The organism is Streptomyces achromogenes subsp. achromogenes, from assembly GCF_000720835.1.
Taxonomy (GTDB): Bacteria; Actinomycetota; Actinomycetes; order Streptomycetales; family Streptomycetaceae; genus Streptomyces; species Streptomyces achromogenes.
Genome location: NZ_JODT01000028.1, coordinates 1 through 56347 on the forward strand (window position 1 = coordinate 1; position 56347 = coordinate 56347).

General features: G+C 72.2%; 54 protein-coding genes, 1 tRNA gene, 1 pseudogene and 1 riboswitch (1 of these 57 cut by a window edge). Of the genes and pseudogenes, 37 read left to right on the forward strand and 19 right to left on the reverse strand.

Features of this window, described 5'->3' with window-relative positions:
* The 15 genes from IH25_RS0126330 to IH25_RS0126400 form a co-directional block, all read left to right on the forward strand.
* The coding region (locus tag IH25_RS0126330) for an N-6 DNA methylase (protein ID WP_030615502.1) at window positions 1-1566 on the forward strand (1566 nt) is incomplete at its 5' end.
* A 125-nt stretch (window positions 1567-1691) separates the two neighbouring features.
* Window positions 1692-2378, forward strand: coding sequence for a hypothetical protein (locus IH25_RS0126335; RefSeq protein ID WP_030615504.1), 687 nt, complete (start codon window positions 1692-1694; stop codon window positions 2376-2378).
* Window positions 2375-3910 (forward strand): serine/threonine-protein kinase, encoded by a 1536-nt coding sequence (locus IH25_RS0126340; RefSeq protein WP_030615508.1) that lies wholly within the window; start codon window positions 2375-2377, stop codon window positions 3908-3910. The genes IH25_RS0126335 and IH25_RS0126340 overlap by 4 nt, the downstream gene beginning before the upstream one ends.
* Window positions 3911-3982: 72 nt before the next feature.
* Complete coding sequence (locus IH25_RS0126345) at window positions 3983-4810, forward strand: glycoside hydrolase domain-containing protein (protein WP_030615511.1); 828 nt, start codon at window positions 3983-3985, stop codon at window positions 4808-4810.
* Between the two features lie 151 nt (window positions 4811-4961).
* Entirely contained in the window at window positions 4962-5612 is a 651-nt protein-coding gene (locus tag IH25_RS0126350; protein WP_030615513.1) for a SurA N-terminal domain-containing protein, read from the forward strand.
* A gap of 184 nt (window positions 5613-5796) precedes the next feature.
* Complete coding sequence (locus IH25_RS0126355; protein ID WP_051754126.1) at window positions 5797-6837, forward strand: nucleoside triphosphate pyrophosphohydrolase; 1041 nt, start codon at window positions 5797-5799, stop codon at window positions 6835-6837.
* A 119-nt stretch (window positions 6838-6956) separates the two neighbouring features.
* Window positions 6957-8246 (forward strand): cytochrome P450 family protein, encoded by a 1290-nt coding sequence (locus tag IH25_RS0126360; protein ID WP_030615520.1) that lies wholly within the window; start codon window positions 6957-6959, stop codon window positions 8244-8246.
* A gap of 168 nt (window positions 8247-8414) precedes the next feature.
* Complete coding sequence (locus IH25_RS0126365; protein WP_030615523.1) at window positions 8415-9527, forward strand: transglycosylase family protein; 1113 nt, start codon at window positions 8415-8417, stop codon at window positions 9525-9527.
* Between the two features lie 183 nt (window positions 9528-9710).
* Window positions 9711-9885: riboswitch (cyclic di-AMP (ydaO/yuaA leader) on the forward strand.
* Window positions 9886-9890: 5 nt separating this feature from the next.
* Window positions 9891-10619: a transglycosylase family protein gene (locus IH25_RS0126370; RefSeq protein ID WP_030615526.1), complete on the forward strand. Its 729-nt coding sequence runs from the start codon at window positions 9891-9893 to the stop codon at window positions 10617-10619.
* A gap of 371 nt (window positions 10620-10990) precedes the next feature.
* Window positions 10991-12280 (forward strand): phosphopyruvate hydratase, encoded by a 1290-nt coding sequence (eno, locus tag IH25_RS0126375; protein WP_030615529.1) that lies wholly within the window; start codon window positions 10991-10993, stop codon window positions 12278-12280.
* A 116-nt stretch (window positions 12281-12396) separates the two neighbouring features.
* The gene (locus IH25_RS0126380; RefSeq protein WP_030615532.1) at window positions 12397-12873 is read left to right on the forward strand and encodes an FtsB family cell division protein; all 477 of its coding nucleotides are present in this window, start codon (window positions 12397-12399) and stop codon (window positions 12871-12873) included.
* A gap of 29 nt (window positions 12874-12902) precedes the next feature.
* On the forward strand, window positions 12903-13439 hold the full coding sequence (locus IH25_RS0126385) for a DUF501 domain-containing protein (protein WP_030615535.1): 537 nt from the start codon (window positions 12903-12905) through the stop codon (window positions 13437-13439).
* Complete coding sequence (locus tag IH25_RS0126390) at window positions 13436-14377, forward strand: Ppx/GppA phosphatase family protein (protein WP_030615537.1); 942 nt, start codon at window positions 13436-13438, stop codon at window positions 14375-14377. Before IH25_RS0126385 ends, IH25_RS0126390 begins: the two co-directional genes overlap by 4 nt.
* A 444-nt stretch (window positions 14378-14821) precedes the next feature.
* Window positions 14822-16201 (forward strand): NAD(P)/FAD-dependent oxidoreductase, encoded by a 1380-nt coding sequence (locus IH25_RS0126395; RefSeq protein WP_078844422.1) that lies wholly within the window; start codon window positions 14822-14824, stop codon window positions 16199-16201.
* A gap of 220 nt (window positions 16202-16421) precedes the next feature.
* On the forward strand, window positions 16422-17714 hold the full coding sequence (locus tag IH25_RS0126400) for an SAM-dependent methyltransferase (RefSeq protein WP_030615543.1): 1293 nt from the start codon (window positions 16422-16424) through the stop codon (window positions 17712-17714).
* A gap of 94 nt (window positions 17715-17808) precedes the next feature.
* Here the strand turns inward: IH25_RS0126400 and IH25_RS0126405 are convergent, their stop codons facing one another.
* Together IH25_RS0126405 and IH25_RS0126410 are read right to left on the reverse strand one after the other, a co-directional pair.
* Window positions 17809-20337, reverse strand: coding sequence for an ABC transporter permease (locus IH25_RS0126405; RefSeq protein WP_030615546.1), 2529 nt, complete (start codon window positions 20335-20337; stop codon window positions 17809-17811).
* Window positions 20337-21107: an ABC transporter ATP-binding protein gene (locus IH25_RS0126410; protein WP_030615549.1), complete on the reverse strand. Its 771-nt coding sequence runs from the start codon at window positions 21105-21107 to the stop codon at window positions 20337-20339. Before IH25_RS0126410 ends, IH25_RS0126405 begins: the two co-directional genes overlap by 1 nt.
* Window positions 21108-21521: 414 nt before the next feature.
* Between IH25_RS0126410 and IH25_RS0126415 the strand changes: the two genes are divergently transcribed.
* From IH25_RS0126415 to IH25_RS0126425, 3 genes are all read left to right on the forward strand, one after another.
* Window positions 21522-21605: transfer RNA gene (locus IH25_RS0126415), tRNA-Leu, on the forward strand.
* Between the two features lie 246 nt (window positions 21606-21851).
* The gene (locus IH25_RS0126420) at window positions 21852-23027 is read left to right on the forward strand and encodes a 4-hydroxybenzoate 3-monooxygenase (RefSeq protein ID WP_030615551.1); all 1176 of its coding nucleotides are present in this window, start codon (window positions 21852-21854) and stop codon (window positions 23025-23027) included.
* A 148-nt stretch (window positions 23028-23175) separates the two neighbouring features.
* Window positions 23176-24018 (forward strand): Bax inhibitor-1/YccA family protein, encoded by an 843-nt coding sequence (locus IH25_RS0126425; RefSeq protein WP_030615553.1) that lies wholly within the window; start codon window positions 23176-23178, stop codon window positions 24016-24018.
* 67 nt (window positions 24019-24085) lie between these two features.
* Here the strand turns inward: IH25_RS0126425 and IH25_RS0126430 are convergent, their stop codons facing one another.
* Window positions 24086-24316 (reverse strand): DUF4287 domain-containing protein, encoded by a 231-nt coding sequence (locus IH25_RS0126430; protein WP_030615555.1) that lies wholly within the window; start codon window positions 24314-24316, stop codon window positions 24086-24088.
* 99 nt (window positions 24317-24415) lie between these two features.
* On the opposite strand from IH25_RS0126430, the gene IH25_RS0126435 reads away from it, so the two are divergent.
* Entirely contained in the window at window positions 24416-24727 is a 312-nt protein-coding gene (locus IH25_RS0126435) for a hypothetical protein (RefSeq protein WP_078844423.1), read from the forward strand.
* 46 nt (window positions 24728-24773) lie between these two features.
* Here the strand turns inward: IH25_RS0126435 and IH25_RS0126440 are convergent, their stop codons facing one another.
* The 3 genes from IH25_RS0126440 to IH25_RS0126450 all read right to left on the reverse strand — a co-directional run bounded on the left by IH25_RS0126440 (window position 24774) and on the right by IH25_RS0126450 (window position 28274).
* Window positions 24774-25568: a hypothetical protein gene (locus tag IH25_RS0126440; RefSeq protein WP_030615559.1), complete on the reverse strand. Its 795-nt coding sequence runs from the start codon at window positions 25566-25568 to the stop codon at window positions 24774-24776.
* 290 nt (window positions 25569-25858) lie between these two features.
* Window positions 25859-27079, reverse strand: coding sequence for an acetyl-CoA C-acetyltransferase (locus IH25_RS0126445; protein WP_030615561.1), 1221 nt, complete (start codon window positions 27077-27079; stop codon window positions 25859-25861).
* Between the two features lie 175 nt (window positions 27080-27254).
* The gene (locus IH25_RS0126450) at window positions 27255-28274 is read right to left on the reverse strand and encodes an SGNH/GDSL hydrolase family protein (RefSeq protein ID WP_030615562.1); all 1020 of its coding nucleotides are present in this window, start codon (window positions 28272-28274) and stop codon (window positions 27255-27257) included.
* A gap of 159 nt (window positions 28275-28433) precedes the next feature.
* On the opposite strand from IH25_RS0126450, the gene IH25_RS0126455 reads away from it, so the two are divergent.
* The gene (locus IH25_RS0126455) at window positions 28434-29825 is read left to right on the forward strand and encodes a cystathionine beta-synthase (protein WP_030615564.1); all 1392 of its coding nucleotides are present in this window, start codon (window positions 28434-28436) and stop codon (window positions 29823-29825) included.
* Between the two features lie 114 nt (window positions 29826-29939).
* On the opposite strand, the gene IH25_RS0126460 is transcribed toward IH25_RS0126455, so the two are convergent.
* Together IH25_RS0126460 and IH25_RS0126465 are read right to left on the reverse strand one after the other, a co-directional pair.
* A complete protein-coding gene (locus tag IH25_RS0126460) occupies window positions 29940-30140 on the reverse strand; it encodes a DUF397 domain-containing protein (RefSeq protein WP_030615566.1) in 201 nt (66 codons plus the stop codon).
* Window positions 30137-30964, reverse strand: coding sequence for a helix-turn-helix domain-containing protein (locus IH25_RS0126465; protein ID WP_030615569.1), 828 nt, complete (start codon window positions 30962-30964; stop codon window positions 30137-30139). The genes IH25_RS0126460 and IH25_RS0126465 overlap by 4 nt, the downstream gene beginning before the upstream one ends.
* A 107-nt stretch (window positions 30965-31071) precedes the next feature.
* On the opposite strand from IH25_RS0126465, the gene IH25_RS0126470 reads away from it, so the two are divergent.
* From IH25_RS0126470 to IH25_RS0126480, 3 genes are all read left to right on the forward strand, one after another.
* The gene (locus IH25_RS0126470) at window positions 31072-31407 is read left to right on the forward strand and encodes a hypothetical protein (RefSeq protein ID WP_030615572.1); all 336 of its coding nucleotides are present in this window, start codon (window positions 31072-31074) and stop codon (window positions 31405-31407) included.
* Window positions 31408-31453: 46 nt separating this feature from the next.
* Window positions 31454-31576 carry a hypothetical protein gene (locus IH25_RS42875; protein ID WP_280842531.1) on the forward strand — a complete coding sequence of 41 codons (123 nt, stop codon included), beginning with the start codon at window positions 31454-31456 and terminating at the stop codon, window positions 31574-31576.
* 82 nt (window positions 31577-31658) lie between these two features.
* Window positions 31659-32165, forward strand: coding sequence for an NUDIX domain-containing protein (locus IH25_RS0126480; RefSeq protein WP_051754124.1), 507 nt, complete (start codon window positions 31659-31661; stop codon window positions 32163-32165).
* Window positions 32166-32653: 488 nt separating this feature from the next.
* Here the strand turns inward: IH25_RS0126480 and IH25_RS0126485 are convergent, their stop codons facing one another.
* Entirely contained in the window at window positions 32654-33490 is an 837-nt protein-coding gene (locus tag IH25_RS0126485) for a helix-turn-helix transcriptional regulator (RefSeq protein ID WP_030615579.1), read from the reverse strand.
* A gap of 147 nt (window positions 33491-33637) precedes the next feature.
* Between IH25_RS0126485 and IH25_RS0126490 the strand changes: the two genes are divergently transcribed.
* Entirely contained in the window at window positions 33638-34399 is a 762-nt protein-coding gene (locus IH25_RS0126490) for an SDR family oxidoreductase (RefSeq protein WP_030615582.1), read from the forward strand.
* A 16-nt stretch (window positions 34400-34415) separates the two neighbouring features.
* On the opposite strand, the gene IH25_RS0126495 is transcribed toward IH25_RS0126490, so the two are convergent.
* Both IH25_RS0126495 and IH25_RS0126500 read right to left on the reverse strand, forming a co-directional pair.
* Entirely contained in the window at window positions 34416-34892 is a 477-nt protein-coding gene (locus IH25_RS0126495; protein WP_051754125.1) for a hypothetical protein, read from the reverse strand.
* Between the two features lie 10 nt (window positions 34893-34902).
* The gene (locus IH25_RS0126500; protein WP_030615588.1) at window positions 34903-36330 is read right to left on the reverse strand and encodes a purine-cytosine permease family protein; all 1428 of its coding nucleotides are present in this window, start codon (window positions 36328-36330) and stop codon (window positions 34903-34905) included.
* Window positions 36331-36460: 130 nt separating this feature from the next.
* Between IH25_RS0126500 and IH25_RS0126505 the strand changes: the two genes are divergently transcribed.
* Together IH25_RS0126505 and IH25_RS0126510 are read left to right on the forward strand one after the other, a co-directional pair.
* Window positions 36461-37303, forward strand: a complete 843-nt coding sequence (locus IH25_RS0126505; RefSeq protein ID WP_030615590.1) for a MurR/RpiR family transcriptional regulator — start codon at window positions 36461-36463, stop codon at window positions 37301-37303.
* A 153-nt stretch (window positions 37304-37456) separates the two neighbouring features.
* The gene (locus IH25_RS0126510) at window positions 37457-38011 is read left to right on the forward strand and encodes a hypothetical protein (protein ID WP_030615593.1); all 555 of its coding nucleotides are present in this window, start codon (window positions 37457-37459) and stop codon (window positions 38009-38011) included.
* Between the two features lie 7 nt (window positions 38012-38018).
* On the opposite strand, the gene IH25_RS0126515 is transcribed toward IH25_RS0126510, so the two are convergent.
* From IH25_RS0126515 to IH25_RS42515, 5 genes and pseudogenes are all read right to left on the reverse strand, one after another.
* A complete protein-coding gene (locus tag IH25_RS0126515) occupies window positions 38019-38393 on the reverse strand; it encodes a roadblock/LC7 domain-containing protein (RefSeq protein WP_030615596.1) in 375 nt (124 codons plus the stop codon).
* Between the two features lie 10 nt (window positions 38394-38403).
* Window positions 38404-38883 (reverse strand): roadblock/LC7 domain-containing protein, encoded by a 480-nt coding sequence (locus tag IH25_RS0126520; protein WP_030615598.1) that lies wholly within the window; start codon window positions 38881-38883, stop codon window positions 38404-38406.
* A gap of 31 nt (window positions 38884-38914) precedes the next feature.
* Window positions 38915-39730 (reverse strand): hypothetical protein, encoded by an 816-nt coding sequence (locus IH25_RS0126525; protein ID WP_030615601.1) that lies wholly within the window; start codon window positions 39728-39730, stop codon window positions 38915-38917.
* Window positions 39727-40110 carry a hypothetical protein gene (locus IH25_RS0126530; protein WP_078844425.1) on the reverse strand — a complete coding sequence of 128 codons (384 nt, stop codon included), beginning with the start codon at window positions 40108-40110 and terminating at the stop codon, window positions 39727-39729. The genes IH25_RS0126525 and IH25_RS0126530 overlap by 4 nt, the downstream gene beginning before the upstream one ends.
* A 177-nt stretch (window positions 40111-40287) precedes the next feature.
* A pseudogene (locus IH25_RS42515) lies at window positions 40288-40722 on the reverse strand (diaminopimelate decarboxylase); the annotation flags it as partial.
* A gap of 241 nt (window positions 40723-40963) precedes the next feature.
* Here IH25_RS42515 and hutU point away from each other — a divergent pair.
* The 4 genes from hutU to hutI all read left to right on the forward strand — a co-directional run bounded on the left by hutU (window position 40964) and on the right by hutI (window position 46468).
* Window positions 40964-42628 carry a urocanate hydratase gene (gene hutU, locus IH25_RS0126540; RefSeq protein WP_030615610.1) on the forward strand — a complete coding sequence of 555 codons (1665 nt, stop codon included), beginning with the start codon at window positions 40964-40966 and terminating at the stop codon, window positions 42626-42628.
* 107 nt (window positions 42629-42735) lie between these two features.
* A complete protein-coding gene (locus IH25_RS0126545) occupies window positions 42736-43938 on the forward strand; it encodes an allantoate amidohydrolase (RefSeq protein WP_030615613.1) in 1203 nt (400 codons plus the stop codon).
* The gene (locus tag IH25_RS0126550; RefSeq protein ID WP_030615618.1) at window positions 43935-45272 is read left to right on the forward strand and encodes a formimidoylglutamate deiminase; all 1338 of its coding nucleotides are present in this window, start codon (window positions 43935-43937) and stop codon (window positions 45270-45272) included. Before IH25_RS0126545 ends, IH25_RS0126550 begins: the two co-directional genes overlap by 4 nt.
* Before the next feature lie 20 nt (window positions 45273-45292).
* Window positions 45293-46468: an imidazolonepropionase gene (hutI, locus tag IH25_RS0126555; protein WP_030615621.1), complete on the forward strand. Its 1176-nt coding sequence runs from the start codon at window positions 45293-45295 to the stop codon at window positions 46466-46468.
* A 97-nt stretch (window positions 46469-46565) separates the two neighbouring features.
* On the opposite strand, the gene IH25_RS0126560 is transcribed toward hutI, so the two are convergent.
* On the reverse strand, window positions 46566-47462 hold the full coding sequence (locus IH25_RS0126560) for an RNA polymerase sigma factor SigF (protein ID WP_030615624.1): 897 nt from the start codon (window positions 47460-47462) through the stop codon (window positions 46566-46568).
* A 249-nt stretch (window positions 47463-47711) separates the two neighbouring features.
* On the opposite strand from IH25_RS0126560, the gene IH25_RS0126565 reads away from it, so the two are divergent.
* Together IH25_RS0126565 and IH25_RS0126570 are read left to right on the forward strand one after the other, a co-directional pair.
* Entirely contained in the window at window positions 47712-48089 is a 378-nt protein-coding gene (locus tag IH25_RS0126565; protein WP_030615625.1) for an STAS domain-containing protein, read from the forward strand.
* A gap of 314 nt (window positions 48090-48403) precedes the next feature.
* Window positions 48404-48964: an ATP-binding protein gene (locus IH25_RS0126570; RefSeq protein ID WP_030615627.1), complete on the forward strand. Its 561-nt coding sequence runs from the start codon at window positions 48404-48406 to the stop codon at window positions 48962-48964.
* 359 nt (window positions 48965-49323) lie between these two features.
* On the opposite strand, the gene IH25_RS0126575 is transcribed toward IH25_RS0126570, so the two are convergent.
* Window positions 49324-50829, reverse strand: a complete 1506-nt coding sequence (locus IH25_RS0126575) for a peptide MFS transporter (protein ID WP_030615629.1) — start codon at window positions 50827-50829, stop codon at window positions 49324-49326.
* A gap of 492 nt (window positions 50830-51321) precedes the next feature.
* Here IH25_RS0126575 and IH25_RS0126580 point away from each other — a divergent pair, with 492 nt between their 5' ends.
* Complete coding sequence (locus tag IH25_RS0126580) at window positions 51322-51999, forward strand: response regulator transcription factor (RefSeq protein ID WP_030615631.1); 678 nt, start codon at window positions 51322-51324, stop codon at window positions 51997-51999.
* Window positions 52000-52031: 32 nt separating this feature from the next.
* Window positions 52032-53306, forward strand: a complete 1275-nt coding sequence (locus IH25_RS0126585; RefSeq protein ID WP_030615634.1) for an ATP-binding protein — start codon at window positions 52032-52034, stop codon at window positions 53304-53306.
* 83 nt (window positions 53307-53389) lie between these two features.
* Here IH25_RS0126585 and IH25_RS0126590 read toward each other — a convergent pair whose 3' ends face one another.
* The gene (locus tag IH25_RS0126590) at window positions 53390-53896 is read right to left on the reverse strand and encodes a GtrA family protein (protein ID WP_030615637.1); all 507 of its coding nucleotides are present in this window, start codon (window positions 53894-53896) and stop codon (window positions 53390-53392) included.
* 193 nt (window positions 53897-54089) lie between these two features.
* On the opposite strand from IH25_RS0126590, the gene IH25_RS0126595 reads away from it, so the two are divergent.
* The 3 genes in view from IH25_RS0126595 to IH25_RS0126605 are tightly spaced (at most 5 nt apart) and all read left to right on the forward strand, a layout consistent with a single transcriptional unit that may run on beyond the window.
* Window positions 54090-55229: a 5-(carboxyamino)imidazole ribonucleotide synthase gene (locus IH25_RS0126595; protein WP_030615642.1), complete on the forward strand. Its 1140-nt coding sequence runs from the start codon at window positions 54090-54092 to the stop codon at window positions 55227-55229.
* The gene (purE, locus tag IH25_RS0126600; protein WP_078844426.1) at window positions 55226-55747 is read left to right on the forward strand and encodes a 5-(carboxyamino)imidazole ribonucleotide mutase; all 522 of its coding nucleotides are present in this window, start codon (window positions 55226-55228) and stop codon (window positions 55745-55747) included. Before IH25_RS0126595 ends, purE begins: the two co-directional genes overlap by 4 nt.
* A gap of 5 nt (window positions 55748-55752) precedes the next feature.
* A protein-coding gene (locus tag IH25_RS0126605) for a dipeptidase (protein ID WP_030615647.1) crosses the window boundary here: on the forward strand, window positions 55753-56347 show its start. 599 nt of this gene lie beyond the right edge of the window; only the first 595 of its 1194 coding nucleotides appear in the window; the start codon lies at window positions 55753-55755; its stop codon lies beyond the right edge, outside the window.

Here is a 56347-nt window from a genome sequence, read left to right on the forward strand (position 1 = left end):
GCCGCCGAACTCGCCGCCGAGATCGGCGCCCGGCAGACGTTCGAGTTCCTGCTCGGCCGGCACCTGGACGCCAACCCCCGCCAGTACACGCTCACCCCGGCCGAGTTGGCGGGCCTCATGGCCGATCTGGCCGGTCCGGCCCGCACCGTCCTGGACCCGGCCTGCGGCACCGGCGCCCTGCTGCGCGCGGTCGACCCCCGACCCGGCCAGGAGCTGTACGCCCAGGACAACGCGCCCGAGCTCGCCGCGCTCAGCGCGCTGCGGCTGGCGCTGCACAGCCGGGCCACCGTGCGCGCCGCCGTCGGCGACACCCTGCGCGCCGACGCCCACCCCGGACTGCTCGCCGACGCGGTGCTGTGCCATCCGCCGTTCAACGAGCGCAACTGGGGCCACGACGAACTCGCCTACGACCCGCGCTGGGAGTACGGCTTCCCGGCGCGTACCGAGTCGGAGCTGGCGTGGGTGCAGCACGCGCTGGCCCGGCTGACCGACGGCGGTACCGCCGTCCTGCTGATGCCGCCGGCCGCCGCCTCCCGCCGTTCCGGGCGCCGGATCCGGGCCGACCTGCTGCGCCGGGGCGCGCTCAGGGCCGTGGTCGCGCTGCCGGTCGGCGCGGCGCCGCCGTACAACATCCCGCTGCACCTGTGGGTGCTGCGCCGGCCCGACCGGACACCGGCGGCGCCCGAGGTGCTGCTCGTGGACACCGGGAGGTTCGCCGGGGAGGCGCGGGGCGGCCCGGACTGGGAGGCGGTACGGGAGGCCGTACTGGACGCCTGGCGTGCCTTCGCGCGCGAGGGGCGGCTCGCGGAGCGGCCCGGACTGGCCCGGTCCGTGCCGGTGATCGAACTCCTCGACGACGACGTGGACCTCGCGCCCGCCCGCCATCTGCCGCCGGCCGCGGTGGCCGACGGCGCCGAGCAGCTCACCCAGGTGCGCGAGCGCCTGGGGGAGACCCTGCGCCTGGCCGCCGACCTCACCCCGCCGCCCGCCGACCCGGCACCGCCCGCGCGCTGGCCGCTGACCACCGTCGGCGAACTCGCGCGCGGTGGCGCGCTGGTGATGCGTACCGGCGGAAACGGCGGCCACGCGCGCGTGCCGGTGCTCACCGACCACGACGTCCTCGCCGGGACGGCGCCCTCCGGCACGCTGCCCGAGAGCGAGGAGGAGGCCGTGCTGACCGAGCCGGGCGACGTCGTCGTACCCGTGCTCGGCGGGGGCGCGATGGCGCGCGTGATCGACGGGGCGACGGGGGGCGCCGCCCTGGGGCGCAACCTGGTACTGCTGCGCCCCGATCGCACGGCGCTCGATCCGTGGTTCCTGGCCGGGTTCCTGCGCGGGACCGCCAACAACCGGCAGGCCAGCAGCTACGCCTCCACGGCGACCCGGCTGGACGTGCGCCGGCTGCATCTGCCCCGGCTCCCGCTGGAGGAACAGCTCCGCTACGGCGCGCGCTTCCGCGCCCTGGACGAGTTCGAGCGGGCGCTGAGGCACGCGAGCCGGCTCGGGGAGCAGCTGGTGCGCGGGATGTACGACGGGCTCACCGACGGCACGGTGGCACCGGACTGACCCCGGTGCCGACGGCCGCACAACGGTTCGGTACAGCCCTGATCGTTTGTCCGTGCCGGGCCATATGCTCGAAGCGACATCGCACGAGGGGCGCGGTACGCCCACTTCCAGGACCGGGAGCAGCCATGCAAGGCCACGGCCACGGACAGCCGGTGACGCAGCCGCCGCACACCGCGTGGCTGGTCTGCCTGCGTGTGCTGTTCGTGGTGCTCGGCATCGTCACCATCGGCTTCCTGTCCTGGGCGATGCCGCTGCGGCTGGCGATCGTCACGCGCCGGCCGCTGGACTGGGGGCTGTTCGTGGCGGTGCTGGCCGCCGACCTCCTCGGCGTGGTCCTGCTGGGGCTGGAGCCGGGCGAGGAGATCCACACCACGGGCGGCTATGTGGGCCTGATACTGGTGCTGGGCTCCCTCGTGGGCTCGATCGCGTACTACCTGGCCGCGGACATCCAGCACTTCGCGCTGCGCCGGCAGGCGTACGCGGCGATGTCCGGGGTGCCGGCGTACGGCTACCCGGCCCCCGCGGCGGCCTACGGCGCGACGACCGTACCGACCGCCCCGACGGCGTCTGCGCCGGCCGTACCCACCACGTCCGCGCCGGCCGTACCCACCGCGCCCGCGCCGGTCCCGCACCGGGCACCCGGCGCGCCGCACACCCCGCCCCCGGCGCCGTACGCGCCCGTGCCCGGGCCCCCGCCGGTCGCCCCGCTGCCCAGGCCCCCGGCGCCCGCGCGGATCGAGCAGGTGCGCGCGGAGCTGGACGAGCTCAGCGACTACCTGCGCCGGCAGGACGGCCACGAGGGCGGTCGGTGAGCATGGCGACCGGACGAATCGTCGCCGGGCGCTATGAGCTGTCCACGCTCATCGGGCAGGGCGGCATGGGCCAGGTCTGGACGGCGTACGACCGGCGGCTGGACCGGCGCGTGGCGGTGAAGCTGCTGCGCCCGGACAAGGTGGCGGGCCAGGAGACGGACGAGCTGCGCCGCCGGTTCCTGCGCGAGTGCCGGATCACCGCGCAGGTGGACCACCCCGGTCTGGTGACGGTGCACGACGCGGGCAGCGAGGGCGACGAGCTGTTCCTGGTCATGCAGTACGTCGACGGCGCCGACCTGTCCGACCACCTCGCCGAGCACGACCCGTACCCGTGGCCGTGGGCGGTCGCGGTGGCCGCGCAACTGTGCGCCGTGCTGAGCGCCGTGCACGCCGTGCCGATCGTGCACCGCGACCTCAAGCCGCGCAACGTGATGGTGAAGCAGGACGGCACGGTCACCGTCCTCGACCTGGGCGTGGCCTCGGTGATGGACACCGACACCACCCGGCTCACGCACACCGGCTCCCCGATCGGCTCGCCCGCCTACATGGCGCCCGAGCAGGCGATGGGCGGCGCGGTCGGCCCGTACACCGACCTGTACGCGCTCGGTGTGCTGCTGCACGAACTGCTCAGCGGCGAGGTGCCGTTCGCCGGTTCCACGGCGCTCGGTGTGCTGCACCGGCATCTGTACGAGCCGCCGCTGCCCGTGCGCCGGATCCGCCCCGAGGTGCCCGAGGCGCTGGAGGCCCTGGTGCTGCGCCTGCTGGCCAAGGACCCGCAGCACCGGCCGGCGTCCGCGCAGGAGGTCTACGAGGAACTGGCGCTGTTGCTGCCCGCGCGCGGCACACCCACCGGGGCGCCCCTGGACCCCACGCGCCCCTTCCTGCGTCCGCACGCCCCCTGGCCGGACCGTGCGCGCATCCCCGCGCACCAGCCCGCCCCCGTCGTCCCGGCGCCGCCGGCGGCCGAGAAGCCCGATGTCGCCGACGCTGTGGACGACGTCAAACGGCTGCTGGGCGAGGGCCGTATCACGCAGGCCGTGGACGTCCTGGGCGCGATCCTGCCGGCCGCCGCCGAGCAGCACGGCGAGCACTCCCCGGTGGTACGCACCCTGCGCAAGCAGTACGCGGCCACGCTCCTGGACGACGGCCAGTACCGGCGCGCGCTGCCCGAACTGCGCCGGCTCGCCGACGAACGCGCCGCCGAGGCGGGCCAGGCGGACGCCCAGGCGCTGCGCTACCGCTACGAGGCCGCGCAGTGCCTGGAGCAGCTCGGCGAACCCGCGGCGGCGCTCGCCGAGTACCGCGCGCTGCTGCCGTACTACGAGAACCAGTACGTCTCCGGGGACCCGGGGCTCGCGCACGACGTGCGCCGGCGCATCGGCCATCTGCTGCTCGCGCTCGGCGACCGGCCGGCCGCCCATGACACGCTCGCGCGGCTGGTGATGGACGTCGAGCGGCTGCACGGCCCCGGTCATCCGCTGGCCGTGGAGGTCCGGCGGACCCTCCAGTGGCTCGGACAGGTGCGCGGATAGCGCGGATAGATTGTCCGTCGATTGTCGTCACGCACGCGCGCGAGCCGCCGTGCACGAACAGGGGTGGGATTCATGGCCGGACACCGGCAGTCCAAGAAACGCAGATACATCGCCTGGGGAGCGGTCGGCGTGGTGGTGGCCGCCGGGGCCGGCATCGCCGCCCAGACCTCCATGGCCGCCACGAGCTGGCCCGCGCAGAAGACGTTCACCGGCCGCGCCTTCGACACCTGCACCGCGCCCTCGCTGTCCGCGATGAAGGCATGGCACACCGGCTACTACGGCGCCGCCGCCGTCTACGTGGGCGGCAAGAACCGCGGCTGTGCCCAGCCCAACCTCACCGCCTCGTGGGTGAAGTCGGTGAACTCCCTCGGCTGGAAGCTCATCCCGATCTACGTCGGCGCGCAGCCGCCCTGCCAGACCGGCTCCAGCCCCGAGAAGCTGTCCGCCGCGACGGCCGCCTCGCTGGGCGCGAAGGACGCCGCCGACGCCGTGGCCAAGGCGTCCGCGCTCCGTATGAAGGCCGGCAGCCCCATCTACCTCGACATGGAGGCGTACGACATCCAGAACAAGGCGTGCAACGACGCCGTCCTGACGTACGTGCGCTCCTTCACGAAGACGCTGCGCGCCAAGACCTACCGCGGCGGCTACTACGGCTTCACCAGCTCCAGCGCCAAAGCCGTCGCCACCGCCGCGGACAAGAAGGACCTGCCGGGCAACCTCTGGTACGCGCTGTACGACAAGAAGGACACGACGACCGCGGACTGGCCGTGGGGCGCCGGCCAGTTCACCCCGCACAGCCGCGGCCACCAGTACCTGGTCAACAGCAAGGAGACGCGCGGCGGCGTCACGCTGACCGTCGACCGGAACTCCTGGGACGCGCCGGTGGCCATCATCGGCTGACCCGGCGGTCCGCTCCCAAAGCGGCGCGGCGGTGCCCGGAGCGGGTGCGAATCGTTGGTCGAATGGGTTGGCCGCGGCCTGCCCACTGCCTACCATCGATCACCGCAAGACCTTGTGCACCGTCGCACAATCTCCCCCCAGGAGGTTCACCTTGCACCGCCGCCGTCGCACCGCGCTCTTCCTCACCGCGGCGATCGCCGCCGCGGCCCCCCTGCTGACCGCCTGCGGAAGCGAGGCGCACCCGGGCGCCGCGGCCGTCGTCGGCGGGCAGCGGATCACCGTGGCCCAGCTGGAGAGCCGGGTCGACGAGGTCCGCCGGGCCCAGCGGGCCGCCGTACCGGACGAGACGCAGTACCAGCAGGTCGTCTCCTCCACCAGCAGTCTCACCCGGGACACCCTGCACAACATGGTGCTCGACCGGGTGCTGCACCGCGCCGCCCGGGACAAGGGCGTCACGGTCACCCGCGCGGAGATCCAGCGGATGCGTGCGGGCCTGGAGCAGCAGGCCGGCGGCGGCAAGGGCCTGGAGACGGCCTGGCTGCAGAAGTACGGCATCGCGCCGGCCCGCCTCGACGACAACCTGCGCCTGCAACTGGAGGCGCAGAAGCTCGCCGCCAAGCTCGGCACCGACACCAGCCAGCCCGCGTTCTGGCAGGCCCTGTCCAAGGCGTCCACGCAGCTCCACGTCGACCTCAACCCGCGCTACGGCTCCTGGGACGTGCAGAAGAGCAGCCGGGTGGACGCCAAGACGCCATGGGTGCGGGAGGTCACGACGGGGGGCGGACAGCCGGTGACGACGTAGGCGGGGAGTGGGCGGGGCGGGCGCCCCGGCACGGATCCGGCACCGGCACCGGCACCGCACCGGCATTGAAACCGGAACCGAAACCGGAACCGGAATCAGGGCTTCCGATCGTACGATCACACGAGTGCCTGGGCCCTGTGGATAACTCGATCCACCCTTCCGCGCCGTGGGTTACGTTCGGATCGTGAACGAATCCAGCGCCGAAGCCCGCCCCGAACCCCGCCCCGCCCCCGGCCCGGAAGCCGCCCCCGGCCGCATCGTCCTGCTGACCACCAGCCACCGCGTCGCCCCCGGCCTGCTGTCCTGGCCCGCCTGGCAGGCCCTGCGCGCCGCCGACGCCGTGCTGTGCGCGGACGGGGCGCACCCGCAGCTGCCGTATCTGCGCGAGGCCGGGATAGCGGTCACGGAGGCGTCCCCCACAGCGCCGGAACTGGTCGACGCCTGCACCGGCGGACGGACGGTGGTGGTCGTGGCCACCGGCGAGGGCGAACCGGTGCTCACCGACGGCCTCGCCCGGCTGGCCGGCTCCGGCCGGGTCGCCATGCCGGAGCTGGAGCTGCTCCCCGCCTCCTACGACCTGCCCGGCGCCCGCCTGCTGGATCTGGTGCAGGTCATGGACCGCATCCGCGCCGAGTGCCCCTGGTCCTCCCGGCAGACCCACGAGGGCCTGGCCAAGTACGGCATCGAGGAGGCCTACGAACTGGTCGAGGCGATCGAGGCCGGCGACCGCGAGGAGCTGCGCGAGGAACTGGGCGATGTCCTCCTCCAGGTCGTCTTCCACTCCCGGATAGCCGAGGAGGACCCGGACGCGCCGTTCTCCGTCGACGACGTGGCCGGCGGCATCGTCGCCAAGCTGATCCACCGCCACCCGCACGTCTTCGGCGACGAGCGGGCGGAGACCCCGGAGGACGTCAAGGAGCACTGGCTGCGCACCAAGGCCGAGGAGAAGCGGCGCACCTCCATCACGGAGGGCGTCCCGCTCGGCCAGCCCGGCCTGGCCCTGGCCGCCAAGCTCGCCTCCCGGGTGCGTACGGCGGGCCTGGAGGTGCCCCTGCCCCGGGGTGAGGGCATCGGGTACGAGCTGCTGGCGCTGGCGGTCGGCGCCGAGGCGGCCGGCGTCGACCCGGAGGCGGCGCTGCGGGCGGCGGCCCGGGCGTACCGGGACGCGATCAAGGACAGCGAGGCGGCGCGCGCCGCGGGCGGCGGAGAGGAGGACGAGGGGTAGGCGGCTCGTCCTCCGGCACCGGGAACTCCCACCTGGTACCGCACGGCCGCCGGCCTGGGCCGCCCCGCCGTCCGGAAGGCGCCCGGCGAGGCGCCCGCCGCGCCGGATACGGTCGAGGAGTGACCGACCAGCACCACCCCGACCAGCCGGCCCCCGCCCACCAGCCGGCCCCCGCCCTGTTCACGTGGGAGTTCGCCACCGACCCCTACCCCGCCTACGCCTGGCTGCGCGAGCACGCCCCCGTGCACCGCACCCGGCTGCCGAGCGGAGTCGAGGCATGGCTGGTCACCCGGTACGCCGATGCCCGGCAGGCCCTGGCCGACCAGCGGCTGAGCAAGAACCCGGCCCACCACGACGAGCCCGCGCACGCCAAGGGCAAGACCGGCATCCCCGGCGAGCGCAAGGCCGAGCTGATGACGCACCTGCTGAACATCGACCCGCCGGACCACACCCGGCTGCGCAGGCTGGTCAGCAAGGCGTTCACGCCGCGCCGGGTCGCCGAGTTCGCCCCCCGGGTGCAGGAGCTGACCGACCAGCTCATCGACCGGTTCGCGAGGACCGGCTCCGCCGACCTCATCCACGAGTTCGCCTTCCCGCTGCCCATCTACGCCATCTGCGACCTGCTCGGCGTCCCGCGCGAGGACCAGGACGACTTCCGGGACTGGGCGGGCATGATGATCCGGCACGGGGGAGGGCCGAGGGGCGGGGTCGCGCGGTCCGTGAAGAAGATGCGCGGCTATCTCGCCGAGCTGATCCACAAGAAGCGCGAGGCGCTGTCCGCCACCCCCGAGCCCGGCGAGGACCTGATCTCCGGCCTCATCCGCGCCTCCGACCACGGCGAGCACCTCACCGAGAACGAGGCCGCCGCGATGGCCTTCATCCTGCTGTTCGCCGGCTTCGAGACGACCGTGAACCTCATCGGCAACGGCACCTACGCCCTGCTCACCCACCCCGGCCAGCGCACCCGGCTGACGGACTCCCTGGCCCGTGGCGAACGGGACCTGCTGGAGACGGGCGTCGAGGAGCTCCTGCGCTACGACGGACCGGTGGAGCTGGCCACCTGGCGGTTCGCCACCGAGCCGCTGACCATCGGCGGGCAGGACATCGCGCCGGGCGACCCGGTGCTCGTCGTCCTCGCCGCCGCCGACCGGGACCCGGAGCGGTTCGCCGACCCGGACGTGCTGGACCTCGGCCGCCGCGACAACCAGCACCTCGGGTACGGCCACGGCATCCACTACTGCCTGGGCGCGCCGCTCGCCCGGCTGGAGGGCCAGACCGCGCTGGCGACCCTGTTCACCCGCCTGCCCGACCTCAGGCTCGCCGCCGATCCGGCCGAGCTGCGCTGGCGCGGCGGGCTCATCATGCGCGGCCTGCGCACCCTGCCGGTGGAGTTCACACCGACCGCGTGAACACAGGCCCTCCAGGAAAAGGTGACACTTCCTCAACCCTGTGATCTTCACGTGATCTGTGCGGCATGAACTTGTGACAAGTGATCGTCTGCCGATACGTTCACCCATCAGCGCGGCGAGCGGCTCCGACCGCCGCGCCGGTCCTGCTGTCGCTCGAAAGGCTTCTGCATGCTCTCCGGGAACGGTCGACACCGTCGCCCCCGCCAGGCTCCGGCCCTCCTCGTCGCGGCCGGAGTGACCGGCTCCGCCATCGCCATCCCGCTCCTCGGCGCGGCGAGCGCCAACGCGGCCGACGGCACCACGTGGGACAAGGTGGCCGAGTGCGAGAGCGGCGGCTCCTGGAGCGCGGACAACGGAACCGGCTACTACGGCGGCCTGCAGATCTCGCAGGACGACTGGGACACGTACGGCGGCGGCGAGTACGCGGCCAGCCCCGACCAGGCCAGCCGCCAGCAGCAGATCGCCGTCGCCGAGAAGATCCTGGCCGCCCGGGGCACCGCCCCCTGGGCCACCTGCGCCCTGCTGTCCGGCCTGACACGGAACTCGGGGTCCATGGACGTCGACACGGGCGTCGGCGACTCCGGTGACACCCGCGGTTCGTCGGACTCGTCCGAAACGGCCGGCAACTCCGGTACGTCCAAGACTCCCGGAACCTCCGACCCGTCCGCTTCGCCGGACGCGTCGCCCTCCACCGGCTCCGCCGCCGACCCGGAGGCCGGCTCCTCGTCGGACCCGGCCACCACGCCCTCCACCAAGCAGGACAAGGGCGACAAGGCCGACAAGGGCGACGCGGATACGGGCAGGACCGCCGACGAGGAAGTGGGCAAGGGCGCGGGCGGAACTCCCGGTTCCACCGGCACCGAAACCCCCGAGTCCGACAAGTCCCCCACACCCGGCACCGGCGACTCCCCGTACCCCGGAGGCTCCCCGACGGCCACCCCGGACGCCGGGACCGTGACCAACCCCCAGCAGGCGGCCGGGTCTTGGAGCCTGGTCGACACCGGCGCCGTCGGCACCGGCGGACGCCACCGGGGCCCGAGCGCGGACGAAACCCTGACAAACGCTCAGCACGACGCTTCGTCGGGCCGGCACGCCTCCCGCGAACCGGACACCTACACCGTCCGCCAGGGCGACTCGCTGTCCTCCATCGCCGACTCCCTTGAGGTCGACGGCGGATGGCGCGCGCTGTACGCCGGCAACAAGAAGGCGATCGGTGCCGACCCGAACCACATCACCGCCGGTCAGACCCTGGATGTCCAGGGCGAAACGGGTGCGAAGTAGGGGGATTTGACGTCCCGCTTGATGCCGTGATGTCCGGTTTGGCGAAAGTGTGGGATGAGTCTCAGAAGCCCTGATCGTCTTTGAAATTCCGGCGATCACCTGCCTACGGTCGAGGCCGCTCGTCACCACGAGCCCCGGCTTCCGCCACGCCGAATCCTGCCGGCGGTCGCTCGGGAACAGTCGTCGCGTCAAGCGCCGTAGGCAGGAGCGGGGGACCCAAGGTAGGCGCCGGGCCCAGCAGTTGAGGCTGGGACCGGCTGGGGGTGAAGCCGCGTCACGCGAAAGCGTCCGACGCGGCCGGGCAACTCAACCGGCCCGAACCCGACAGCTCACCTCGTAGGCGTCGGTGAGGGGAATCGATCCATGCTGTTTTCCGGCAAGGGCAAGCACCGTCGTCCGTCCAAGGCCGTTCGCGCCGTCACGCTCGCCGGTGTCACCGGCGCCGCCGTCGCCGCCCCGCTGATGGCGGCCGGCAACGCCTCCGCCGCCACCGTCTCCCAGTGGGACACGGTCGCCCAGTGCGAGTCCGGCGGCAACTGGTCCATCAACACCGGCAACGGCTACTACGGCGGTCTGCAGTTCTCCGCCTCCACCTGGGCCGCGTACGGCGGCACGCAGTACGCCGCCACCGCCGACCAGGCCAGCAAGTCGCAGCAGATATCCGTCGCCGAGAAGGTCCTCGCCTCGCAGGGCAAGGGCGCCTGGCCGGTGTGCGGCACGGGCCTGTCGAGCACCCCCTACAACGGCTCCGCCCCGGCGCCGTCCGCCCCGTCCACCCAGGACTCGGGCACCACCACCCGCTCCGCCGACCAGCAGGCCGCCTCCCGCTCCGCCGAGCGCCCGGCCGCCTCCACGAGCAAGAGCACGGGCTCGGGCAGCACCAACGGTGCGAGCAAGACCGTCACCACCCCGACCGGCAAGAAGGTCAAGAAGGGCGACGGCGAGTACAAGGTCGTCGAGGGCGACACGCTCAGCATCATCGCCGCGAAGCACAAGGTCGCGGGCGGCTGGCAGAAGCTGTTCGAGCTGAACAAGGACATCGTCCAGGACGCCGACCTCATCTACCCGGGCCAGCAGCTCCACCTGAAGTAACCCTCCCGGCCCCCCCGCGGCCCGCACATCCCGGCGGGCCCCCGGCCCCCAGGGCCGCACATCCGGAGGCCCCCCAGGCCCGCACATCCCGGAGCCCCCCAAGGCCCCGTGCGGGCCACCCCCGTCCCCCAGGGCTCCCCGCCCCGGCGCGTCTTCCCCCGTACGCGCCGGGGCGGGGTTTTCCGCGTCCGGCCCGGCGCCCCGCCCCGGGAAATGAGCCGGACCCCTTTGTTTCGAGCAGAAACAAAAGGTACCGTCGCTCTGTCCACGGGGCGGTCGGTCGACGGCCGAGCGGCCCGGGACGGTTAGGCTCTAGTCGCAAGGCACACCAGCCCCGCACTTCCAGCGTCACATCCAAGAAGGAGATGCTCGTGCCGTCCATCGACGTCGTCGTAGCCCGGGAAATCCTGGACTCCCGAGGCAACCCCACGGTCGAGGTCGAGGTCGGCCTCGACGACGGCAGCACGGGTCGTGCCGCCGTGCCGTCCGGCGCCTCGACCGGCGCCTTCGAGGCCATCGAGCTGCGCGACGGTGACCCGAACCGCTACCAGGGCAAGGGCGTCGAGAAGGCCGTCCTCGCCGTCATCGAGCAGATCGGCCCCGAGCTGGTCGGCTACGACGCCACCGAGCAGCGCCTGATCGACCAGGCCATGTTCGACCTGGACGCCACCGACAACAAGGGCTCCCTCGGCGCCAACGCCATCCTCGGCGTCTCGCTCGCCGTCGCCCACGCCGCCTCCGAGGCCAGCGACCTGCCGCTCTTCCGCTACCTGGGCGGCCCGAACGCGCACCTGCTGCCGGTGCCGATGATGAACATCCTGAACGGCGGCTCGCACGCCGACTCCAACGTGGACATCCAGGAGTTCATGATCGCCCCGATCGGCGCGGAGTCCTTCTCCGAGGCCCTGCGCTGGGGTACCGAGGTCTACCACACCCTGAAGAAGGTCCTGAAGAACAAGGGCCTGTCCACCGGCCTCGGCGACGAGGGCGGCTTCGCCCCGAACCTCGGCTCCAACCGTGAGGCGCTCGACCTCATCCTGGAGGCGATCAAGGAGGCCGGCTACACCCCCGGCGAGCAGATCGCCCTGGCGCTCGACGTCGCCGCGTCCGAGTTCTACAAGGACGGCTCGTACGTCTTCGAGGGCAAGAACCGCACCGCCGCCGAGATGACCGAGTACTACGCCGAGCTGGTCGAGGCGTACCCGCTGGTCTCCATCGAGGACCCGCTCTTCGAGGACGACTGGGAGGGCTGGAAGACCATCACCGACAAGCTCGGCGACAAGGTGCAGCTGGTCGGCGACGACCTGTTCGTCACCAACCCCGAGCGCCTGGCCAAGGGCATCGAGGAGGGCGCGGCCAACGCCCTGCTGGTCAAGGTCAACCAGATCGGCTCGCTGACCGAGACCCTGGACGCCGTCGAGCTGGCCCAGCGCAACGGCTTCAAGTGCATGATGTCCCACCGCTCCGGCGAGACCGAGGACGTCACCATCGCCGACCTGGCCGTCGCCACCAACTGCGGCCAGATCAAGACCGGCGCCCCGGCCCGCTCCGAGCGCGTCGCCAAGTACAACCAGCTGCTGCGCATCGAGGAGATCCTCGACGACGCCGCGGTGTACGCCGGCCGCAGCGCGTTCCCGCGGTTTCGCTCCGCGAACCAGTAGGCACAGCAAGGGCTGACCCAACCCGGGCTAAGTCCTAGCCAGTCGTACGTACGTCCCCGTACCCGGTCCCGTACCGTGTCCGGGGACGTACGCGCGTATGACGGGAGGCGGGGAAGATGGGCGTGAAGGACCGTGACCGGTTCTCCACCGCGACCAGGATCAGGCTGCTCGGCGAGCAGACCGCGGCCCGCGTCTACCGCTCGCAGACCAAACGGCAGGCCCGCCGCTCTCGGCTCACCGGCCGGGCGGCACTGCTCGCGCTGGTGCTGTGCACGATGGTCGTCGCCCTCGCCTACCCGATGCGGCAGTACGTCTCCCAGCGCGCGGAGATCGCCGACCTCCAGCGCGAGCAGCGGCAGGCCCGCGAGCGGGTGGAGCAGCTGCGGGACCTCAAGGCGCGCTGGCAGGACGACGCCTACGCCGAGCAGCAGATCCGCCGCCGGCTGCACTACGTACGGCCCGGCGAGACCGGGTACGTGGTCGTCGACCCCGGCGCGGCCAAGCAGTCCCGCGCCGACCTCGGGGCCGCCGGCCGGCCCTGGTACGCGAACGTCTGGGACGGCGTCGACAAGTCCGACGCCTCCGACCAGTGAACCCACAGAAAGTCTCCGAACAGCCAGTCATGGAAACCCCTCCGCCGCCCACTCCGCGCACCGAGCCCACCGACGCGGACGTAGAGGCCTTCAAGCAGCAGCTGGGCCGCCCGCCGCGGGGCCTGCGGGCCATCGCGCACCGTTGCCCGTGCGGTCAGCCGGACGTCGTGGAGACGGCGCCGCGCCTGCCCGACGGCACGCCCTTCCCGACGCTGTACTACCTGACGTGCCCGAAGGCGTCCTCCGCCATCGGCACGCTGGAGGCGGACGGCGTGATGAAGGAGATGACCGAGCGGCTCCAGCGCGACCCGGAGCTGGCCGCCGCCTACCGGGCCGCGCACGAGGACTACATCCGGCGCCGGGACGAGATCGAGGTCCTCCAGGGCTTCCCGAGCGCGGGCGGCATGCCCGACCGGGTGAAGTGCCTGCACGTCCTCGTCGCCCACTCGCTGGCCGCCGGCCCGGGCGTGAACCCGCTCGGCGACGAGGCGCTGGCGATGCTGCCGGAGTGGTGGCGCAAGGGCGCGTGCGTGACCGTGGAGACCCCCGAGGAGGACGCGAAGTGACCCGTGTGGCCGCCGTGGACTGCGGTACGAACTCCATCCGGCTGCTGGTCGCCGACGCCGACCCGGCGACGGGGGAACTGACCGAGCTGGACCGCCGGATGACGATCGTGCGGCTCGGCCAGGACGTCGACCGCACCGGCCGGCTCGCCCCGAAGGCGCTGGAGCGCACCTTCGCCGCCTGCCGGGAGTACGCCGGGATCATCAAGGAGCACGGCGCCGAGCGGGTCCGCTTCGTGGCCACCTCCGCCTCCCGGGACGCCGAGAACCGCGAGGACTTCGTGCGCGGGGTGCTGGACATCCTCGGGGTGGAGCCGGAGGTCATCAGCGGCGACCAGGAGGCCGAGTTCTCCTTCACCGGCGCCACCAAGGAACTCACCGGCCGCACCGACCTCGCCCGGCCCTACCTGGTGGTGGACATCGGCGGCGGCTCCACCGAGTTCGTCGTCGGCGACGACCACGTGCGCGCCGCGCGGTCGGTGGACATCGGCTGCGTGCGCATGACCGAGCGGCACCTGGTGCGCGGCGGCGAGGTCTCCGACCCGCCCACCGGGGAGCAGATCGCCGCCATAAGGGCCGATGTGGAGGCCGCCCTGGACCTGGCCGAGCGCACGGTCCCGCTGCGCGAGGCGCGCACCCTGGTGGGCCTGGCGGGCTCCGTCACCACGGTCTCCGCGATCGCCCAGGAGCTGCCCGAGTACGACTCCGCGCGCATCCACCACTCCCGGATCTCCCGGGAGCGCGTCCGGGAGATCACCGAGTGGCTGCTGCGCTCCACGCACGCCGAGCGCGCCGCCGTCCCGTCCATGCACCCCGGCCGGGTCGACGTCATCGGCGCGGGCGCCCTGGTCCTGCTCGCGATCATGGAGCGCACCGGCGCCGAGGAGGTCGTGGTGAGCGAGCACGACATCCTGGACGGCATCGCGTGGTCGGTGGCGTAGATCTCTTTTGTTACTCGCCGGTAGTCGACCGCTGAGCAGGTTGGATAACGTTTGAGCGGCCCGGAGGGCCCCCTCGGGGGCCCTCCGTCGTATGCGTGCGGAAAACTTCGTGAAGTTCTTCACAAGGAATTTGGGCCCGAGGGACCCACGAACGGGGCCGGTTGGCCCTTCCGGGGTGTTGACGGCCGTTTGAACATGTTCAGATGAAGGGCGCGAGCGGGCCCTGGAGGAGGTTGTTCCGGAGGCGTCACGACACTCTCACGGCCACCCCGCGGCTCCGGAGAGGCTGCTCACGCGGCCTTGACAACGGGGCGAACCGCCGCGCGGTTCCCGCCGCTCCGCATGACCTCGGTCACGCGGGCCGCGGAGTTTAACACAGGGCCTGTCGGTTCTTGTGAAGGGGCGCACGAGCGACCCCCCTGGGGCGGGTGGATACTCGATGGCATGAGCACCACGGAGCGTCCCAGGATCCTCGTAGTAGGCGGTGGGTACGTAGGCCTGTACGCAGCTCGGCGCATCCTCAAGAAGATGCGCTACGGCGAGGCGACCGTCACGGTCGTCGACCCCCGGTCGTACATGACCTACCAGCCCTTCCTCCCCGAAGCCGCCGCCGGCAGCATCTCCCCTCGCCACGTCGTCGTCCCGCTGCGACGCGTGCTGCCGAAGGCGGAGGTCCTCACCGGTCGGGTCACCACCATCGACCAGGACCGCAAGGTCGCCACGATCGCCCCGCTGGTGGGCGAGGCGTACGAGCTGCCCTTCGACTACCTGGTCATCGCCATGGGCGCGGTCTCCCGCACCTTCCCGATCCCCGGCCTCGCCGAACAGGGCATCGGCATGAAGGGCATCGAGGAGTCCATCGGTCTGCGCAACCACGTCCTGGAGCAGCTGGACAAGGCCGACTCCACGACCGACGAGGAGATCCGCCGCAAGGCGCTCACCTTCGTCTTCATCGGCGGCGGCTTCGCGGGCGCGGAGACCATCGGCGAGGTCGAGGACATGGCCCGGGACGCGGCCAAGTACTACAAGAACGTGTCCCGCGAGGACATGCGGTTCATCCTCGTCGACGCCGCCGACAAGATCCTTCCCGAGGTCGGCCCCAAGCTCGGCCAGTACGGCAAGGAGCACCTGGAGAGCCGGGGCGTGGAGATCTACCTCTCCACCTCGATGGACTCCTGTGTCGACGGCCACGTGGTGCTGAAGAACGGCCTCGAGGTCGACGCCAACACCATCGTGTGGACGGCCGGCGTCAAGCCGAACCCGGCCCTCGCCCGCTTCGGCCTGCCCCTCGGCCCGCGCGGCCACGTCGACTGCGAGCCCACGCTCCAGGTCAAGGGCACGGACTACATCTGGGCCGCCGGTGACAACGCACAGGTCCCGGACCTCGTCGGCCGCAAGGCGGGCAACGAGAACGCCTGGTGCCCGCCGAACGCCCAGCACGCGCTGCGCCAGGCCAAGGTCCTCGGCGACAACGTGGTCTCCGGCATGCGGGGCTTCCCGCAGAAGGAGTACGAGCACGCCAACAAGGGCGCCGTCGCCGGCCTCGGCCTGCACAAGGGCGTGGCGATGATCGTCATGGGCAAGATGAAGATCAAGCTCAAGGGCCGTCTCGCCTGGTACATGCACCGTGGCTACCACGGTCTGGCCATGCCGACCTGGAACCGCAAGATCCGCATCTTCGCCGACTGGACGCTCGGCATGTTCCTCAAGCGCGAGGTCGTCTCCCTCGGCGCCATGGAGAACCCCCGCGAGGAGTTCTACGAGGCCGCCAAGCCGGCGCCGGTCGCCGCCGCCAAGTCGGAGGAGAAGGCCAAGGCCTCCTGACCTCCCGGTCACCCGTTCCGAGCCCGAAGGGGCCGCCCGCCATCCGTGGTGCGGGCGGCCCCTTCGGGCTGTCCGGCACCCAAGTGCCTCTGCGCGGACAGTTTCTGACGCGTACCCGCTTTTTACCCAGTCACAACACGGCGTGGGGACTACGGCCGGGCCCCGCGTGTGTTTACGTGGTGTTGGCATTCCGGGATCGTCCGTCACGGAGGTGTGCGTCATGGCCGACGCCGCACAGCGGCTGAGGAGTCTTGCCGAACAGGTGCTGGGAGCCCCGCTCCCGGTGCGCCTGAGGGCCTGGGACGGATCGCAGGCCGGTCCGCCGGACGCGCCGGCCCTCGTGGTGCGCAACCGCCGGGCCCTGCGCCGGATGCTCTTCAAACCCGGTGAACTGGGCCTGGCCCGCGCCTGGGTCTCCGGTGACCTGGACGTCGAAGGCGACCTGTACACCGTGCTGGACGCGATGGCCGGCCTCGTCTGGGAGCGCGGCGAGGACGCCCGCACCCTGCGCCAGGCCGTGCGCGACCCCGCCGTCCGGGCCGCCGCCCGCGACCTGCTGAAACTGGCCGCCCCCCCGATCCCGCCCGCCCCGCCGCGCGAGGAGATGCGCAGACCCCGCCGGCGTCTGCACACCCGCCGCACCGACCAGCGGGCCATCAGCCACCACTACGACGTCGGCAACGACTTCTACGAGATCGTCCTCGGCCCTTCCATGGTGTACTCCTGCGCCTACTGGGAGCAGGACGGCACCCTGGAGACCGCCCAGCGCGACAAGCTCGAACTGGTCTGCGCCAAGCTGGGCCTGAAGGAGGGTCAGCGGCTGCTGGACGTCGGCTGCGGCTGGGGTTCCATGGCCATCCACGCGGCCCGCGAGCACGGGGTGAGCGTCGTCGGGATCACCCTGTCGCAGGAGCAGGCCGCCTACGCCCGCAAGCGCGTCGCCGACGCGGGGCTGACCGACCGGGTGGAGATCAGGGTCCAGGACTACCGCGACGTCGTGGACGGCCCCTACGACGCGATCTCCTCCATCGGCATGGCCGAACACGTCGGCGCCGAACGCTACCTGGAGTACGCCCGCCAGCTGTACGCCCTCCTCAAGCCCGGCGGCCGGCTGCTCAACCACCAGATCGCCCGCCGCCCGCAGCGCGACGAGTCGGCGTACGAGGTGGACCAGTTCATCGACTCCTACGTCTTCCCCGACGGCGAACTCGCCCCCATCGGCACCACCGTCACCCAGCTGGAGCGGGCCGGGTTCGAGGTGCGGGACGTGGAGTCCATCCGCGAGCACTACGCCCGCACCCTGCGCCGCTGGGTGGCCAACCTGGAGGACGACTGGGACCGCGCGGTAGGGCTCACCAGCCCCGGCCGGGCCCGGGTGTGGCGGCTGTACATGGCCGCCTCCGCGCTCGCCTTCGAACGCAACCGGATCGGCGTCAACCAGGTCCTCGCGATCCGCACCCCCGACTCCGGCGCCTCCGGGCTCCCGCTGCGGCCCCGCACCTGGCACGGCTGACCGCCCGCGCCGGACGGCGCCGCGCACGGCAAGGGGGCCCCTTCCCGAGGGGCCCCCTTCACCGTCGTACGACGGCTGCTCCGCCTGCGACCGGCTACTCGGCCTTGATCGCCGAGAGCATGTTCAGCCGGGCCGCGCGGCGGGCCGGCCACAGGGCGGCCAGGACGCCGATCACGCCCGCCAGCAGCAGGAAGACCGCCATCCGGCCCCACGGCAGCTGCAGCTCGTACGTCGGTATCTCGGTGGCCAGCAGCTCGCCGGCCGCCCAGCCGAAGAACACGCCCAGGCCGAGGCCCAGCACGCCGCCGAACAGGGAGATCACCAGGGACTCCAGGCGGACCATCCGCTTGACTGCCCGACGGTCCAGGCCGATCGCGCGGAGCATGCCGATCTCCTGCGCGCGCTCGAAGACGGACATGGCCAGCGTGTTGACGACACCCAGCACGGCGACGACCACCGCCATGCCGAGCAGGCCGTAGACCATGTTCAGCACCTGCGTGAACACGTTCCCGATCTCATGGGAGATGTCCTGCTTGTCCTGGATCTTGACCGCCGGGTTGGTGCCGAGGGTCTTCACCAGCCCGTCCTTGGCCGCGTCGGACGCGCCGTCCGCCATCTTGACCATGACCTGCATGTCGGCCGGATCGGTCAGGTGCGGGGTGAGGACCTTGTTGTCGAGGATGATCCCGTGGAGCATGTCGTTGCCCTCGTAGACCCCCGCGACCGTCAGCCGGCGTGCCGCACCGTCCTCGAAGTGCGCGGTGAGCTGCGAACCGGCCTTCCAGCCGTGCTTCTCGGCCCGGTCCTCGTCCACGACGATGCGCGTGCCGCCCACCGAGAAGGAGCCGTCGGTCACCTTCAGGTCGGTCAGCTCGCCGATGGCCGCGCCGTCGACGCCGGTCAGCCACTCGGTGCCGCCGTCGATGCGGGACTCGCCGTTGCGCAGCGGGCTGCTGGCGGTGACCCCGTCGGCGGTGGCGAGCCTCTTGGCCATGTCGGGGGAGAGCGGGCCGCGGTTGGCCATCGAGACGACGTAGTCGGCGCGGATCGCCGAGCTGGCCAGCCGGTCGATGGAGCTCTGCAGGCTGCCCGCCATCACCGTCATGCCGGTGATCAGGGTCAGGCCGATCATGAGCGCCGAGGCGGTGGCCGCGGTACGGCGCGGGTTGCGCACCGAGTTCTGGCGGGCCAGCTTGCCCGACACCCCGAAGGCGCGCAGCACCGGAGCGGCGGCGGCGATCAGCGGGCGGGACAGCAGCGGGGTCAGCACGAACACACCGATGATCAGCAGGACCGCGCCGATGCCCATCGGGCCCTGGGCGGCGTCGGCGTCCATGTTCGTGGCCATGAGGATCACCGCGATCCCGGCGGCCGCGAACAGCGAGCCGAGCGTGTTGCGCAGCACCAGGGACTTGGTGGTGGCCTTGGCGTGCAGGCTGCTCATCGCCGCCACCGGCGGGATCTTCGCGGCCCGGCGGGCGGGCAGCCAGGCGGCGAGCACGGTGACGAGGATGCCGACCGCGAGGGCGGCGACCACCGTGCCGGGGCTGATCACCAGTGGGCCGTCGGGCACGCTCTCACCGAAGGAGCCCAGCAGGGAGCGCAGACCGGCGCCGATGCCGATGCCGGCGGCCAGACCGGCCACGCCGGCGATCGTGCCGACCGCGAACGCCTCGACGAGCACCGAGCGGGTGACCTGGCGGCGGGAGGCGCCGACCGCCCGCAGCAGGGCCAGTTCACGGGTGCGCTGGGCGACCAGCATGGTGAAGGTGTTGGCGATGATGAAGGTGCCGACGAACAGGGCGATGCCCGCGAACACCAGCAGGCTCTTCTCCAGGCCGCTCAGGGAGTCGGCGATCGCCGCCGCCTGGTCGTCGGCGAGCTGCTTGCCGGTGGTGGTCTCCACCAGCTGGGCGGGCAGCGCCTTGTCCAGCGCGGACTTCAGCGCCTCCTGGCTGGTTCCGGCCGCCGCCCGCACGTCGATCTCGTCGTACGTGCCCTTCTTGCCGAACAGGGACTGCGCGGTGGGCGTGTCGAACAGGGTGAGGCTGCCGCCGGCGGCCACGTTGCCGTCGTCGGTGGTGAAGATGCCGCTGACGGTGGGGGTGAGGACCGGGCCGTCGACGGACAGGCGCACGGTGTCGCCGACCTTGAAGCCGGCCCGCTTCGCCGTCGCGGAGTCGATCAGCACCTCGCCCTTGCCGTGCGGGGCATGGCCGCTGACCAGGGGGTAACGGGCGTCCTTGGTGCCCCAGTAGTTGCCGCCGGCCGACTGCCAGTCGCCGCCGACGAGTTCGCCGTCCTTGCCGGCGACGGCGGTGAAGCCGGTGACGACACCGGTGGCCGAGGCGGCCCCGGGGACCTTGGCGGCCCGGTCGAGCAGCGCCTGGGTCAGCTCGGCGTCCTTGCCGACCCGGTCGCCTTTGGAATCCTGGTACTTGGGCTGTACGGCGACGTCGACCTGGTCGAAGCCCTTGGCGAAGCTCTTCTGGTAGGCGTCGGAGAGGGTGTTGGTGAAGACCAGCGTTCCGGAGACGAACGCCACGCCGAGCATGACGGCGAGCACGGTCATCAACAGCCGGGCCTTGTGCGCGAGGACGTTGCGCAGGGCGGTGCGGAACATCAGCTGGTACGGCCCTTCGCGTCGAACTGCTTCATCGTGTCGAGGACGGACTCGGCCGTGGGGCCGTACATCTCGTCGACGATCCGGCCGTCGGCCAGGAAGATCACCCGGTCGGCGTAGGCGGCGGCCACCGGGTCGTGGGTCACCATGACCACCGTCTGGCCCAGCTCGCGCACGGAGTTGCGCAGGAAGCCGAGGACCTCGGCGCCGGAGCGCGAGTCCAGGTTGCCGGTGGGCTCGTCGCCGAAGATGATCTCCGGCTTCGAGGCGAGGGCCCGGGCCACGGCGACGCGCTGCTGCTGGCCGCCGGACAGCTGGGCGGGCCGGTGGCCGAGACGTCCGGACAGCCCCACCATCTGGATGACCTGATCCAGCCACGCCTTGTCCGGCTTCCGCCCGGCGATGTCCATCGGGAGGGTGATGTTCTCCAGCGCGGTCAGCGTCGGCAGCAGGTTGAACGCCTGGAAGATGAAGCCGATCTTGTCCCGGCGCAACCTGGTGAGCTGCTTGTCCTTCAGGGAGCCCAGCTCGGTGTCGCCTATCCGCACGGACCCGGAGGAGAAGGTGTCCAGACCGGCCACGCAGTGCATCAGCGTGGACTTGCCGGAGCCGGACGGGCCCATGATGGCGGTGAACTCGGCGGCCCGGAAGTCGACGGAGACCCGGTCCAGGGCGACCACCCGGGTCTCACCCTGCCCGTAGATCTTCGACAGCTCCATGGCGCGCGCGGCTACGGCGGTGGTCCGGCCGGCGGTGGGTGTGGTGGTCACGGGACGGTGCTCCTGTCGGGACGACGTGTTTCGTGGGGACCGTTCCATCGTCCCGGCGCGGTGCGGGCCCGGAGTCAGCCGCTGTTCCGGTTCCGGGGGGCGACTCGGGTCGGACGCGGGGCCGCCGTGTCATACCTGGGGAGGACGGCCGACCCTGAGGGGACGCGGGGCGCCGCGACGGCTGTCCGGTATCTCGTTAACCGGTGGACCGGTCTTGTTCGAGCGGTGAAATTCCGTCATTTCGCGTACACGCGCACACCTCTCGCGGCACGCTATTGGCAAGTGCGGATGGCCAGTTCCGTCCGCTGATGCTCCCTCAGACCTCAATAAAATAAGACAACATCGGTGCACCCGTCCGCTGTTCGGGGGATGGGTCCCGATAGGCTCGGACCCTCGATGCGGAGCTCCTGGCAAGCCCGGATGGTGGAATGCAGACACGGCGAGCTTAAACCTCGCTGCCCCTTCGCGGGCGTGCCGGTTCGAGTCCGGCTCCGGGCACTTTCCGCCTTTTGGCGCGTTTTGTACGGTTACGACCGCGGTAATGAGGACGCTCCGTCGGATCGAGCCGCTTCCTGACCCACCCTCCGTCGGCCTCCGTCGCCACCCCTTCGCCGGTTCCGGCGCCTCCCTGTTCCCCCGATACGGTCCCGGCCATTGACAGTCGGGTCCGGCAGGTCGAGACTCGCGGGCAACTGGTGAAGGAAAGTTCACCTCGCGAACAGCCGGGAGAGAAGGGGACGGTCGATGCGTACCACCGTGGGGATCATCGGGGCGGGGCCGGCCGGGCTGTTGCTCGCTCGGCTGCTGCATCGCGCCGGGATCGAGTCGGTCGTCCTGGAGGGCCGCGACCGTGCCTACGTCGAGCGGCGGCAGCGCGCCGGGATCCTGGAGCAGGGCACGGTCGACGTGCTGCGCGCCGCCGGGGCCGGGGAGCGGATGGACCGGGAGGGGCTGCGGCACGACGGGATCGAGCTGCGCTTCGGCCGGCGCCGGCACCGCGTCGACTTCCCCGGTCTCACCGGCGGGCGGTCCGTGACCGTCTACGCCCAGACCGAGGTCTGCAAGGACCTCATCGCGCTCCAGCTGAAGGAGGGCGGGCCGCTGCTGTTCGAGGCCGAGGCGCTGGGGGTGGAGGGGGCCGAGGGCGACCGGCCGCGCATCCCGTTCCGGCACCAGGGGCGCGAGGACGTGCTGGAGTGCGAGTACGTCGTCGGCTGCGACGGGTTTTGGGGGGTGGCCCGCAAGGCCGTCCCGGCCGGGGTCTCCCGGGTGTTCGAGCGGTCGTACCCGTACGCCTGGCTCGGTGTCCTCGCCGACGTCGCCCCCTCGCACGACGAACTCGTCTACGCCCGCCACGAGCGCGGCTTCGCCCTGCTGTCCATGCGGTCCCCGGCCGTCTCCCGGCTCTACCTCCAGGTTCCCGCGGGAACGGAGGCCGGGCAGTGGGGCGACGAGGAGATCTGGGACGAGCTGGAGAGGCGGCTGGAGACCGACGACGACTGGCGGCTGGAGCGCGGCCCCCTCACCCAGAAGTCGGTGACCCCCATGCGCTCGTTCGTGCACGAGCCGATGCGGCACGGCCGGCTCTTCCTCGCCGGCGACGCCGCCCACATCGTGCCGCCGACCGGCGCCAAGGGCCTGAACCTCGCCGTCGGCGACGTCGTCACCCTCGCCCGGGCCCTCGCCCACGAGCGGCAGACCGGCTCCCCCGAACTCCTCGACGCCTACTCCGCGACCTGCCTGCGCCGCGTCTGGCAGGCCGAGCGGTTCTCCTACGACATGACGACCCTGCTGCACCGCGCCCCGGACGACACCCCCTTCGACGCCCGGCTCCAGCTCGCCCGGCTGGAGCGGATCGCCTCCTCGCGCGCGGCCGAGACCGACCTCGCCGAGGCGTACACCGGGTTCCCCCTCGGTTAGCCCTGCCTCCGTGGCCGGGAATCGGGGGCCCGCGTAGCGTGTTGCGCAGCATGCAAGGGGAAGGATCCTCCTCAAGTATCATGGTCGGTCCTTTGCCAATCCATTACTCTGGAGCCAAGACTGCACTCGGCAGTCATGGAGGAGTGAAATGAGGAGCAGCAACCCGGTCTTCTCGCGACGGGGCTTCAGCCGCGACAACGGCTACGCCGGCTTCAACACCGCACCGCAGGCCGGGTCCGCACAGGGCAACCCGTACGCGCAGAATCCCTACGCCCAGAACCCGTACGCGCAGGCGGACGTCCAGGCCCCGGCCACCACCGGCCGGATGACCATGGACGACGTCATCGTCCGCTCGGCCCTCACCCTCGGCACGGTCGCCGTCGGCGCCGTCCTCGCCTGGGCGCTGCTGCCGGTCTCCGGCACCAGCTACGGCCTGGCCATCGGTGCCGCGCTGGTCGCGTTCGTCCTGGCCATGGTCCAGAGCTTCAAGCGCACTGCGTCGCCCGCGCTGATCCTCGGCTACGCCGCCTTCGAAGGCGTCTTCCTCGGCGTCTTCAGCGAGATGTTCAACAGCCGCTGGAGCGGAGCCCCGTTCCAGGCGGTGCTCGGCACCATGGCGGTCTCGGGCGCCACCCTGCTGGTCTACAAGGCCGGCTGGATCCGCGTCACCGCCCGCTACGCCCGCATCGGCATGGCCATCGCGATCGCCTTCATGGTCGTCATGGCGATCAACCTGCTGCTGGTCGCGTTCGGCGTCGCCGACGACGGCGGGCTGCGCAGCTTCGGCCCGCTCGGCGCGCTGGTCGGCATCATCGCGATCGTGCTCGGCGCGTTCTTCCTGACGCTGGACTTCAAGCAGATCGAGGACGGCATCGCCTACGGCGCCCCGCGCAGCGAGTCCTGGCTCGCCGCGTTCGGCCTCACCATGACCCTGGTGTGGATCTACGTCGAGATGCTGCGCCTGGTGGCCATCTTCAGCAGCAACGACTAGCGACGGCCGGCGACGGTCACGGAAGCGGCGAAGTGCCCCGGGTGCGTCACCCGGGGCACTTCGGCGTTCAGAGCAGCCTGCGCGCCGCCCTCCTCAGGTCGTACTCGTGCACGATGGCCTTGGCGTGGCCGTACGCCAGGTCGTACTCGTGCCGGAGCCAGCTGACCTTCTCCTCGAAGCGGAACAGGGCCGGGCCTTCTTCTACGGCACGCAGCCAGTCGGACACCTCACGACCGGTGCAGTGCGGGATGCGGGCGAGCAGATTGCGATGGGTCTCCTCGGAGAAGACGTGGGACATCGGCGCCTCCGGACACAAAGGGGATGTAAGCCGGTCCTTCACGTCACCGTGCCTGAGCGTTCGCGTATTGGCAACAGTGCGGCACGTTACGCTCGGCGGGTGGTTGATACGACGCCCTTGACCCAAGCAGTGGATCACTTCGCCGACCGGTTGCGGGCCGCACCGCAGAGCCGCCTCCAGCGCTCGGCCGCGGCGGAGGCGCTGGCGCTGGCCCGGGAGCTGTCCGGGTGGGCCCAGCGGAAGGAATCGCCCGGCGCCGAGCCCCGCGAGATGCCGGACGCCGGGATGTTCGCCGTCGCCGATCAGATCCTGGTGGCCGCCCATGACCTCGCGGTCGTGCTGGACAGCGACGACCAGGTCGCCGAGGCGGTACGCCTGGTGGAGGAGGCACGGCAGCGGGCCGGCGTCTGAGACTCCCGGCCCCCACGCCTACGGGACTACGGGTACTACGGGGGTACTACAGCGACGCGATCACCCGGTCGGCCAGGATGTACACCATGTCCTCGCCGCAGGCGAAGGTCAGCGTGTACGAGCCCGAGACGCCCGAGCCGCCCAGGAGGTACGGCGCCTCGCCCGACTCCAGGGCCGCGGCCAGCCGTTCGGCCGTCTCGCGGTGGCCCGGGGTCATGCACAGCGTGGTGCCGTCGGCGAAGACGTAGACGTCGAGCGTGCCCAGCGGGCCGGGGCGCACATCGGCGAGCCGCACCTGCCCGGCGGCCAGCTCCTCCAGGGCGGCCACCGTGCGCTCGTGGTCGCCCACGGCCGGGGACTGCGCCGGGACGAAGTCCGGGTGCGAGGGGTGCCGGCGGCGGGCGGCGGCCAGCTCCGGGGACTCGCCCCCGGAGAAGTCCTCGGCGTCGAGGGACGGCTCGGACACCGGCTCCAGCGGCTCCAGACCCGCGAAGTCCGCCTGCCGGGGCATGAAGAGATCGCCCTCGGGCAGACCGAACAGCATCGGCGCGTCGGAGGCGTCCCGGGCCTCCTGGGCGGCCCAGAAGGCACGCGCCTCGGCCAGCTCCCGCTCCCGTTCCTCGGCGAGCGCCTCGGCCACGGCCGCCCGTATCCGGTCGGCGTCGGCGGCGGAGCGGGCACCGGGCAGCAGGGCGCGCGCGGTGGCCGCCTGGTCGTCGGCGAGCTGCCGCTGCAACTCGGTGAGCTGGCGGCGCAGCTTCAGGACGGTGCGCAGGACGGCGACGCCCACGGCGCCGGTGGCTGCCGTGGTGAGCAGCAGGGCGATCGGCATGGCGCTCACTGACGTACTCCCGGTTCAAAGTCGACCCCCGACTTCCTACATCAGCTTGAAGGGCGGACTAACCAGCTGTCAGTGCGTAATGTCACGAATCGGACAGGACGTACGCCACGTGGTTTCGCCGCGCGCCAAGCCGATCGCCGCTGACCTGCGACGATGTGCCCGACGAGCGAGATAGGTCACATCCTGGGGGAGATTGGGTCACGGAAAGGCCCAGAACCGTGGGGTTTCCCCGGTTCTGGGCCCTTCTGCGACGTACCGTGCCAGGCCCGCTACGGACCGTGGGACACGGGTCAGCTCAGGCGCTCGATGACCATCGCCATGCCCTGGCCGCCGCCGACGCACATGGTCTCCAGGCCGAACTGCTTGTCGTGCCACTGGAGCGAGTTGATGAGCGTGCCGGTGATCCGGGCGCCGGTCATGCCGAAGGGGTGGCCGACGGCGATGGCGCCGCCGTTGACGTTCAGCTTGTCGAGGTCGATGCCCAGGTCCCGGTAGGAGGGGATCACCTGGGCGGCGAAGGCCTCGTTGATCTCGACCAGGTCGATGTCGTCGATGGTCAGGCCCGCGCGCTTGAGGGCCTGCCTGCTGGCCTCGACCGGGCCGAGGCCCATGATCTCGGGCGAGAGGCCGGAGACACCGGTGGACACGATCCGGGCGAGCGGGGTCAGGCCCAGCTCGCGCGCCTTGGTGTCGGACATGATGACGAGCGCGGCGGCGCCGTCGTTGAGCGGGCAGCAGTTGCCGGCCGTGACGAGTCCGTCGGGGCGGAAGACCGGCTTCAGCCCGGCCACGCCCTCCAGGGTGACGCCGGCGCGCGGGCCGTCGTCCTTGCTGACGACCGTGCCGTCGGGGAGGGTCACCGGGGTGATCTCGCGCTCCCAGAAGCCGTTCTTGATGGCCTGCTCGGCGAGGTTCTGGGAGCGGACGCCGAACTCGTCCATCTCCTGGCGGGTGACGCCCTTCCAGCGGGCGAGGTTCTCGGCGGTCTGGCCCATCGCGATGTACGGGTCGGGCAGCAGGCCGTCCTCGCGCGGGTCGTGCCAGGTCGAGCCCTCCTGCTGCGCGACGGCCTCGGTGCGGGCCTCGGCCTCGGCGAACAGCGGGTTGTGCGTGCCCGGCAGACCGTCGGAGCTGCCCTTGGCGTAGCGGGAGACCATCTCGACGCCGGCCGAGATGAAGACGTCGCCCTCGCCGGCCTTGATGGCGTGCAGGGCCATGCGGGAGGTCTGCAGGGAGGAGGAGCAGTAGCGGGTGATCGTGCAGCCCGGCAGGTGGTCCATGCCCATCTGCACGGCGACGACGCGGCCGAGGTTGTGGCCCTGCTCGCCACCGGGGAGGCCGCAGCCGAGCATCAGGTCGTCGATGTCCCTGGGGTCGAGCTCGGGGATCTTGTCGAGTGCGGCCTGGATGATCGTGGCGGTGAGGTCGTCGGGGCGCAGGTCCTTCAGGGAGCCCTTGTTCGCGCGGCCGATGGGGGAGCGGGCGGTCGAGACGATGACGGCTTCGGGCATCACGGCTCCAGTGGAAGGGGGTTGGGCAGGGCCGGTTCGGAAGTTACCCGGCCGTATGGTCCAGGTCACCGGTGTCGCGGTGTGACACTGACCGCAGTTTTCTAAGCGCTTGCTTGGCGCCGTGGCCCGGGAAGGGGCCGGCCGGGTCCCGCCAGACCGACGGCGCCGGGTCCCGCTACACCGACGGAGCCGCCGGTTCGGCCTCCGGGACGCGCCGGCGGCGCCTGCGCTTGAGCAGCGCCCACGGCCCGCGCGGCCCCGCCGGCATCGCCGCCGTGACCTCCGTCCCCGCCTCGTCCGCCGCCTCGGCCGCGGCACGGGCGACCGGCAGGAAGCCCTCGCGGCGCGACACGTCCGGCCGTTCCTCCTCCGCCGGCCACAGCCCCAGCGCCGCGCACACCGTCGGCAGGATGGCCATCGCCGCCGTGGCGTACCCCTCCGCCGAGGGGTGGTAGTTGTCCGGCCCGAACAACTCCCGCGGATTCGCCTCGAACTCCGGCCCGAGCAGATCCCCCAGCGACACCGTGCGCCCGCCCTGCGCCACCACCCCGATGGTCTGGGCCGCCGCCAGCTGCCGGGACGCCCGCCGGGCCAGCCACCGCAGCGGCTGCTGCACCGGCTCGATCGTGCCGAGGTCCGGACAGGTGCCGACCACCACCTCCGCGCCGGCCGTGCGCAGCCGCCGGACCGCCGTCGACAGGTGCCGTACCGACTGGGTCGGGGGCATCCGGTGGGTCACGTCGTTCGCCCCGATCATGATCACGCACACGTCGGGGACGGGCCCGGGAGCGGACAGGAGCAGCCCCACCTGACGGTCCAGGTCGTCCGAGCGCGCACCGGTGACCGCCACGTTGCGCAGCTCCACCGGGCGCTCCGCCACCGCCGCCAGCCCCGAGGCCAGCAGCGCGCCCGGTGTCTGGCCCGCCCGGTGCACGCCCTGCCCCGCCGCCGTGGAGTCGCCGAGCACGGCCAGCCGCAGCGGCGGTTCGCCCGGGATCTCGTACCCGTGCCCGTACACGCCGTCGGCCGCCGGCACCCGGCCGCTGAGCCCGTTGCCCAGCTGCCGCCGGGCCAGCCGTACCTCCGCCAGCACCAGTCCGACGACGGCCGCGCCGACCAGACCGGCCCCGCCGCCGCCGTACGCCGCCCCGGCCGCGATGCGCCGGGCCACCCGCGCCCTCGACATGCTCGTCATGCGTCGCCGCCACCTCCTCGTAGCCGTACCCACTCCTTGCCCCGTACGGACCGTGCGTCAATCTCAACGGGGAGTGAACGGCCGCGCTCGCCGCACGGCTGGCCTTAGGCTGGCGACACCACTACGAACACACTTTTTTTGCAGCGACCGGAGACAACGGTGCGATACCACGACTCGATGATCAGCCTCGTCGGCAACACCCCGCTGGTGCGGCTCAACAGCGTCACCAAGGGCATCCGGGCGACCGTCCTGGCCAAGGTGGAGTACTTCAACCCCGGCGGATCCGTGAAGGACCGCATCGCCCTGCGCATGATCGAGGCCGCCGAGCAGAGCGGGGAGCTGAAGCCGGGCGGCACGATCGTCGAGCCGACCAGCGGCAACACCGGCGTCGGCCTTGCCATCGTGGCCCAGCAGAAGGGCTACAAGTGCATCTTCGTCTGCCCGGACAAGGTGAGCACCGACAAGATCAACGTACTGCGCGCCTACGGTGCCGAGGTCGTGGTCTGCCCGACCGCCGTGGCGCCGGAGCACCCGGACTCCTACTACAACGTCTCCGACCGGCTCGTCCGTGAGACCCCGGGCGCCTGGAAGCCCGACCAGTACTCCAACCCCAACAACCCGCTCTCGCACTACCACTCCACCGGTCCCGAGCTGTGGGAGCAGACCGAGGGGAGGATCACCCACTTCGTGGCGGGCGTCGGCACCGGCGGCACCATCTCCGGCACCGGCCGCTACCTGAAGGAGGCCAGCGAGGGCAAGGTCAAGGTCATCGGCGCCGACCCGGAGGGCTCGGTGTACTCCGGCGGCTCGGGCCGGCCCTACCTGGTCGAGGGCGTCGGCGAGGACTTCTGGCCGACCGCCTACGACCGGGAGATCGCGGACGAGATCGTCGCCGTCTCCGACAAGGACTCCTTCCAGATGACCCGCCGGCTGGCCAAGGAGGAGGGCCTGCTCGTGGGCGGCTCCTGCGGCATGGCCGTCGTGGCCGCGCTGAAGGTCGCCGAACGGCTCGGCCCGGACGACGTCGTGGTGGTCCTGCTCCCGGACAGCGGGCGCGGCTACCTCAGCAAGATCTTCAACGACGAGTGGATGGCCGACTACGGCTTCCTGGAGGACGAGGGCCCCAGCGCCCGCGTCGGTGACGTGCTGAGCGACAAGGTTGCCGGTTCCATCCCGTCCCTGGTGCACATGCATCCGGAGGAGACCGTCGGCCAGGCCATCGAGGTGCTGCGCGAGTACGGCGTCTCGCAGATGCCCGTCGTCAAGCCGGGCGCAGGTCACCCGGACGTGATGGCCGCCGAGGTCGTCGGCTCCGTGGTGGAACGGGAGCTGCTCGACGCCCTGTTCAGCAAGCGGGCCTCGCTGGACGACCCGCTGGAGAAGCACATGTGCTCCCCGCTGCCGCAGGTCGGCTCCGGTGAGCCGGTCGGCGACCTGATGCAGGTGCTGGGCGAGGCGGACGCGGCGATCGTCCTGGTCGAGGGCAAGCCGACCGGTGTGGTCAGCCGGCAGGACCTGCTCGCCTTCCTGGCCAAGGGCGGCAACAAGTAGCCGAACCCGGCGCGGTCTGAATGCGCGATACCACGAGAGCCCCCGACCGGGAAGCGGTCGGGGGCTCTCGTGGTCCCTGGAGCACAGGGCAGCGCAGGCGCAGGAGACTCGGGTTCAGACCTGGGAGTGCTTGGCCATCTCCACGAAGGCGGACCAGGCGCGGGCCTGGACGGTGAGCGTCGGACCCTCATTGTGCTTGGTGTCCCCGACGGGGACCACGCCATGGGTCGCGACGAGGTTGGTGGCGACCTTGACGCAGCTGCCGCCGTTGCTGCTGTAGGAGGACGTGAACCACTGCGGTTGCTCGGTCGTCACGGGTAGTCCTTTCGAAGGTCCTGGATCATGGCCACGCTGGCGGCTTGGGATGCCGCTTCGACCTGCAACTGATGGTAGGCCGTCAACGCGCCCACGACGAAGGTGGTTTCGCGGACGAGCTGCCCGCGCTGCGCGGACTCCGCGTAGGCGATCTGCGACCGGTTGGCGAGGGTCAGGATGTTGATGGGCAGATCGAAGGACCGGCGCTCCCCGAGGTCGTACGGGGCCACCTGGAGCACGGTCGACGGCAGCTCGGCGAAGGCGAGGAGCTTGTCCAGTTGCCCCGCCATGACCTTTGGCCCGCCCACGGGCCGCCTGAGGCAGCTCTCGTCCAGTACCACGAAGACGAGCGGAGGCGGTGTGCGCGTCAGTGACGCCTGGCGCTCCGCGAGCTTCGCCAGCCGCTCCTGGGCCTGCTGCTCTGTGATGGCTCCTCGGCGTACGTTGCCTCCCTGGATCGCCGCGGCGTACTCCGGCGTCTGGAGCAGGCCGGGAATAATGCCGACCTCGAAGATGCGGATCTCCGCCGCTTTCAGCTCATGGGGAACGTACTCCCGGAACCCCTCCAGCAGCGACGGGCGGTATATCTCCGCGCACTCGCGCTGAAACAGTTCGCCCGTGCCGAATGCCGCGTCGACACTTGCCGCGAAGCGCGGAGTTGGAGGACGGCGACCCGTTTCCACGGCAGAAATATGCGAGTCGGTGCACCCGCAGCGTTCGGCCAGTTGTTCCTGCGTCCATCCCCGCTCGTCCCTCAGCCTGCGAAGACGGTCACCGAACGCGGCGGCCGCCGACGCTTCGGGGTCCAACTTCCGTCTGTTCAACGGCTTCGACCTCAACTCTCCTAGCAGAACGCGCAAGTTGATGAACTCCCGACCGTAGGTCACGCTGAACCCGTTCGGTAGTCGAAGTGCTACAGAGAGGGACAATCATGCCCGGAGGGCTGAACGAGCCGGCTCTGGTTGACGGCGAGAAGGACCCGGAGGCGCCCGGCGGCGAAGAGATCCCCAAGCTGGGGATCAGGCAGGTGCTGGAGGTGGGGGAGACCACCTTCGCCCTGGCCGAGACCCTGGACAAGGCGGGCATCCGGCTTCCGCAGTTCCACACCCGCCTGGCCCCCGCCGAGGAGCGCCGCTGGGTGGTGCGTCTCGGGGACTGCAACGTGTACCAGGCCCGCGAAATCCTCCATCTCCTCCGGGACGGGCTCACTTTGCGGGAGCGGCACCCGGAGGAGGCGATCAATGGAACATCCGCCAAGGGCAGTTAGGGCACGGGCGCACCTCGAACAGGCCATCATGCGGGCCGGCGCCCTCGTGGACGTGCTGATCGACCCCGCGGGCGGCTTCCTGCTCATCCAGTGCATCGGGATCGAGGCGGCCGAAGAACTGGCGCTCACCATCGAGGCCGGCGCGCAGGCGAGGGTGGTCAGGGGATGACCCCCGTTTTCTTGCGGAAGAGCACTGAACTCGCGCTTGAACTCGCGCTCTGGCCGGACTCCGGCCTTTCCCAGGGAGACACATGCACAAGGACACGGATTTCAAGAACCCCCCTGGCCGGCGCATCGGCGCTCTGGCCATCATCCGGGACGGGGAGGGGTCGGTACTCCTCGTCAAGAAGGCGTACAAGGAGGGGAAGAGCTGGGGACTGCCCGGAGGGGCTGCCCACGCCAACGAGCCTCCCCACGAGGCGTGGGCTCGCGAGATCCGCCAGGAGACGGGCCTCGACCGCACCCCTGGTCGCCTTCTCGCGGTCGACTACGTGCCGTACTCCGAGGTGAGCGGTAGTGCCGAAGGTGTCAACTTCGTGTTCGACGGAGGTACGGCGAAGGACGCGGAAACCCTGCTTCCCGAGTACGAGGGTGAGGAGCCGGAAATCATCGGAATCCAATTCGTCCCTCTGTACAACCTCAGCGACTTCGTCACGCCGCTCACGGAAAAGCGCATTCGCTTCGCCGTGGGGATCCTCGAAGACGACTTCCCCTCGTCGGTCTACCTTGCCGAAGGACGTTCGCTCACGTACGGGTGATTCGGAAGAGCTGCCCCTGTGGGGCGCCCACGGCCTAGGTGGAAGAAGCGGAACGGCTGAGCCGGCTCATCGACTCCCGCCACGGAGGGAAGTGCACGAAGACCTCGAAGGTCCGAGACACCAAGGCTCGCAGCAGAGGAGATCTGAGCGTCCGCCCGGCATCCTGGGCGGCCTTTGTGGCCTACTCGAAGACCCTCGGGTCGGCGCGGGTACGGGGTTCGCGTAAGTGGTACGAGGGTGTCACGTGCGCGCAGCACCCGCTTAACACGCGTCCGGCAGATTGGTGGGCGTCGGCAGGGCGGGATCGGCTCCCCGCCCGGGCCGGCGCCGAACGGCGCCAGGACCTCCGGAGCGGCTCCCGGACCTCCATGGACGCCACGGACGCGCACGTCCGGTCCTGACCGGCCCGCGTCCCTCGCGGGGACCGCCGTCGTCCCGCCCCCCGGCAACGGGGGTGCGGCGGTCCCCGCGACAGTCTTCCCGGCCGGTCAGACGCCGGCCCAACTCCCCAGCAGTGCGAGGCGTTCCTCGGTCTCCGAGCCCCGTTCCGGGGTGTAGACCACGAGGGTCTGGTCGGGCTGGGACGGCACCGTCAGGGTTTCGTACGGCAGGGTCAGCAGGCCCGCGACCGGGTGCCGGACGCGTTTCACGCCGTAGGAGCACTCCCGGACCTCGTGGTCCGCCCACAGCCGGCGGAAGTCCTCGCTTTTCACTGAGAGTTCGCCGATCAGCGCGCACAACTCGGCGTCGTCGGCGTACCGGCCGGCGCCCAGCCGCAGATGGGCCACCGCCGACGAGGCCACCGCCGCCCACTCGGGATACAGCTCGCGGGCGCCCGGGTCGAGGAAGAGCTGCCGGGGCACGCTCCGTTCGGCCTGCGTCATCCGGCCGTAGCCGCTCAGCGCGTCGGCGAGCGCGTTCCAGGCCAGCACGTTCATGCGGTGGTCCACCACGAACGCGGGGCTGCGCTCCATGCCGTCGAGGAGCGCCTGGACGCCGGGGCGGACCCGGGACGCCGCGACGGGACTCGCGCGCCGCCGGGCGGGGCGCGCCACCGCGCGCAGGTACGCGTGCTCGGTGTCGTCCAGCCGCAGCACCCGCGCGACCGCGTCCAGGACGGCGTCGCTGACGTGCGCGCCCCGGCCCTGCTCCAGCCGGATGTAGTAGTCGACGCTCACGCCCGCGAGCTGGGCCACCTCCTCGCGGCGCAGGCCCGGCACGCGGCGCCGCCCGTGCGCGGGCAGCCCCACCTCCTCGGGCCTGATGCGGGCGCGGCGCGAGCGCAGGAAGTCGCCCACCTCTGCTTCGGTACGGTCCCCGTCCATGCGCCGATCGTAGGCGAGTGCCGCCGGTCCGTCCTGGTACTGGCAGACCCAGGAAAAGCGCATCCCTGGGTACGGTCCCCGAACCGGGCGAGGGTGGTGCCGACCGCCGGGGAGCCGCCCCGGACGGCAACCGCCGAGGGAGTACCCATGTCGTACGAGAGCCTGTCCGGCCGTACCGCCGTCGTCACCGGAGCCGCCAGCGGCATCGGCGAGGCCGTCGCCCTCCAGCTGGCCGCCGAGGGCGCCCGGGTGGCGCTGCTCGCCCGCCGCGCGGACCGCCTCGACGCGCTGGTGGACAAGGTCCGGGCGGACGGCGGGCAGGCGCTCGCCGTGGCCGCCGACGTCACCGACGACGCGTCCGTGACGGCCGCCCGGGACCGGATCCACGAGACGTTCGGGGCCGTCGACCTGGTCGTCAACAACGCCGGGGTCATGCTGCCGGGCCCGGTGGAGGAGGGCCGGCTCGAGGAGTGGCAGCGGATGCTGGACACCAACGTCACCGGAGTGCTGCGGGTCGTCCGTGCCTTCACCGCCGACCTGGTCGCCGCCGCGGCGGCGGGACGCACCGCCGACCTGGTGAACGTCTCCTCCGTCGCCGCCCACCTGACCTTCCCCGGCTACGCGGTGTACGGGGCGACCAAGGCGGCCGTCACGCACCTGTCGCAGTCGCTGCGCGCCGAGTTCGGGCCGCGGGACGTCCGGATCACCAACATCGAGCCGGGGCTGACCGACACCGAGCTGAAGACGTTCGTCCACGACCCGGAGCTGTCCGGGCAGCTGGAGGGGATGTTCGAGGAGATCGGCGCGCTGTCGGCGGCGGAGGTGGCGGACGTCGTCGCCTACGCGGCCAGCCGCCCCCGGCACGTCAACCTCCGCCAGATCATGGTGCTGCCGACCCGGCAGGCGTGACACCTTCCGGGGCGGGTCAGTCCCCGGGTCCGGGGCGGTCGTGGCCGGCCGGGGGTTCCCGGTTCAGGCGGACGGACTGGGCCGCGTTGACGCCGATGATGCCGAGCCAGGCGACCACCAGCCCGGACAGCCCGGCCATGCCGCCCGCGATCGCGGACAGCGGGATCGCCAGGACCAGCGTGATCAGCGCGAAGCCGTACCGCTCGGCCCAGGTGCCGGTCGTTCCCGGCCGCCGGGCCGCGCGGGCGTCGGCGAGCTGCCGTTCGGCGAGCTGCCGGCGCACCCGGCGGTCCACCGCGTCGTCGATCCGCCGCTCGACCCGCTCCAGGAAGGAGTCCGCCAGGGCGGAGTCGTACTCGTCGCCCAGCTCCGCGCGGGCCCGCACGGTCGCGTCCAGCTCCCTCCTGAGGTCGGGGTCCTTGCCGAGGCCGGGATCCTGACGGGGGGAGGTCTCCTGCCCGGGGCCGGTGGCGCGCGGATCGCGAGTGTCCATGACGGTCAGCCTAGGAAGCCGTGGGCCCGGTCGCACTGGTGCTGACCCCCGGTTCCGCCGCCGGGACGGCCGCCGGTACGTCCGGCAGCGGGACCCGGCGGGCGACGAGCCGGTACAGCAGCGCCGGCACGACGAGGCCGACGATCCAGGAGATGTCCGCGCCGCCGAGCGGGTCCACCAGCGGGCCGGTGTAGAAGCCGGTGGCGAGGAACGGCAGCTGGGCCAGCAGCCCGGCCGCGTACACCGCGAGGGCGTCCCAGCGCCAGGCGCCGTAGCGGCCGTGCGGGTCGGCGAGGGCCGCGAGGTCGTAGCGCTCCTTGGAGATCAGGTAGTAGTCGACCAGGTTGATCGCCGACCAGGGCGTGAAGAACGTCAGCAGGAACAGCAGGAAGTCCTTGAACGAGGACAGGAAGCCGTCCTTGCCCAGCAGGGCCACCGCGGTGCCCGCCGCCATCACCAGCGCGATGTACGCCACCCGGCCCGCCCGGGACAGCCGCCGCTGCCCGCGGAAGCCGCTCACACCGGTCACCAGCGACATGAAGCCGCCGTAGGTGTTGAGGACGTTGACGGTGAGCTTGCCGAGCGCGATGACGAAGTACAGGAAGGACGCGACCAGACCGGTGCCGCCGAGGCCGACGACATAGCCGACCTGGCTGTCCAGGAAGCTCTCCCCGGCCGTGGCCGCGACCAGCACCCCGAAGGTCATCGACCACTGGGAGCCCAAAGCGGAGCCGGACAGCGTCCACCAGAAGGTCGCCTTCGGGGACGTCGTACGCGGCAGGTAGCGGGAGTAGTCGGCCACGTACGGCCCGAACGCCAGCTGCCAGGACGCCGACAGGGACACCGCCAGCAGGAACACCGGCAGCGAGAAGTGCGCGTCGTGCAGCAGCGCGGAGGTGTCGGCGCGCTCCAGCAGGCGTACGGCGAGGAAGACGAAGGCGAGCGCGCACACCGTGCTCGCCACCCGGCCCAGGGCGTGCACGACCCGGTACCCGGCGGTCGCGATGACCCCCGTGACGACGGCGAAGACGAGGATGCCGGTGGTGTCGTCCGTGTGCGTCAGCTCGCCCACCGCCTGCCCGGCGAGCACGCTGCCGGAGGCGAAGAAGCCGACGTACATCACGACCACCAGCAGCAGCGGGACGACCGCCCCGCGCACCCCGAACTGGGCCCGCGACTGGATCATCTGCGGCAGTCCCAGGCGCGGGCCCTGCGCGGAGTGCAGGGCCATCACCGCGCCGCCGAGCAGATTGCCGAGCAGCAGGCCCACCACCGACCAGACCACGTCACCGCCGAAGACGACCGCGAGGGCGCCGGTGACGACGGCCGTTATCTGGAGGTTCGCCCCCAGCCACAGCGTGAACTGGCCGAAGGCCCTGCCGTGCCGTTCCTCGTCCGGGACGACGTCGATGGAGCGCGGTTCCACGAACTGTGCCATGCGTTCTCCCCACACCGGGCTGTATAACGGTATGCAGCGACACACTGTCTGAATAGGCGGCCGGTGTTTGTCAATGCCCCGGCGCTGTACTCTCCCGGGGCGTCGAGGAGATCTGGAGGGGGAGTACCGCATGAGCGCGAGCGACAGCCCTGCGAACCGGTTGCAGGCGCTCTTCGAGGGCCACCGGCTCACGCCGACCCAGCGCCGCATCGCGCACAGCATGGTGCGCCGCGCCGCCGACGTGCCCTTTCTGTCCAGTGTGGAGCTGGCCGAACTGGCCGGGGTCAGCCAGCCGTCGGTGACCCGGTTCGCCGTCGCCCTCGGCTTCGACGGCTACCCCGCCCTGCGCCGGCACCTGCGCGAGGTCGTCCCGGCCGAACCGGCTCCGGGCGACGGCGCCTACAACGAGTACCAGCAGGCCGTCGAGGCCGAGATCGAGAACCTCAGGCACCTGGCCGAGCTGCTCGCCGACCCGCGTCCGGTGCAGCGGGCCGGCCGCGTCCTCGCCGCCTCCCGGCCGCTGCCGGTGCTCGGCCTGCGCGCCGCCGCCTCCCAGGCCTACGGCTTCGCCTACTTCGCCGCCAAGGTCCACCCGGACGTCCGGCTGCTGCACGAGGGCGGCACGATGATCCAGGACCGGATCGACGCCGCCGTCCGGGCCGGCGCCACCGCCCTGCTGTGCTTCGCGCTGCCCCGGCACCCGCGCGAGGTCGTGGACACCCTCGCCTACGCCAAGGACGCGGGCCTGACCGTGGTCACGGTCGCCGACTCGGCGTTCGCGCCCGTCGCCAAGCACTCCGATCTGCTGCTGCCCGCCGCCGTCGGCACCGGGCTCGCCTTCGACACCGCGTGCGCGCCGATGCTGCTGGGCCGGGTGCTGCTGGAGGCGCTGTGCGACGACCTGCCCGACGCCCAGGCCCGGCTGGAGGAGTTCGACGCCAAGGCGGCGGCCCGGGGTCTGTTCGTGGAGTGAACCGGGTGAGCCGGGTGACCCGGCCCCGCCGCTCTCAGATTCGTCTCACGTTCTGCTATTAGCTTCCCCAGCGAGACACAAGCGCTGTGTGGACACGTGACACGGGAGGCTGACGTGGCGCGCGGAGGACGCGGAGGGCAGGGACTGGCACGGGTGGCCGTCGTCGTACGGGCGGGCGCCGCGCCGCTGTGGTGGCCGGGGCTGGTCGCCGCCGGGCTCGGGGCCCTGCCCGAGGGACTGACCGGGCGGCGGATCGGGGCGCTGGCCGGGGCGGCGCTGTTCCTGCTGGGCGCGGCCGGTGTGCTGCTGGCCCGCCGGGGCCGGTACGCGGCGCTCGCCCGCGGGGCGGTCCGCGCGGGCAAGTACGACGTGCTCCAGGACCGCGCGGTGACCGTGCGCGGCTGGCGCCGGGGGCACCGCTGGTGGCTGCTGCTGGGCTGGGCGCTCGCGCTCGGCTCGGCGTTCGCGGTGCCCGTGGCCGGCGGGCTGCTGCTGGCCGGGCTCGGCGCCGGGCTGTGGCTGAAGGCCGCCTGGATCGGGCGGCTGGAGCGGTCCGCCGAGGCGCTGCTGTGGGTGCGCGTCGACTGGCTCGGCCGGAGCGGCGGCAGCCCGGCGGGCAAGGCCGTCAAGAGCCTGCGGGCCACGGGCATCGCGGCCGGTGACGCGGCCCCGGGCGGGGCCCGCCGCCGCACCCCGGCCCTGGTCTGAGCCGGCGTCAGACCTCCAGCTCCTCCTCGATCCTGCGCAGCTGGTGCCGGGCCATCGCCAGATTGGCCCGGGAGGAGTCCAGGACCAGGTACAGGAACAGTCCGTTGCCGCCCCGGCCCTTGAGCAGGCGGATCAGGTGGTACTGGTCCGTGAGCGTGATCAGGATGTCCTCGATCTCGCCCTTGAGGCCGAGGAGTTCCATCGTGCGCATCTTGGCGCGGACCACGTCGGTGTTGCCGGCGGCGGCCACGTTCAGGTCGAAGCTCGCGCTGTCGCCCATCGTGCCCAGCGCCATCCCGCTGGTGTAGTCGACGAGCGCGGCGCCGGTGGCACCCGCGATGGAGGTGAGGGCCTGCTTCAGGGCGGTGGCGGTGTCGGACATGGGGATCCTCTCAGCTGTCGGTTGCGGTGCGGGACTCGGCGGCCGGGGTGCGCGGCGCGCGGGGGCCCAGGGGGCGTGCGGGAGCGGTGCCGGGGAGCGGGCGTACGGCCTCGGCGGTGTCCAGCAGCTCCCCGACGCGGGCGCCGGCCCGGCGGCCCTCCAGGTGCAGCCGGCCCACGTTGACCCGGTCCTGGGCGAGCAACGTCAGCACGGCGGTGCGGCCGGCCGCGTAGGTGGCGACATAGCCGCGCTCGCCGCGCACCAGCAGCTCCCGCAGGGCCCCGTTCCCGGTGGCGTCGGCGGTCCGTACGGCGACCCCGAGCGCGGCGGCGGTGAGCGCGGCCAGGCCCTCGGGGTCGACGCCGGGGGTGTCGTGGGCGATGACGAGGCCGTCGACGCCGGCCGCGAGGGCGCCGGTGAGCTGCGGTACCCGGGTGCGCAGCCGGTGCAGTTCGGCCAGCACGGTCCGCAGGTCGTCCTCGGTCACCATGAGCTGTCTCCTCTCGGCGGGGCGGTGCCGTTCAAAGCGCCTCCAGCGCATCCCTGAGCCTCTTCAGCAGCGCGATGTCGGGGTCGGTGGTGACCGGGCGGGGCGGTGGTGCGGGCGGCGGGGCGGGGTCCGCCGGTACCGGCGCGATCCAGCCGGCCGCGGTGAGCCGGCGGACGTCGACCAGCGTGTGGAAGGCCTGCCGGCCCAGGTCCCGGGCCAGGTCGGCGGCCGTGCGGACGCCGTCCACCCGGTCCAGGACGGCCCGCTGCCGGGGGGTGACCGACAGGGCGGCGGCGGGGCCGGGTGCCGGGTCGGCGCGGATCAGCGGGGCGCTGTCGGCGGCCGGGTCCGGCCACAGCCGGTGCAGCAGCAGCCGGCGGCGCAACGTCTCGCGCTCCAGCGCGACCACCGGCACCGAGGGCAGCGGGCCGAGCCGGGGCCCGGCGCCGTACCGGAACCGGCCCGGGGTGCCGCTCGGCGCCAGCGCGAAGTACCCGGCGTCGTACAGCGCGTCCAGGTGGCACAGCTCCAGCGCGCCGGTGGGCAGCACCCCGGAGCGCAGCAGCGCTTCCGCCGCCTGCGCGGGGTCCGGGGCCTGTGCGGCGGCGCGCTGCCAGGCGGTGGCCGCGAGGGTGCCGTGGGCCGTGAGGAGCACGCCGAGATCCGGGGCGAGGGGGCTCTCGGCGTGCACCACCCGGCCCTCGGCGAGATACAGCACGCCGTGTTCGCGGACCAGGACGCCGGTGGCCCGCTCCTCGGCGAGCCGGGTCAGCATCGGGGACAGGGCGCGCGCGGCCCGCCTGTCCCGTACCGGCAGGGCCGGCGGAGGGATCCGGACCATGGTCATCCCAGCACCAGCCGGGCGGCCATCTCGCCGAGCCGGATCCGGGCGAGCGCGAGGTTGCCCTCCTCGCGGCCGAGCCACAGGTGCAGGAACACGCTGCTGTCGAAGGAGGTGTCCACGAACCGCAGCAGGTGGTAGCTGTCACCGTTGCTGACGATCAGGTCCTCCACGGGCGGCAGCCCTGCGCGGGCCGTGGCGAAGGTGCCGTGCTCGGCGGCCAGCCGGGCCAGTTCGGCGGCCTCGGCGGCACTCGTCTCGTGGTCCCCGCCGGGGGCCTCCCCGACCGTGCCGAGGGCCAGGCCGCTCGTCCAGTCCACCAGCGCGGCTCCCCGGGCACCGGGCAGCCGCATCGCTTCCAGTAAGCACTCGTCTATTCCGGGCACCGTGGCTTCCTCCCGCCTGGGACTCGGCTGAGTGACGCCGACACTACGCAACGTGTGTGCGGGAGGTGGGGCCTTTGGCATTTTCCGGTGGAACATGCGTCCGACGTACTAGTGTAGGTCAACTGACGTGTGTTCCCCGGCGGTTGGGCCGTCCAGACGACCGGCGGCCGGGGCGCTTCACCGGCTTTCGGGGGCTCGGAGGGTGGTGAGCGCGGGCGCGTGCGCCCCTCCGGAGTCGGCCACCGCCTCGGCGGCGGTCCGGGCCGCCACGCGGGCGCGAAGGCCATGCCCCCGTACCCGTCCGGGGTGTAGCCGTGGATCCCCGGCCGGGCGAGGGGGCGCAGGCGCAGTGGCGGGCGAAGCCGTACGCGCCCGTGTCCGGCGCCACCGCGTGGTCGCCCTGCTCCGGCGGGGGCAGCGCGCGCCCTACGGCGAGCGGGTCGCCCGAGAGGCAGGCCGGCCCCGCGATGTCCTGCGCGGTCTCCGGCCCCGCCTTCGGCCGCCCCCGGCGTCGTACGCGGCGATCTTGAGCGGCCACACGCCCGGCGCGTACACCGTCCGCACCGCGACCCGCACACCCGCGCGCGTCACCGCGATCCGCCGCCCGCCCGCGTCCGGCAGCCCCACCACGGCCGCGTCCGGCCCCGGCAGCCCCTGCCCGACGGCCGCCCGCACCGCCCGGTCCCGCCGCACCGCCCGGTCCCGCCGCACCGCCCGCTCCCGGGCCTCGGCCCCGGGGTCCGGTGTCTCCCGCCGGATATCCGCCATGCCCGGACGGGACCACCCCATGTATTGACTAGCTCTATTCAGACCTACAGGATGTGAATAGCCGTAGGCACAGGAGGAGGCAGAGATGTCGGGACCCCGCCCCGTACGAGCACCGCGAGGCACGGAACTCAGCGCCCTGGGATGGCAGCAGGAAGCCGCCCTGCGCATGCTGCAGAACAACCTCGACCCCGAGGTCGCCGAGCACCCCGACAAGCTCGTCGTCTACGGCGGCACCGGCAAGGCCGCCCGCGACTGGCGCTCCTTCGACGCCATGGTCCGCACCCTGAGGACCCTCAAGCAGGACGAGACCATGCTGGTCCAGTCCGGCCGCCCGGTCGGCGTGATGCAGACCCACGAGTGGGCCCCCCGCGTCCTCATCGCCAACTCCAACCTCGTCGGCGACTGGGCCAACTGGGAGGAGTTCCGCCGCCTGGAGGCCCTCGGCCTGACCATGTACGGCCAGATGACCGCCGGCTCCTGGATCTACATCGGCACCCAGGGCATCCTCCAGGGCACCTACGAGACCTTCGCCGCCGTCGCCGCGAAGAAGTTCGGCGGCACGCTCGCCGGGACCATCACGCTGACCGCCGGCCTCGGCGGCATGGGCGGCGCCCAGCCGCTCGCCGTCACCATGAACGACGGCGTCGCCATCTGCGTCGACTGCGACCCGCGCGCCATCGAGCGCCGCATCGAGCACCGCTACCTCGACGTGCGGGCCGACTCCCTCGACCACGCGCTCCAGCTGGCGGTGGAGGCCCGCGACGCCCGCCGCCCGCTGTCCATCGGCGTCCTCGGCAACGCGGCCGACCTGGTCCCGCGGCTGCTCGCCATGAACGCCCCCATCGACATCGTCACTGACCAGACCTCCGCCCACGACCCGCTGTCGTACCTCCCGGCCGGCGTGGCCTTCGAGGACATGGCCGCCGAGGCGGCGAAGGACCCGGCCGGCTTCACCACCCGCGCCCGCGAGTCCATGGCCCGGCACGTGGAGGCCATGGTCGGCTTCCTGGACGCCGGCGCCGAGGTCTTCGACTACGGCAACTCCATCCGGGGCGAGGCCAAGCTCGCCGGCTACGACCGGGCGTTCGCCTTCCCCGGCTTCGTCCCCGCCTACATCCGCCCGCTGTTCTGCGAGGGCAAGGGCCCCTTCCGCTGGGCCGCGCTGTCCGGCGACCCGGCCGACATCGCCAAGACCGACAAGGCGATCCTGGACCTGTTCCCGGAGAACGAGTCCCTGGCCCGCTGGATCAGGATGGCCGGCGAGCGGGTCCACTTCCAGGGCCTGCCCGCGCGTATCTGCTGGCTCGGCTACGGCGAGCGGGACAAGGCCGGCGAGCGGTTCAACGACATGGTCGCGAGCGGGGAACTGGCCGCGCCGCTGGCCATCGGGCGCGACCACCTGGACTGCGGGTCGGTCGCCTCTCCGTACCGCGAGACCGAGGCCATGCTCGACGGCTCCGACGCGATCGCCGACTGGCCGCTGCTGAACGCCATGGTCAACGTGGCCTCCGGCGCGTCCTGGGTGTCCCTCCACCACGGCGGCGGTGTGGGGATGGGGCGGTCCATCCACGCCGGCCAGGTGACGGTGGCCGACGGTACGAAGCTGGGCGGCGAGAAGATCCGGCGCGTCCTCACCAACGACCCCGGCATGGGCGTCATCCGGCACGTGGACGCCGGGTACGACATCGCCGAGTCCGTCGCGGGGGAGCGAGGGGTGCGGGTGCCCATGCGTGAGGGTGACGGCGCGTGACGGTCGGTGAGGCGGGGCACGGCGGCTCTCCGGAGGGGGCCGGTCCCTCGTCGCCGTCCGCCGGTGCGGGAACCGCCCCGCCGGCGGCCGGCGCCTCCTTCCACGAGATGTGGCGTGAGCTGCTCCCCATCGGCCGGCACGCCGGCTCCGGCGGCTACCGGCGCTACGCCTGGACCGGGGCCGACGCCGAGTGCCGGGAATGGTTCCGGGAACAGGCCGAGGCGCGCGGGCTGGCCTACGAGGTCGACCGCAACGGCAACCAGTGGGCCTGGCTGGGGGACCCGGCCGCCGGGGACGCCGTCGTCACCGGCTCGCACCTGGACTCCGTGCCGGACGGCGGGGCCTTCGACGGGCCCCTCGGCGTGGTCTCCTCCTTCGCCGCGCTGGACGAACTGCGCGGCCGGGGCACGCGGTTCACCAGGCCGCTCGCCCTCGTCAACTTCGGCGACGAGGAGGGGGCCCGGTTCGGGCTCGCCTGTGTCGGGTCGCGGCTGACCGCCGGGCGGCTGACCGCCGAGCAGGCGCACCGGCTCACCGATGGCGACGGGGTCGCCCTGCCCCGGGCCATGGAGGCCGCCGGGTACGACCCCGAGGCCATCGGGCCCGACCCCGAACGGCTGGCCCGGATCGGCGCCTTCGTGGAGCTGCACGTCGAACAGGGGCGGGCGCTGGACCTGTCCGGCGACCGGGTGGGCGTCGCCAGCGCCATCTGGCCGCACGGACGCTGGCGGTTCGACTTCCGGGGAGAGGCCAACCACGCCGGCACCACCCGGCTCGTGGACCGCCGCGACCCCATGCTGTCGTACGCCCAGACCGTGCTCGCCGCCCGCCGCGAGGCCGAACTCGCCGGTGCCGTCGCCACCTTCGGCAAGGTCGCGGTGGAACCGAACGGCGTCAACGCGATCCCCTCGCTGGTGCGCGGCTGGCTCGACTCCCGCGCCGCCGACCAGGAGACCCTGGACGAGGTCGTCGGGGGAGTGGAGAAGGCCGCGCGCGAGTACGCCACCGCGCACGGCGTCGACCTCGACGTCGTCCGGGAGTCCTTCACCCCGGTCGTCGAGTTCGACCACGCCCTGCGGGACGAACTCGCCCGGATCCTCGGCAAGGACACCGGGCTGACCGTGCCCGTCCTCGGGACCGGAGCGGGACACGACGCCGGAATCCTGTCCGGGAGCGTCCCGACCGCCATGCTGTTCGTGCGCAACCCCACCGGTGTCTCGCACTCCCCGGCCGAGTTCGCCGCCGAGGACGACTGCGTGGCCGGGGTGCGCGCACTCGCCGACGTACTGGAAGGGCTGGCCTGCCGGTGACCAAGGGAACCTACTGGCTGGAGCACGCCTGGCTCGGCGACCGCGTCGAACCGGGCGTGGCCGTCGACGTGGCCGATGGACGCATCCGCGCCGTGCGCACGGACGTGACCGCGCCGCCCCCGGGCGCCGAGGTGCTGCGCGGGCTGACCCTGCCGGGGCTCGCCAACGCCCACAGCCACGCCTTCCACCGGGCCCTGCGCGGCGTGGTCCAGGTCGGCTCCGGGACCTTCTGGACCTGGCGCGAGGTGATGTACTCCGTCGCCGGCCGGCTGACCCCGGACGGCTACCACGCCCTGGCCCGCGCGGTGTACGCCGAGATGGCCCTGGCCGGCATCACCTGCGTCGGCGAGTTCCACTACGTGCACCACGCCCCCGGCGGCACCCGCTACACCGACCCCAACGCCATGGGCGAGGCGCTGATCGAGGCCGCCGCCGAGGCCGGCATCCGGATCACCCTGCTGGACACCTGCTACCTGTCCGCCGGCTTCGGGGAGCCGCCGGACGCCCACCAGCTGCGCTTCTCCGACGGCAGCGCGGCGGACTGGGCCGAACGCTGTGCGGTTCTCAAGGAACGGGATCACGCACGGATCGGAGCGGCGATCCACTCCGTACGGGCCGTGCCCGCCGGGCAGTTGGCGACCGTCGCCCAGTGGGCCGAGGAGCGGCGGGCCCCGCTGCACGTGCACCTGTCGGAGCAGCCCGCCGAGAACGAGGCCTGCCTCGCCGCGCACGGCCGCACCCCCGCCCGGCTGCTCGCCGACCACGGCGTCCTCGGGCCGCGCACCACCGGCGTGCACAACACCCACCTCACCGAGGAGGACATCGCCCTGCTCGGCGGCTCGGGCACCGGCACCTGCATGTGCCCCACCACCGAACGGGACCTGGCCGACGGCATCGGCCCGGCCGTCGCCCTCCAGCGGGCCGGCTCCCCGCTCAGTCTCGGCTCCGACAGCCACGCCGTGATCGACCTGCTCGAAGAGGCGCGCGCCATGGAGCTGAACGAGCGGCTGCGCACCCGCACCCGGGGCCACTGGACGGCCGCCGCCCTGCTGCGGGCCGCCACCGCCGACGGCCACGCCGCCCTGGGCTGGGACGAGGCCGGCACCATCGAGCCCGGCGCGCTCGCCGACCTGACGACGATCGCCCTGGACTCGGTCAGGACGGCCGGGCCACTGCCCCGGCTGGGCGCCGAGACGGCCGTATTCGCGGCGAGCGCGGCGGACGTACGGCACACGGTCGTGGGCGGCCGGCAGATCGTGCGCGACGGGGCGCACACGCTCGTCCCCGATGTGCCGCGAGCCCTGGCGCGGGCCGTCGAAGCCCTCCGCGCCTGACGACCACCCACGAGGACACCATGAGCAGCAGCACCGTCATCACCAACATCGCCACGCTGGTCACCAACGACCCCTCCCTCGGAGGGGGGTCCCCCCTCGGTCTGGTCCGGGACGCGGCCGTCGTCATCGACGGCGACCGGGTCGTGTGGACCGGTGAGTCAAGCAAAGCACCCGCCACCGACAACCGGGTCGACGCGGGCGGCCGGGCGGTGCTGCCGGGCTTCGTGGACTCCCACTCCCACCTGGTCTTCGCCGGTGACCGGACACAGGAGTTCAACGCCCGCATGTCCGGCCGCCCCTACTCCGCGGGCGGCATCCGCACCACGGTCGCGGCCACCCGCGCCGCGAGCGACGCGGAGCTGGAGGCGAACCTCACCCGTTACCTCGCCGAGGCCCTGCGCCAGGGCACGACCACGTTCGAGACCAAGTCGGGCTACGGCCTCACGGTCGAGGACGAGGCCCGCGCCCTGCGCCTGGCCGCCCGGCACACCGAGGAGGTGACGTACCTCGGCGCGCACGTCGTCAGCCCCGACTACGCCGACGACCCGGCGGCCTATGTCGCCCTGGTCACCGGCGAGATGCTGGACGCCTGCGCGCCGCACGCCCGCTGGATCGACGTGTTCTGCGAGAAGGGCGCCTTCGACGGCGACCAGGCCCGTGCCGTCCTCACGGCGGGCAAGGCGAAGGGCCTGCATCCGCGCGTCCACGCCAACCAGCTCGGCCACGGCCCCGGCGTGCAGCTGGCCGTGGAACTGGACGCGGCCAGCGCCGACCACTGCACCCACCTGACGGACGCGGACGTGGACGCCCTGGCGCACAGCCGCACGGTCGCCACCCTGCTGCCCGGCGCCGAGTTCTCCACCCGCGCCGCATGGCCGGACGCCCGCCGCCTGCTGGACGCGGGCGTGACCGTCGCCCTGTCCACCGACTGCAACCCGGGCTCGTCCTTCACCTCGTCCGTGCCCTTCTGCATCGCCCTGGCCGTCCGGGACATGGGGATGACCCCGGACGAGGCGGTGTGGTCGGCGACGGCGGGCGGCGCCGCCGCCCTGCGCCGCACCGACATCGGCCGGCTCGCCCCGGGCGCCCGCGCGGACCTGCTCCTGCTCGACGCCCCGAGCCATGTCCACCTGGCCTACCGCCCGGGCGTGCCGCTGGTCGCCGGGGTGTGGCGCGCGGGCGTACGCGTCGTCTGACCGGCCACCGGCCGGCCCGGCCCGCGTCCGAGGACCCATGGGCGGTCCGGCCCCTCCGGCCGGACCGCTCACCGCGGCGCGCGACGTGCCGCGCGGGTCACTCCTCCACGGTCAGCCCCTTGCGCAGCCGTACCAGCGTGCGCGACAGCAGCCGGGACACGTGCATCTGGGAGATGCCCAGTTCCTCACCGATCTCGGACTGGGTCATGTTCGCCACGAAGCGCAGGGAGAGGATCTTGCGGTCCCGGGACGGGAGCGAGGCGATCAAAGGCTTGAGGGACTCGATGTACTCGATGCCTTCCAGGCCGTGGTCCTCGTAGCCGATGCGGTCCGCGAGCGCGCCCTCGGAGTCGTCCTCCTCGGGCTGGGCGTCCAGCGAGGAGGCGGTGTAGGCGTTCGAGGCGGCCATGCCCTCGACGACCTCCTCGCTGGAGATGCCGAGGCGTTCGGCGAGTTCCGCGACGGTGGGCGCGCGGTCCAGCTGCTGCGCCAGCTCGTCGCCCGCCTTGGCGAGGTCCAGGCGCAGCTCCTGGAGGCGGCGCGGGACCCGCACGGACCACGAGGTGTCCCGGAAGAACCGCTTGATCTCGCCGATGATGGTGGGCATCGCGAAAGTGGGGAACTCGACACCGCGGGAGAGTTCGAAGCGGTCGATGGCTTTGATCAGGCCGATGGTGCCGACCTGGATGATGTCCTCCATCGGCTCGCTGCGGGAGCGGAAGCGGGAGGCGGCGAACTTGACGAGCGCGAGGTTGAGCTCGACCAGGGTGTTGCGGACGTACGCGTGTTCGTGCGTCCCTTCCTCCAGCGACTCCAGCCGCTCGAAGAGGGTCTTGGACAGGGCCCGCGCGTCGACCGGGCCGATCTCGTCGTAAGGGGGGATCTCCGGGAGTCCCTCGAGGAGGTCGAGGGGATCGATGGGATGATCCAGCTGTACCGGTGGGGGTGTCGACGTCGCGATCGGGGTAGGCGATGCGTCGAGCCGGGCTGACATGGGTGTCCTCCATCGTTCTCGGCATATGGCTGCCGAAGCCAGTACCTGCACTGCGGTGTGCGGCGCCTCCAAAGCCGGCGTGTAGGAATGTGTGTCGTTTACTAGCCCTACCCGCTGCACCGAGCGGGTCGCAAGTGCGTTCTGTTGCGGTATGTCCGTTTGTGTGCGGATGTTCGGGTGTCAGAGTGCCCAAGGAAGGCGTAATGTTCGAGGGCATCAGCAGCCACGACCTCGGGAGAGAGAGACGGCATGGACCACGGGACGGTCGGCAGCGCACAGTCGGGCCGGCTTCTGGTGGAGGTGCGGGAAGAGGGCTCCAGCGCCGTTGTGACGCCGGCGGGCGAGCTCGACCACCACACCGCCGATCTTCTGCGTGAGCCCCTCGACGACTTGCTGGACAAGGGCTTCTCGCGGCTCGTCGTGGACTGCTCCCGCCTGGAGTTCTGCGACTCCACGGGACTGAACGTCCTGCTCGGCGCCCGGCTGAAGGCGGACGCCGCCGGTGGCGGGGTCCACCTGGCCGGCATGCTGCCGGTGGTGGCCCGGGTGTTCGAGATCACCGGAGCCGAGACGGTCTTCACCGTCCACGACTCCGTGGAGGCCGCCCTGGCCGACGGTGCCGACTGAGCCGCCGTGTCCTGCCGGTACGGACGGGTCCGCGCCCGGCCCTCGCGGGCGTTGCGCGGGTCACCCGAACACGTGGGTGTTCCCTGGGATCGGTCGGGCAGGAGAGGGCAGAAGAAGGCGGGGGACGGCCCGGCCGGCACGCGCACGGGACGCGCGTCCGGCGGACGGGCGGTCGGTCCCCGGGTGGTGCGACGGCCGACGCGGCCGGCGCCTGTCGTCCGGCCTCTTGACCGGACCACGGACCGCGGTGCCGCTCGGACCGCTGACCGGACTTTTGTAATCGTGAACTGGTGAATCGGTGAGGTGAAGCGCTGATGAGCACCACCCGGCCTTACTCGCCGGGCGAGCGCGGCCCGGAGCCCAGCGGCGCTTCCGGGGCGTCCGAGGGGGTCGCGCCGGCCGTCGGCGCGGCCGCGGGGGCAGCCGCGCCGTCCGTGCCGACCGACGGTACTCCGCGGAGCCGTGAACGGCAGGTGCGCAGACTGCGCCTGGAAGGCGAGAGCGGGGTCGTCCCGCTCGCCCGCGACTTCACCCGCCAGGCGCTGCACGCGTGGGACTGGCTGCCCGCCGCCACCGCCGACCGGCGGGCCGCCGCCGAGGATGTGCTGCTCGTCGTCTCCGAACTGGTCACCAACGCCTGCCTGCACGCCGAGGGCCCCGACGAACTGCGGCTCACCTGCGACAACAAGGTGATCCGGATCGAGGTCTCGGACCGGGGCGCCGGCCAGCCGACCCCGCGCACCCCGCACCGGGCCGGCCGGCCCGGCGGCCACGGCATGTTCATCGTGCAGCGGCTGTGCCTGGACTGGGGCGTCATCCGGATCACCGGCACACCGGGCAAGACGGTGTGGGCGGAACTGGGCGCCCCGGCCTGACCGCGGCCGGCGGGTTCCCCGGGGTGCCGACCTGGCTCGACACCCCGCCGCGCCCGCCGGACCGCCGCGACTCCGGTGTGCGACACCGCCGCGACTCCGGTGTGTGACGCGTCCTCCTGCCTCACGACTTCCTTCCTCACGACCCCGGGCGCACCTTGACGGCCGCATCGGGCGGGCCGCCCCGGACCGGGGCCGCACCCTGGTGTTCGCCGTCGGCAACACCGGCCCGGCCCCGGGCCGTGACACGCCGGGCCCGACAGCCGGGACGCGGGGCCCGACAGCCGAAAGGGCCGCCGCACCCACCTGGGGTGCGGCGGCCCTTTCGGCACGGTCCCGAAGGTCCCGGCGGACCGGACGGACTAGTTGACGTTGCCCATCAGCTTCTTGACCTTGTTGCGGTACATCCACACCGCCACACCCGCGACCACGGCGAGCACGGCCTCCAGGGCGACGAAGCCCTTCTTGTCGAGGTTGACGCCGCCGACGGCCGGGTTGGACAGCAGGGCGGTGACGGAGTCGCCCGCGGTCACCGCGAGGAACCAGACACCCATCATCTGGGAGGCGTACTTCTGCGGTGCCATCTTCGTGGTCACCGACAGACCCACCGGGGACAGCGTCAGCTCACCGACGGTCTGCACGAAGTAGATCGCGACCAGCCACAGCGCCGCGGCCTTGTGACCGCCCTCCGCGACCGACAGCGGGGCGAGGAAGACGAAGAACGACACACCGACCAGCACCAGACCGGAAGAGAACTTCACGATCGTGCTCGGCTCCTTGCCGCGCCGGTTCAGCCACAGCCACAGCCAGGCGAAGACCGGCGCCAGCGCCATGATCAGGACCGGGTTGACCGACTGGTACCAGGAGACCGGGAAGTCCCAGCCGAGGACCGAGTTCTCGGCGCTGTCCTTGGCGAACAGCGACAGGGTCGAGCCGCCCTGGTCGTAGATCATCCAGAAGACGGCGGCGGCCACGAAGAACCAGATGTACGCCGACACCTTCGAGCGCTCGCCCGCGTCCAGGTCCTTGTCCCGCATGATCCGGGCGATGACCAGGATCGGCACGATCAGGCCGATGACGGTGAGCGGGATCAGCGCCCAGTTCAGGGTGAAGTGACCGGTGCCGCCGACGACGCCGTAGAACACCGCGGCCACGGCCAGCCAGATCAGGCCCTTGCGCAGCGTGGCGGCCTTCTCCTCGGCGGACAGCGGGGTCGGGACCTCGCTGCTCTTCGGGTTCAGGTGACGGCCGCCCAGCAGGTACTGGACCAGGCCCAGCGCCATGCCGAGCGCGGCCAGCGCGAAGCCCAGGTGCCAGTTGACGTTCTCGCCGATGGTGCCGATGACCAGCGGGGCGACGAAGGCGCCGAGGTTGATGCCGATGTAGAACAGCGTGAAGCCACCGTCGCGGCGCGGGTCCTCCGGGCCGTTGTAGAGGTGGCCGACCATCGTGGAGATGTTGGCCTTCAGCAGACCCGAACCGATGGCGACGAGCACCAGGCCGACGTAGAAGCTGGCCGCGAAGGGGACCGCCAGGCACAGGTGGCCCAGCATGATGACCGCGCCCGCGACGGCGACCGTCTTGCGGGGGCCGAGCAGACGGTCGGCGAACCAGCCGCCGGGCAGGGCGAGCAGGTACACGAGCGACAGGTACACCGCGTAGATCGCGCTCGCCGTGCCACCGCTGAGGTGCAGGCCACCCGGGGCCACCAGGTACAGCGGGAGCAGGGCCCTCATGCCGTAGTAGGAGAAACGCTCCCACATCTCGGTCATGAAGAGAGTGGCCAGTCCGCGGGGGTGGCCGAAGAAGGCTTTCTCGGAACCGGGGGTGCCCGGGCGGACCGAGTCCTTCGTCAGGCTGGACGCCATGGTCGTTCCTTGCTGGTCGGGACGCGCGATTGAGCGTGCGCGCCCGGTGGGGGTCGGCCGGCACCGGCAGGGTCGGTCGTCCACCCCCACGCCCAGGGGGAGCCCGCCTCCGGATCACGGAGGCGGCGGACGGCGACCACCGGGATCCACGCCCCACACGCGTCGCTGCGCCCGGAGCCCGGCCAGAGGTCATTCCTTTCGAGGCTGATCGGATCAGCCCGTACACAAAAGAGACCTTCAGCGTCGACTGCTCGCCAAAGGTCCCCGGTGCGTACTACAGGCGTTCAGGTCACCATACGGCAGGACACTGCCGGATATGGAAGGACTTGAGACGCGGATCACAGGTGTCGCGGGAACCACACAGCGGATTTCGAAGGTCTCTCCTACGATCGCATCCCCAGGTCAATGGTTCGTACCAGCCGGGTGCGAAGGTAAGAAGCCAGGAAAGCGATCACGCCCCGGCACCGCACACGGGCGGACTACCATCACCTCATGACCCGTGTACTGCTCGCCGAGGACGACGCGTCCATCTCGGAGCCGCTGGCCCGCGCCCTGCGCCGGGAAGGTTACGAGGTCGAGGTGCGCGAGGACGGACCCGCCGCACTCGACGCCGGAATGCAGGGCGGCGTCGACCTGGTCGTGCTGGACCTGGGCCTGCCCGGCATGGACGGCCTGGAGGTCGCCCGCCGGCTGCGGGCCGACGGCCACACCGTGCCGATCCTCATCCTGACCGCGCGGGCCGACGAGGTGGACACCGTCGTCGGCCTCGACGCGGGCGCCGACGACTACGTCACCAAGCCCTTCCGGCTCGCCGAACTGCTCGCCCGGGTGCGGGCGCTGCTGCGGCGCGGGTCCGCCGAGCCGCAGCAGCCGCCGGCCACGCACGGGGTGCGCATCGACGTGGAGTCGCACCGCGCGTGGATGGGCGACGAGGAGCTCCAGCTGACCGCCAAGGAGTTCGACCTGCTCCGGGTCCTGGTGCGCGACGCCGGCCGCGTGGTCACCCGCGACCAGCTGATGCGCGAGGTCTGGGACACCACCTGGTGGTCGTCGACCAAGACCCTCGACATGCACATCTCCTGGCTGCGCAAGAAGCTCGGCGACGACGCGGCGAACCCCCGGTACATCGCGACGGTGCGCGGCGTGGGCTTCCGCTTCGAGAAGAGCTGAGCCGGGCCGGCGATCACCTCAGGTAACGGACCATGCGTCGACGTCTCATCCAGTCCACCCTCGCCGTCGTGCTGGTGGTGATCGCCGTCTTCGGTGTCTCGCTCGTCATCGTCGAGACCCGGACCATCAGCAGCAGCGCCCAGGAGCGGGTCGAGTCGGAGGCGGTGCGGCTGGCCAGCATCGTGGACAGCCGGCTGCTGGCCGCGGAGAACATCAACGCGGACGTGCTGCGCAATCCGGTCAGCGAGGACCAGTACGCGGTCATCCGCATGCCCGGCAAGGCGCCCATAGAGATCGGCGACAAGCCCGAGGGCGATACCATCCGCTCCACGCAGCGCGGCGAGGAGGGCGAGACGGTCACCGTCGAGGAGCCCCGCTCCGCGGTGACCCGCGAGGTCGGCCGGACGCTGCTGATCATCGGGCTGGTCGCCCTGCTCGCGGTGGTCGCGGCCGTGCTGCTCGCCCTGAGACAGGCGGGCCGGCTCGCCTCCCCGCTGACCGACCTCGCCGAGACCGCCGAACGCCTCGGCTCCGGCGACCCGCGCCCGCGGCACAAGCGGTACGGCGTGCCCGAGCTGGACCGGGTCGCCGATGTGCTGGACTCCTCCGCCGAGCGGATCGCGCGCATGCTGACCGCCGAGCGGCGCCTCGCGGCCGACGCCTCGCACCAGCTGCGCACCCCGCTCACCGCGCTGTCCATGCGGCTGGAGGAGATCACCCTCACCGACGACCCGGAGACGGTGAAGGAGGAGGCCACCATCGCGCTGACGCAGGTGGAGCGGCTGACCGACGTGGTGGAGCGGCTGCTGACCAACTCGCGCGACCCGCGCACCGGCTCCGCGGTCGCCTTCGACCTGGACGAGGTCATCCAGCAGCAGCTCGCCGAGTGGCGGCCCGCCTACCGCAGCGCCGGCCGGGCCGTCGTCAGCTCCGGCAAGCGGCACCTGACGGCGGTGGGCACGCCGGGCGCGGTCGCCCAGGTGCTGGCCGCGCTGATCGAGAACTCGCTGATGCACGGCGGCGGCACGGTGGCCCTGCGCACCCGGGTCACCGGCAACCAGGCCGTGATCGAGGTGACCGACGAGGGGCCGGGGGTGCCGGCCGACCTCGGTGCGCGGATCTTCGAACGGACGATCAGCGGGCGGAACTCCACGGGGATCGGCCTGGCCGTCGCGCGCGACCTCGCGGAGGCCGACGGCGGCCGGCTGGAGCTGCTCCAGGCGCAGCCCCCGGTCTTCGGCCTGTTCCTCTCCCGCACGCCCCCGGCGCGCAAGGCGGACGAGGAGGACCGGACGACGGTCCGCTGACGGGGGTCCGCTGACGGGGGTCTGCTGACGACGGTCCGCCGACGGGGGCCGTGGAGACCGCTCGGAGACCGGCCCGAACGTGCTTAAGGAACCCGCTGTCGCGGCGCCGGCCGCCGCGGCTCCTGCTTCAGAATCGATTCCGCAGCACCCGCGACGGCCTCCCCGGCCGGCAGCGCCCGGAACACCCAGGTGCGGTAGGACCAGAACCGGAACAGCGTCGCCACACCGATGCCGACGAACTTGAAGACGTTGCTCTGCAGCGGGGTGTCCCACCCGAAGCCGTACGTCGCCAGGTACAGCAGGCCGTTCTCGATCACCAGGCCGGCCGCGCTGAACAGCAGGAACAGCACCAGCTCCCGGGTGCGCCCGCCCCGGTCGCGGTCGCGGTAGGTCCAGTAGCGGAAGCCGACGTAGTTGAAGACGATGGCCACGATGGTCGCGATGATGCTCGCCCGGACCACCGGCAGGTCCGACAGGTTCCGGACCAGGTTGAACACACCGAGGTTCACGAGGACCCCGGCCCCGCCGACGGCGCCGAATTTGAGCAACTCGCGTACGAGCCGTTGCAGCCTCGCGGAACGAGGTTCCATGGCTGGGCAGCTCCCGTCGGTAGGGTTCGACAACCCCGCCATGCTAGCCGTGCGGGCCCCGGCGCGCCCATGAAGCGGCCCACGGCCGGGAAACCTGCCGGAAAACGTGACGGAAAGCGGCGGGAAAGCGTCGGGTAAGAGTTCCGCGGGGGAGGCGATCCGGCCGCCCCCGTGTGGCCGATACCCTAGGGGTGTGACGTTCCCGGTAGTCGGCATGGTCGGCGGGGGGCAGCTCGCGCGTATGACGCACGAGGCGGGCATCCCGTTGGGCATCAGGTTCAAGCTTCTCAGTGACACCCCTCAGGATTCCGCGGCGCAGGTGGTGAGCGATGTCGTCATCGGCGACTACCGCGACCTGGACACGCTGCGCGAGTTCGCGCGCGGATGTGACGTGATCACCTTCGATCACGAACACGTCCCCACCGAGCATCTACGGGCCCTGGAGGCGGACGGCATTCCCGTGCGCCCGGGGCCCGACGCGCTGGTGCACGCCCAGGACAAGGGCGTGATGCGCGCGAGACTCGACGCGATCGGCATCCCGTGCCCCCGGCACCGGATCGTGGCCGACCCCGAGGACGTGGTGCGGTTCGCGGCCGAGGGCGACGGTTTCCCCGTGGTCCTCAAGACGGTCCGCGGCGGCTACGACGGCAAGGGCGTGTGGGTCGTGGAGAACGCCGAGGAGGCGGCCGAGCCGTTCCGCGCCGGCGTCCCCGTCCTCGCCGAGGAGAAGGTCGACTACGTCCGCGAGCTGGCCGCCAACGTCGTCCGCTCCCCGCACGGCCAGGCCGTCGCCTACCCGGTGGTGGAGTCCCGGCAGGTGAACGGCGTCTGCGACACCGTGATCGCGCCCGCCCCGGACCTGTCCGAGGATCTCGCCCTGCACGCCGAGCGGATGGCCCTGACCATCGCCAAGGAGCTGGACGTCGTCGGACACCTCGCCGTCGAGCTGTTCCAGACCCGCGACGGCCGCGTCCTGGTCAACGAACTGGCGATGCGCCCGCACAACTCCGGCCACTGGTCCATGGACGGCGCGATCACCTCGCAGTTCGCCAACCACGTCCGCGCGGTCCTGGACCTGCCGCTGGGCGACCCGCGCCCGCGCGCCAAGTGGACCGTCATGGTCAACGTCCTGGGCGGCGACTTCCCGGACATGTACTCCGCGTACTTGCACTGCATGGCCCGGGACCCCAAGCTCAAGATCCACATGTACGGCAAGGACGTGAAGCCCGGCCGCAAGGTCGGACACGTCAACACCTACGGCGACGACCTGGACGACGTGCTGGAGCGCGCCCGTCACGCAGCCGGCTACCTGAGAGGCACGATCACCGAATGAGCCCAGTTGTAGGCATCGTCATGGGGTCGGACTCGGACTGGCCCGTCATGGAGGGCGCCGCCAAGGCCCTGGACGAGTTCGAGATCGCCTACGAGGTCGACGTCGTCTCCGCGCACCGCATGCCCCGCGAGATGATCACCTACGGCGAGCAGGCCGCCGGCCGCGGACTGAAGGCGATCATCGCGGGCGCGGGCGGCGCCGCCCACCTGCCCGGCATGCTCGCCTCCGTCACCCCGCTGCCGGTCATCGGCGTGCCCGTGCCGCTGAAGTACCTGGACGGCATGGACTCGCTGCTGTCCATCGTGCAGATGCCGGCCGGCGTCCCGGTCGCCACGGTCTCCGTCGCCGGCGCCCGCAACGCCGGTCTGCTCGCGGCCCGGATGCTCGCCGCGCACGACGAGGAACTGCTGCACCGGATGCGCGACTTCCAGCAGGACCTGAACGACCAGGCCACCGAGAAGGGCAAGCGGCTGCGCGCCAAGGTCGAGGGCGCGAGCGGCTTCGGCTTCGGGCAGTGACCGGCATGGGCGCGCTGGAGGAGGCCCGGGAACTGCTGCGCGAGTTCCCGGTCGTGGACGGCCACAACGACCTGCCGTGGGCGCTGCGCGAGCAGGTCCGCTACGACCTCGACGCCCTGGACATCGCCGGGGACCGCAGCGACCGGCTGCACACCGACCTGCCGCGGCTGCGCGCGGGCGGGGTCGGCGCCCAGTACTGGTCGGTGTACGTGCCGGCCGAGCAGCCGGACCCGGTCGCGGCCACCCTGGAGCAGATCGACTGCGTCCGCCGGATGCTGGAGCGCTACCCGGCGGACCTGGCGCCCGCGCGGAGCGCCGCCGACCTGGAGACGGCCCGCGCCGAGGGCCGTATCGCCTCCCTCATGGGGGCCGAGGGCGGCCACTCCATCGCCAACTCGATGGGCACCCTGCGCGCCCTATACGCGCTCGGCGTGCGCTACATGACGCTCACCCACAACTCCAACGTGGACTGGGCGGACTCCGCGACCGACGAGCCCAGGGCCGGCGGCCTGACCGCCTTCGGCCGCGAGGTGGTCCGGGAGATGAACCGGCTCGGCATGCTGGTCGACCTCTCCCACGTGGCGGCCACCACCATGCGGG

Excerpts from the sequence above, each read along its gene's own strand:
- IH25_RS0126335 (WP_030615504.1), top strand. The coding sequence starts at position 1,692 with ATGCAAGGCCACGGCCACGGACAGCCGGTGACGCAGCCGCCGCACACC.
- IH25_RS0126345 (WP_030615511.1), top strand. The coding sequence starts at position 3,983 with ATGGCCGGACACCGGCAGTCCAAGAAACGCAGATACATCGCCTGGGGA.
- IH25_RS0126365 (WP_030615523.1), top strand. The coding sequence starts at position 8,415 with ATGCTCTCCGGGAACGGTCGACACCGTCGCCCCCGCCAGGCTCCGGCC.
- IH25_RS0126370 (WP_030615526.1), top strand. The coding sequence starts at position 9,891 with ATGCTGTTTTCCGGCAAGGGCAAGCACCGTCGTCCGTCCAAGGCCGTT.
- IH25_RS0126380 (WP_030615532.1), top strand. The coding sequence starts at position 12,397 with ATGGGCGTGAAGGACCGTGACCGGTTCTCCACCGCGACCAGGATCAGG.
- IH25_RS0126385 (WP_030615535.1), top strand. The coding sequence starts at position 12,903 with ATGGAAACCCCTCCGCCGCCCACTCCGCGCACCGAGCCCACCGACGCG.
- IH25_RS0126395 (WP_078844422.1), top strand. The coding sequence starts at position 14,822 with ATGAGCACCACGGAGCGTCCCAGGATCCTCGTAGTAGGCGGTGGGTAC.
- IH25_RS0126400 (WP_030615543.1), top strand. The coding sequence starts at position 16,422 with ATGGCCGACGCCGCACAGCGGCTGAGGAGTCTTGCCGAACAGGTGCTG.
- IH25_RS0126405 (WP_030615546.1), bottom strand. The coding sequence starts at position 20,337 with ATGTTCCGCACCGCCCTGCGCAACGTCCTCGCGCACAAGGCCCGGCTG.
- IH25_RS0126420 (WP_030615551.1), top strand. The coding sequence starts at position 21,852 with ATGCGTACCACCGTGGGGATCATCGGGGCGGGGCCGGCCGGGCTGTTG.
- IH25_RS0126425 (WP_030615553.1), top strand. The coding sequence starts at position 23,176 with ATGAGGAGCAGCAACCCGGTCTTCTCGCGACGGGGCTTCAGCCGCGAC.
- IH25_RS0126430 (WP_030615555.1), bottom strand. The coding sequence starts at position 24,316 with ATGTCCCACGTCTTCTCCGAGGAGACCCATCGCAATCTGCTCGCCCGC.
- IH25_RS0126445 (WP_030615561.1), bottom strand. The coding sequence starts at position 27,079 with ATGCCCGAAGCCGTCATCGTCTCGACCGCCCGCTCCCCCATCGGCCGC.
- IH25_RS0126450 (WP_030615562.1), bottom strand. The coding sequence starts at position 28,274 with ATGACGAGCATGTCGAGGGCGCGGGTGGCCCGGCGCATCGCGGCCGGG.
- IH25_RS0126470 (WP_030615572.1), top strand. The coding sequence starts at position 31,072 with ATGCCCGGAGGGCTGAACGAGCCGGCTCTGGTTGACGGCGAGAAGGAC.
- IH25_RS0126480 (WP_051754124.1), top strand. The coding sequence starts at position 31,659 with ATGCACAAGGACACGGATTTCAAGAACCCCCCTGGCCGGCGCATCGGC.
- IH25_RS0126485 (WP_030615579.1), bottom strand. The coding sequence starts at position 33,490 with ATGGACGGGGACCGTACCGAAGCAGAGGTGGGCGACTTCCTGCGCTCG.
- IH25_RS0126490 (WP_030615582.1), top strand. The coding sequence starts at position 33,638 with ATGTCGTACGAGAGCCTGTCCGGCCGTACCGCCGTCGTCACCGGAGCC.
- IH25_RS0126495 (WP_051754125.1), bottom strand. The coding sequence starts at position 34,892 with ATGGACACTCGCGATCCGCGCGCCACCGGCCCCGGGCAGGAGACCTCC.
- IH25_RS0126500 (WP_030615588.1), bottom strand. The coding sequence starts at position 36,330 with ATGGCACAGTTCGTGGAACCGCGCTCCATCGACGTCGTCCCGGACGAG.
- IH25_RS0126505 (WP_030615590.1), top strand. The coding sequence starts at position 36,461 with ATGAGCGCGAGCGACAGCCCTGCGAACCGGTTGCAGGCGCTCTTCGAG.
- IH25_RS0126515 (WP_030615596.1), bottom strand. The coding sequence starts at position 38,393 with ATGTCCGACACCGCCACCGCCCTGAAGCAGGCCCTCACCTCCATCGCG.
- IH25_RS0126520 (WP_030615598.1), bottom strand. The coding sequence starts at position 38,883 with ATGGTGACCGAGGACGACCTGCGGACCGTGCTGGCCGAACTGCACCGG.
- IH25_RS0126525 (WP_030615601.1), bottom strand. The coding sequence starts at position 39,730 with ATGACCATGGTCCGGATCCCTCCGCCGGCCCTGCCGGTACGGGACAGG.
- hutU (WP_030615610.1), top strand. The coding sequence starts at position 40,964 with ATGTCGGGACCCCGCCCCGTACGAGCACCGCGAGGCACGGAACTCAGC.
- IH25_RS0126545 (WP_030615613.1), top strand. The coding sequence starts at position 42,736 with ATGTGGCGTGAGCTGCTCCCCATCGGCCGGCACGCCGGCTCCGGCGGC.
- hutI (WP_030615621.1), top strand. The coding sequence starts at position 45,293 with ATGAGCAGCAGCACCGTCATCACCAACATCGCCACGCTGGTCACCAAC.
- IH25_RS0126560 (WP_030615624.1), bottom strand. The coding sequence starts at position 47,462 with ATGTCAGCCCGGCTCGACGCATCGCCTACCCCGATCGCGACGTCGACA.
- IH25_RS0126565 (WP_030615625.1), top strand. The coding sequence starts at position 47,712 with ATGGACCACGGGACGGTCGGCAGCGCACAGTCGGGCCGGCTTCTGGTG.
- IH25_RS0126570 (WP_030615627.1), top strand. The coding sequence starts at position 48,404 with ATGAGCACCACCCGGCCTTACTCGCCGGGCGAGCGCGGCCCGGAGCCC.
- IH25_RS0126575 (WP_030615629.1), bottom strand. The coding sequence starts at position 50,829 with ATGGCGTCCAGCCTGACGAAGGACTCGGTCCGCCCGGGCACCCCCGGT.
- IH25_RS0126580 (WP_030615631.1), top strand. The coding sequence starts at position 51,322 with ATGACCCGTGTACTGCTCGCCGAGGACGACGCGTCCATCTCGGAGCCG.
- IH25_RS0126585 (WP_030615634.1), top strand. The coding sequence starts at position 52,032 with ATGCGTCGACGTCTCATCCAGTCCACCCTCGCCGTCGTGCTGGTGGTG.
- IH25_RS0126590 (WP_030615637.1), bottom strand. The coding sequence starts at position 53,896 with ATGGAACCTCGTTCCGCGAGGCTGCAACGGCTCGTACGCGAGTTGCTC.
- purE (WP_078844426.1), top strand. The coding sequence starts at position 55,226 with ATGAGCCCAGTTGTAGGCATCGTCATGGGGTCGGACTCGGACTGGCCC.